The sequence below is a fragment of the Solibacillus sp. FSL R7-0682 genome, from assembly GCF_038005985.1.
Lineage (GTDB): Bacteria > Bacillota > Bacilli > Bacillales_A > Planococcaceae > Solibacillus.
In genome coordinates this window covers 3,669,208-3,726,878 of the sequence record NZ_JBBOUI010000001.1, presented here as the reverse complement: position 1 = coordinate 3,726,878, position 57,671 = coordinate 3,669,208, and the positions used below count along the sequence as shown (strand labels likewise).

The following is a 57,671-nucleotide window of genomic DNA, read 5'->3' as shown; positions in this document are numbered from 1 at the left end:
AGGAATGCCTTTTATTATTGCTTTTTTATACGCATTAATTTGAGTTGTGTACACTTATTAATTCTTTTTGAAATAGTTAAGTATTATTTTTTTTACCTCAACTAGCTCCTGCTTTTTGGGCACGGGTACAATTTCAACTGGAAGGAAACTTGTAAATGCATGCTTTTTAATGGCAATACCAAATAAGTTCATAATCGTAAGCGCGGTTATCTTTTCTTCGCCTGAAAGGGAAATTGAACCGTCCTCAATTCCTTGATTGATTGCCTCATTCACACAGCGTCCAATCCGTATATACGTAGAACGAATGGTATTTATTAGTTCGTCTTCGATTGGGTTATAGGTTACGTAGTATTCAAAGTTTTCAAGTAGCGTAACAGCTTGCCGATTCGCTGTAAAAATATAATCAATATACGAATCTAAAATTGCCTCCATTTTCTCGTATCCATTTCTATTGGACTCATTAATGTCTTCAAAATGGGGTAACATTCCTTCTATTACTTCAATTACCAATTCGATTATTAATTGCTCTTTTTTTGGAAAGTAACGAAATAATGTCGCAACGCCTACGCCAGCTTCATCAGCAACTTTTTGCATCGATGTGCGCTCAAAACCATTTTCAGTAAAGAGGTGTTTGGCTGCGACAAGCATTTTTTGTCTTTTCACTTGTTTAACGTTCAAGATATTCCCTCCAAAATACTTTCATGTGCTTATCATACATAAATTTATACTAATTTGGTATTTTCATAAAATAAAAAGGCCGCAATTTACTTCTATTATAGAAGTAAATTGCGGCTGACTAATCTATTGTGGATATCAATGACTAGTATGAATTATTATTTCGTGTATGGGTTTGAAAGGTCCATACCATCTAAAGATAAGCCCATAGCTTTCGCTACACCTTCACCGTAAGCTGGATCAGCTAAGTAGCAGTGTAAGATGTGACGACGTTTGATGAACTCTTCAACACCGTTCATTTCAGCAGCAGTAGTTTCAAATAAACGTTGTTGCTGTTCAGGTGTTTGAAGACGGAATAATTTACCTGGTTGCTCGAAGTAGTTGTTGTCATCTTCACGGAAGTCGTAGATGTCAGCTGGACCATCAAGAGCTAATGCAGGATCTTTGTATTGAGATTGGCCTTGTAATGCACCATAGCTATTTGGATAGTAAGTAATAGCTGAACCACGGTTTCCGTCAGCACGGCCTTGGCCATCGCGGTGGTAAACCATGAATGGGCATTTTGGTGTGTTTACTGGAATTTGATGGTGGTTTACACCTAAACGGTAACGAGTTGCATCTTGATAAGCAAATAAACGTGCTTGTAACATACGGTCAGGTGAGAATGAAATACCAGGTACTACGTTAGATGGTGCGAAAGCAGCTTGCTCTACATCAGCAAAGTAGTTTTCTGGGTTACGGTTTAACTCGAATTCACCAACTTCGATTAATGGATATTCAGATTTGTACCAAACTTTTGTTAAGTCGAATGGGTTGTCCTTAGAGTTACGCGCTTGCTCTTCTGTCATCACTTGGATGTACATTTTCCAACGTGGGAAATCGCCATTTTCGATTGATTCGAATAAGTCACGTTGTGAAGATTCACGGTCTTTACCGATTACTTCAGCAGCTTCACTAGCTGTTAAGTTTTCGATACCTTGTTGAGTACGGAAGTGGAACTTCACATAGACGCGCTCGCCTTCCGCGTTAATCATTGAGTATGTGTGAGAACCGAAACCGTGCATTTTGCGGTAGCCGTTTGGAATACCACGGTCTGACATTACGATTGTTACTTGGTGTAACGCTTCTGGTAATGAAGTCCAGAAATCCCAGTTAGAGTTACCGTTGTGCATGTTTGTTTTTGGATCACGCTTAACAACGTGGTTTAAGTCTGGGAAGTGTAATGGGTCACGGAAGAAGAATACAGGTGTGTTGTTACCAACTAAGTCCCAGTTCCCTTCTTCAGTGTAGAATTTTAATGCAAAACCACGGATATCGCGTTCAGCATCAGCAGCACCGCGCTCACCTGCTACAGTTGAGAAACGTGCGAACATTTCAGTTTCTTTACCAACCTCAGAGAAGATTGCAGCTTTTGTATATTTTGTAATGTCATTTGTAACTGTAAATTTACCAAATGCACCTGAACCTTTTGCGTGCATACGACGCTCAGGGATTACTTCACGGTTGAAGTTTGCTAATTTTTCAATTAAGAATACGTCTTGTAATAAGACTGGACCACGACGGCCAGCTGTTTGTACGTCATCGTTGGATACTACAGGAGCACCAGAAGCCGTAGTTAAAAGTTCTTTTGTCATACGTAAGTTCCTCCTAAATTTAAATTTGAAAAACTCTTCGTAAATAACTATAACAAATCTAAATCATAATTTCTACTAAATTATAATAATTCTTTTTAAGGAATTTTTATATATAGATAGTAATTATATATTATTCAAATAGGAAGAATGTAAGAAGTAAAAATTCGTTTAACACAGAATATGTCTATGTATTAGGGAATTTAAGTACTTTTTCAAGGGGTTCATTACAAGTGGATGATGAAAAATAAAATGAAAAAGAAAAAAATATTACGTGCAATTCATGTTTCCACTATAACGATAATGAAAATGAATCTATCTAATTGAAAATCAGTTGAAGTATTTTTTATTGAAATTGATTAAGAAAGTAATCCGTTACAAAAGCTTAAAGATACATGTTGTGACTTTCTAATGAAAACTGGAAAAATGACAACAGTTTCACAAATGTTTCCTATATAATAAGTTCAAGGTTAAAGAGAAAGGGAAAGATTATGCAATTAACGTTAACATTTATTATTTTGGCGGTAACGATCGTATTCTTTACGACAAATCGCTTCCGCGCAGATTTAGTTGCCATTATGGCGTTACTCGCCTTTGTTATATTAGAAATTTTAACACCAGCAGAAGCATTAGCTGGCTTTTCGAATTCAGTAGTAATTATGATTGCGGGGCTATTTGTAGTAGGGGCAGGTATTTTACGGACAGGTCTTGCAGGGATGGCAGGAAATTTACTTTTAAAATGGTCTGGAGATAGCGAGCTCCGTTTGTTTATTTTATTGCTTGTAATTGTCGCTACGGTTGGAGCATTTATGAGTAATACGGGTACTGTGGCACTTATGTTACCGATTGTGGTTTCCATTGCATTAAGTATTCAAGTAAGCCCGTCTAAATTTTTAATGCCGCTTTCATATATTGCAAGCATGTCAGGACTGATGACGTTAATCGCATCGCCAACCAATTTAATTGCATCGCAAACACTAGTCGATCATGGCTTTGAAAAATTAGGCTTTTTTTCGATTACACCAATTGGGATTATCGCAACGATTACAGTAATAATTTATTTAGTCTTGGTACGTAATACATTATTACCAAAAGACGAAAAACGCTCACAATCGGATGCAGGGTACAAGCTGTCACCGAAAAAGATTGTGAAGGAATACGATTTACAAGATAAATTATTTCGTGTTGTCGTAGGTGAGAATTCGACAATTGTGGACCGCAAGTTGGCGGACTTAAAATTACCTGCCACGTATCATATTTACATTATGAAAATTAAGCGCGGTGCGATTGAAGGACTAAATTTGCGTCCGATGACGTATCAAGAGTTGGCTGGTCCAAATAGTGTTATACATGTGGGCGATGAGCTTTATGTGCAAGGAATTGCGAACGATGTGGCACGCTTTGCAACCGATTTTCAGTTAGTAATGCAGTCTTTTGAAGACAACGCAGAAGAGCTTATTACGAAGAAAATTGGTGTAGCAGAAGTACTATTAACCCCGCAGTCTCGTTTAATAGGCGAATCGGTAAGTAAAATTGGCTTCCGAGAGAAATATAATTTAAACATTGTCGGTATTAACCGAAAAGGGGATTACTTATTAAAAAATATGGCGGAGCAAAAGTTACGCTTCGGAGATGCCATTTTAGTACAGGGTACTTGGGATGAAATTGATCTATTGTCCCGCGAAACACATGATGTTGTCGTCGTTGGTCAGCCTCGCGAGCATGCAGGGTTAGCAGCAGCAACCGGCAAAGCGCCTGTTGCTGGTGTGATTATGCTGTTCATGATTGGACTAATGGTGTTTGAAGTATTTGATGCCGTAATTGCCGTATTAATTGGTGCCGTGCTCATGATGATTACGGGATGCTTGCGCAATATGGATGATGCCTACAATAAAATGAACTTTGAAAGTATTGTGCTTGTTGCTGCGATGCTACCAATGGCTACAGCGCTTGAGAAAACAGGTGGGATGACTATTTTAGCGGAAGGCATTGTATCTGTCCTAGGTGATTTTGGTCCGTACGGCGTATTCATGGGAATCTATGTGTTGACAGTGATCTTTGGGCAGTTTGTTAGCAATACGGCGACATCTGTCTTATTTTCACCAATTGCGATTACCTCTGCTCTAGCAATGGATGCTAATCCGTATACGTTTATGATTGCTGTAGCAGCTGCAGCAAGTATGGCCTTTGCCACACCAATTGCCTCTCCTACAAACTCGCTTGTTTTAACAGCAGGGGGCTATAAATTTATAGATTTCATTAAGGTAGGCGTACCGCTACAAATTATTATGTTTATTGTCATGATGATTGCAGTACCGCTGCTGTTTCCATTCTGATTTACAAAAAAACTGTTCCAGGGGTTTAAACTGTACCCTTTGTAAAGGACATTTTGAAAAAGCCTAGGCAACTTGTTGAAGCTGCTGTCTGTATTTTGCAGGCGGCAGCCTTTTTTAAATTCCATTGCCCACGATAATGATTGTAGTAATTCATGTAACTCTTGATTTCTCGTTTTACTTCATTGAATGTTTCGCAATCGTTTAGATTTATTTCGTCTTTAAAATGACCGAAGAATGATTCTTGAGGCGCATTGTCCCAACAGTTCCCTCGACGTGACATGGATTGATCTAAACCCATTCTTTTCACCATTGCTTGGAATTGGGGATTCGTATAGTGGAATCCCTGATCTGAATGAATAAAAGCATCCTTTGTTAAGTGGCGATGTTTCTTAAGCTTTTGGAGGGTATTGAGCACAATCTCTAAATGTAAGGACGAAGATACCTCATATGCTAAAATTTCATTTGTTTCTGCGTCTTTAATGGTTGATAAATAAGCACGTCTCCCGTTTTGATACGTTAAATACGTGATGTCTGTTAATAATACTTTTCCCGCTACCCCTTGCTTAAAATTGCGTTGTAATTTGTTTTCGCAAGTGCGATGTTCTTTTGTTGCTTTTGCCATACGGCGTGCTGGATTTGCTTTTCGAATTGGACAAATAATCTGGAACTTCTTCATAATACGGCGAATACGTTTGAGGTTGTATTTAATGCCATATTGGTTTTGAAGTGTCATTTTAATTTGGCGTGCTCCCTTTTTGCGTCCTCGGAAATGATATGCCTTTAAAATAATTTCCTTTGTCACTTCGTCTGCTTCATTCTGTGTCGCTCGTTTTTGTGCTGATTTTTCATCAAAATAATTGTAATAACCTGAACGGGAAACCCCAATCAGTTTACATAAATAGTTCACCATGCGCTTCAATTTGTACTTTTGAATCGTTTGATGGATTAATTCAAATTTTAGTTTTGTTTCGATTGTGATTTCTTCTTCAACATCTGCCTTTCGAGTAGATCGAGCTTTTTTAAGAGTTCATTTTCCGCTTCTAATAACCGCATTTTCGCTTCTAACCGTACATACTTTTCCTCAATACTTAGCTCACGTTCAAGCGGGCGCGCTGATTTTGTTTTTCGTGTATCTTGTAAGCCTTCTACACCTGCTTTAAGGTAGGAATTACGCCAACGTTTTGCTGAAGAAGTGATACGCTCAGATCCAACTAAATCAACGTCAAAACCTGCCACTTCAAAAATTTCTTTTGGCAGTTTCCCATTCCCATTTTCCGTAATAAAGTGGCGTTTAAATTCATCTGTATATGTAATCGCTTTTTCACTCACAGCCTGCACATAAGGATTACATTTTAATTGTTCCTGTTCTTTTTTCGTAAAGTATCTTTTAGTCATTTCAATCCGCTCCGACATCTTTTTTCTCATTATAAACAAAAGTACCCAATAGGATAGACTTTTTTCAAAGTGTCTATCTTATTGGGTACAGTTTAGTTTTCTGGAACAGTTTTTTTATAAGAACATGTCAACTTAAATGACAGGAGTGTTTTTAATTGATTGCGAACGGTAGCGAAAAGGCGTGAGATGATAATATTCCCTAAACACTTTTGTAAAGTAGTTGCTGTCGATAAAGCCGACTGCTTCTGCAATACTTGCAATTGAATGAGTGGAATGGGCAAGCATATTTTCGGCCTGTTGAACACGGTATTGCTGTATATATTTTTTTAATGGGATGCCCATTTTTTTAGAGAATACATTACTTAAATAGTTAGCGCTAATATTAAGTTCCTTGGCAATTGACTTCAGCGTTAGAGTGGAATTCATATAGTGATTTTCAATGATCGAAATCGCCATCTCTGCATAATCTGCATGAAGTTGCTGGGCAGTTTTCGCTTGTTGTATGAGTATTTGAGTAAATAAAATAAGTTCCTGCACAATAGCATACATTATTGGGTGCTCTAATATATGGTGAAATAAAGCACGATATTGTATTTCTAATTTTGGCTGTTGCTGTAAATGATATTTCATCATAAAACGACGAATTTGTGCGAGCACGCTTGTCAAATGAATGCGTACATCTTCGTGATGATAAAATGTTGAGGTATCTGTCAGCTTATATAAAAAGCTTTTAATTGCCTTTAAATCGCCATTTTCTAAACTATTAATCAGTAGTTGCTGAGCTTCAGGTGTCAGTAATGGATCTAGTCTTGTCACATTGAGAGATTGCGAGCTAGGAAAAATATGTGCATAGCCTTTATAAAAACGCTGCGTGAGCACCTTTTTGCATTCATTATACATATGGGATAAGGTCGTTTCCTCTCCATCATAGATGGCAATATTCATTTCCTCTCCACTAAACTTCAGCCATTCCCGAATGATGTGACGCAGCTGCTTTGTCATTTGTTCTCGTTCAATTGATTGGACGAGACAAAGTACCCGTTTTTGTAATGGGAAGGCAGTAATTTCTTCAAAAATAGGCGATTGAATGAGCCAATTGTAAAGCGATAAATTATGTTGGAATTGTGCAGGTTCTAGTAAGAAAAATACTTGCTGCTTTAAATTCACTTTTTTCGGCGTATTTAAGAAAAGGTCTAAATAAAGTTGTGCTTCAGTAGTAATGGATGGTGTAGGAGTGTCTTCCTGATATTTAATAGGCAATGTTAAAATAATGGATTTTAATTCTTCTAACGGTACAGGCTTCACGAATAGTTGTGCAGCTTTTATTTCAATGGCCTTCATCGCTTGTTGATAGATCGGCTGTGCGGTAAGGGCTATAATGTGGCATGGCTGTCTTTGTAAAAAATTTTGAACAGTAGGCGTAATAAGCTCAGTTTCTATTAATAAAACTTGCGGATGAAAGCTTGAAAAGATTTGTACGATTTGCTCACAGCTTGTTGCACGTTCAATTTCAACAGAACGCGTCAAATAATTTTTTAAATACCATTCAATTCCTCTAATTTCCTCATCATCACGTTCAATAATACATATTCGCATTGCAGCCACCACCTTATTAAAATACTAATTCATATAAAATTTCTAAAATATGTTTAAAAAATATTCTTTTTCTTTAAATAATACTAGAAACCATGAATATATTCCATTTATTCAGAATTGAAAGAAATTTATAGTGGTATAAAAGGGTGGTGTTGAGATGACAAAGTATCAACAAGAACAGCAATTATTGAAAACAAGTCAATTTGAAGTGAGTGTTTTTCTGAAAATGGTGATTTGTAGTTTAATCGGTATTTTTAGCTTCTTTGTATCCTTTGAATGGAACGGAAAATCAACTATTTTAGTGGATCACGTTGTAAGTTTTTTTACAACATATACTCCAGCATTCGTAAATGGTTATGTTTTGATTTTATTAGTTTTAGGAGCACTCTATCCATTTGTAACAAAGAAGTGGAAAGCATCGAAAGTAACGATGGTTTTATCTATTTTTAAATTAGGCGGTCTTGTTGCCGGTGTCATGCTTATTTTTGGTTTTGGCCCAGCGTGGTTATTTAATCCAGATGTCGGCCCATTTCTACTTGAGAAATTAATAAAACCAGTAGGTCTTGTCATTCCGATTGGATCGATATTTTTAGCATTACTTGTTTGTTACGGACTACTTGAATTTATTGGAGTGTTTATGCAACCCGTTATGAAGCCTGTGTTCAAAACACCAGGGCGTTCGGCGGTGGATGCAGTTGCATCATTTGTTGGCAGTTATTCAGTAGGGTTAATTTTAACAAATCGTGTATTTAAAGAGGGGAAATATACTGCGCGTGAGGCGGCAATTATTGCAACAGGCTTCTCGACAGTTTCTGCTACATTTATGGTCGTTGTGGCTAAAACATTAGATTTGATGGCGTATTGGAATTTATTTTTCTGGGTGACGTTAGTTGTGACATTTGTTGTAACGGCCATTACAGCAAGAATTTATCCGTTAAATAAAATTAAGGATGAATATTATGAGGGCTCTATTCCACAACCAGAAAAAATAATAAAAAAAGATCGTTTGAAGGTGGCTTGGACAGAGGCAGTAGAAGCTACGAAGGCAAATCCATCACTGGCCAAAAATTTATACATCCATTTAAAAGATGGTTTCATTATGGCAATGGGCGTTATCCCTTCAATCTTGTCAATTGGTTTATTAGGGATGGTTTTAGCACTTTATACACCGTTATTTGACTGGTTGGCATACATCTTTGCGCCATTCACATATTTGCTACAAATTCCAGATCCGATGCTAACAGCAAAAGCGTTGTCACTATCAATTGCGGAAATGTTTTTACCAGCAATGATTGTTACAGAATCAGTGTTAGTTACGAAATTTATTGTAGCGGTTGTTTCAATTTCAGCTATCCTATTTTTCTCAGCAGTTATTCCAGTTATTTTATCGACAGATATTCCATTATCAATTCGCCAAATGATCATTATTTGGTTTGAACGGGTTGTCTTAACGTTAATTTTAGTTACACCAATAGCATTTATTTTATTTTAATTTAAAGGAGCGATTTTATGTTTAAAACAAATATTCGTGCACCACGAGGGTCAGAGCTTTCATGTAAAGGGTGGACGCAAGAAGCTGCGATGCGCATGCTGATGAATAATTTAGATCCTGAAGTAGCGGAAAATCCAGATGAGCTTGTTGTTTATGGCGGAATTGGCAAAGCAGCACGTGATTGGAAAAGCTTTGACAAAATGATTGAAACGTTAAAGAGTTTAGAAAATGATGAGACGATGCTTGTGCAATCAGGTAAGCCAGTAGCTGTATTTAAAACACATGAAAATGCACCACGTGTATTAATTGCAAATTCCAACTTAGTACCTGGGTGGGCAAATTGGGATCATTTTTATGAGTTAGAAGAGCGTAACTTAATGATGTATGGCCAAATGACGGCCGGCTCGTGGATTTATATTGGAGCACAAGGAATTTTACAAGGTACGTATTTAAGTTTTGTAGAAGCGGGTAAAAAGAAATTTGGGACAGCTGATTTACGTGGAAGATGGATCTTAACTGGCGGCATGGGTGGTATGAGTGGTGCACAGCCATTAGCAGGAAAAATGGCGGGTGCAGTTATTTTAGTTGTAGAAGTAGACCGTGCACGTATTGAACGCAAAATTAAAGAAGGCTATTGCGATTATATTGTGGAAACAGTAGATGAAGCAATTGAGTTAGTAAACCAATTAACCGATGCTAAGGAGCCAGCATCGATAGGGTTAGTAGGTAACTGTGCGGATGTGAATCGGGAGCTATTAAATCGTGGCATGATTCCTGATTTCGTAACAGACCAAACATCTGCCCACGATCCGATTAACGGCTACGTGCCAAATGGTATGACATTAGAGGAAGCATTAACATTACGTAAGACGGATGTAAAAGCTTATGAACGTCGTGCAAAGGAAACGATGGCAGAGCATGTACGTACGATGCTTGAGTTCCAGCAGGCAGGCTCAGAAACATTTGATTATGGAAACAATATTCGCGCCTATGCAAAGGAAATGGGTGTAGAAAATGCCTTTGATTTCCCAGGCTTTGTCCCAGCTTATATTCGCCCATTATTTTGCGAAGGAAAAGGACCGTTCCGTTGGGCAGCATTGTCAGGTGACCCGGAAGATATTTATAAAACAGACCAGCTTGCAAAAGAAATGTTTGCCGATGATGAAGGCTTAGTCAACTGGATTGACATGGCGCAAAAAATGGTGAAATGGCAAGGCTTACCGGCACGTATTTGCTGGTTAGGCTATGGAGATCGCCACCGTTTTGCACTACGTGTCAATGAAATGGTGGCCAATGGTGAATTAAAAGCGCCGATCGTATTCGGTCGTGACCATTTAGACTCAGGTTCCGTAGCATCACCAAACCGTGAAACAGAAGGTATGATAGACGGTTCGGATGCAGTTTCAGATTGGCCATTATTAAATGCTTTAGTGAATACAGCAGGTGGCGCGAGCTGGGTAAGTATTCATCACGGTGGAGGCGTAGGTATGGGCTATTCTCAGCACGCTGGTCAAGTATTAGTTGCAGATGGCACAGAGCTTGCAGCAGATAAAATTAATCGCGTATTAATTTCAGACCCGGGAATGGGTGTTGTACGTCACGCGGATGCAGGTTATGACCTAGCGATTCGTACAGCAAAAGAAAAAGGCATTCAAATGCCGATGCTAAAAGGATGATGAAGATTGGCACTATTAATAAATAATGCAAATGAAGTAATCACGATGCAACTTGATAAAGTAGGTCCTCGTAGACGAGAACAAATGAGTGAACTCGGCCTCTTAAAAGATGTGAGTATTTTAATTGCTGATGGTCGAATTGAAGCGATTGCACCACTGGAGGAAATAAAGCAAACTTTTCCACATTTAATGGAACGTGTGGAAGTGATTGATGCGCAAGGGAAAATTGTCATGCCTGGCTTAGTGGATTGTCATACACATTTAGTGCACGGCGGGACTCGGGAGCATGAGCTTAACATGCGACTTGCTGGTAAATCGTATATGGACATTATGAATGCAGGTGGTGGGATTCATTACACGACGACCAAAACACGTGAGGCGAGCTTCGATACATTGTATGAAAAAACGTATTATCATTTAAATGATTTTCTACGTTACGGCGTCACGACGGTAGAGGCTAAATCGGGGTACGGCTTAGACTGGGCTACAGAACTAAAGCAACTTGAAGTGGCGAAAAAATTACAAGAAACGCATGTCGTGGATATTGTTTCGACCTTTATGGGCGCACATGCTGTTCCGAAAGAAATGAAGGGTGAGGAAGATCGTTTTGTAGACATCATCATCAACGAAATGATACCGAAAGTAGCAGAGCAAGGCTTAGCAGAATTTAATGATGTCTTTTGTGAAAAAGGCGTATTTACTCCGGAACAATCTCGCTTAATATTAGAAGCTGGGAAGGAACACGGACTTACTCCTAAAATTCATGCGGATGAAATTGAACCGTATGAGGGTGCTGAATTAGCAGCTGAAGTAGGGGCCATTTCGGCAGAGCATTTACTTGTTGCGTCCGATGATGGAATTGAGGCGATGGCAAAAGCAGGTACGATTGCCGTTCTATTACCAGGCACAGCCTTTTTCCTTCGTGCACCTTATGCAAGAGGGCGTTTAATGATTGATTGTGGTGTACCTGTAGCGATTTCGACTGATTTCAATCCGGGTTCTTCACCAACAATTAGCTTGCCATTCGTGCAAAATTTAGCATGCATGAATATGGGCATGACTATGGAAGAAGTACTTTGTGCGACGACGATTAATGCGGCGTACGCGATTAATCGCGGAGATGAAGTCGGGACTCTTGAAAAAGGTAAAAAAGCAGACGTATTAATTTTAGATGTTCCAAATTATAAACAATTACAATATTTTTACGGAATGAATCATACTGATACGGTTATTAAAGATGGTAAGGTGGTTGTGAAGGGTGGTAGCCTCGTTGAGTGAGTTTATAGGAGCACCTGCAACGACTTGGAATCGGGTTGAGCATGAGGATATGAAGGTAAAGGACTGGATTGTGCCTAGCTTTGGGAAATTAACAGAAGGGTTCGATATTGTGATAACGGGTATACCGTTATCACGCTCTTCTATTAGTGCATCGGCAGCTTCCGAATATCCTGATTTTTTTCGCAAAAGCTGGCAATTTTTTTCGACCTATTCTATTGATGATAATGTAGATTTTCGTCATTTGCATGTAGCAGATTTAGGCGATGTAAAAATGCATGGGACGAATATTTTACAATGTCATACCAATATTGAACGGGCAATGATGGATATTCAAATCTATTGTCCGAATAGTTTTTATGTACAAATTGGTGGGGATCATTCGATTACAGCACCTATTGTACGGGCAATTACACAACATACGGGCAAGCGCGTGGGCATTGTGCAATTTGATACCCACTTAGATTTACGTGCGACTGAAAGTGATGGTCCAACAAATGGGACACCAATTCGTCAGCTCCTTGATACGGGAGTTGTTCGCGGAGAAGACGTTTACAATATTGGACTTCACGGCTTTTACAATGCACCAAGTTTAATAAAAGCTGCAGATGAATATGGTGTAAACCGAATTACATTAAAGCAATTCAGAAAAAATGGAGCTGAACAGCAAATTGCTGAAGTGATGAACTCACTGAAGGAAAAAGTCGATATCGTCTATGTAACAGTTGATATGGATGTGCTCGATATTACTTATGCACCGGGTGTTCCGGCATCAACTCCAGGTGGGATGCGGAGCGATGAACTATTTGATTTACTTTATGAAGTAGGAAAATATGATTTTGTATATGGAATGGATTTCGTTTGTTTAGATCCACATCGAGATAGTCGGGAGCAACAGACAGTAAAAACTGGGGTATATGCATTTTTAACAGTAATGACTTCGAGATTTGTCCATTTATATTCTGAAAAAAACACTGTTACTATGTAGAGGTAGCAGTGTTTTCCATTTGGAGAAAGACACCCATTGAAACTTTCTGATTTATTGTACGTATAGTAATAATTAGTCGAAATGGAAATGGGAGGTTAAAGAATGCGTATTGCCGCTCAAGCAGTAGTAGGTTCCCTTTTGTTACATATTGTTTATGTTGTTATAGTGCTGGCTATTGGCTACATTCAAACGGTGAATTATCGACCTGAGTTCCTAGAAAATGTTACGGTATTGCAATCAGAAGTGGCATTTAGCTTTAGTGGATCCACCGTCACATTACTCAACTCTTTCATTTTTGTGACGCTAGTATTAGGGGCGATATTATTATTTAGAAAATCGAAAGCAGAGTAGCATAATAACTAGCATAAAAGGAGGAGAAGCGATGATTGAAGTGAAGGGACAATATACAGATGCCATCATTTACACGAATCAACCACAAGAAGTGGCGATTGGACAAATTGATGAGCTTGTTAATCAAGCTTTTATGTCTGGAACGAAGGTACGAATTATGCCAGATTACCATGCAGGTAAGGGGTGTGTCATTGGAACGACGATTGCGCTCAATGACCGAGTTGTCCCGAATTTAGTTGGTGTCGACGTAGGCTGTGGGGTACTTGTTACGGAAATAGGCAAACGGACGATTGATTTTCATCAGCTTGATGAGACGATTCGCCAATATGTTCCTAGTGGTAATGCAATTCATGAAGAAGTAGGAAGCACGCGTCAAACAGAACATTTTAATAATGAGGTATTTGTGGCGCGCGGCTTACAAAATGATTATACGAATCGCTCGCTAGGTACACTTGGCGGAGGTAATCATTTTATTGAGCTTGCGAAGGATGAGGTGGATACGTATTATTTGCTCATTCATACGGGCTCACGCTATGTCGGTGCAAAGGTAGCTAACTGGCATCAAAAGCGTGCATTTGAGTCATTACAACGGGAGGATTTAACAGAGAAAATTCAAACGTTAAAGAAGAAGGGGAAGCAACAGGAAATACAAGCACTGATTCAGCGTTTTAAGCAAGAAAATCCGATTGTACCAAAGGAACTTGCTTATTTAGAAGGTGAATTGTTTTTAGATTATATGGCAGATATGAAATTAGCGCAGCGTTTTGCGCATGAAAACCGAATGAAAATTGCGCAAATTATTTTAGAGCATATGAAATGGGACATTACGGCACAGTTTGATTCCGTGCACAACTATATTGATACGGATGCAATGATTTTACGAAAAGGGGCAGTTCGTGCAGCAAAGGATGAGCAGCTTGTTATACCAATGAATATGCGGGACGGTTCACTTATTTGTATCGGAAAAGGGAACGCAGATTGGAATGAGTCAGCTCCCCACGGTGCGGGACGTATATACTCCCGTTCAGCTGCGATGAAAAACTTATCGATGGATGTTAAACAGACGATGAGTGGTATTTGGACGACTTCAGTATCAGAGGAGACACTGGATGAAGCACCAATGGCTTACAAGCCAATGAAGGAAATTGTCGAGCAAATTGGTGAGACGGTATCGATTCAAAAGTATATATTACCGGTTTATAATTTCAAGGCGAGTGATAAATGGACGAAATAAGTTGCAGGTAGCGAGATGTTGCCTGTTTTTTTGCATATAAAAACCGGAAGTTTGCATCGTTTTTACGATGACAAATTCCCGGTATAAATTGAGTATTATTTAAATCAAAATACTAGTAAGCGCTCCAGCCTGTATCAGCGGCTAATACAACACCATTAATATAAGAAGATTCTTCGCTTGCTAAAAATAGTGCAATGTTTGCAATTTCAATTGGTTCAGCTGCACGAAGCATTGTTTGAACGCCACGTGTTGCTTGTTTTAATCCAAACATATCGAAGTTATCTACAGATTGTGTTAAACCTGTATTTACTTGAGCTGGGGCAATCGCATTACAACGTACGCCAAATTCGCCATAGTGGGATGCAATGTTTTTTGTCATCCCCGTTACAGCGTGTTTTGCGGCAGTATATGTTAAGCCACCACGACCACCTGTAATACCAGCCATCGATGAAAGGTTAATAATTACACCTGATTTTTGTTCCATATATACTGGTAATACTTTACGCGAGCTACGCATTACGCCACCAACGTTAATGTCCATTACACGATTCCAAATTGTATCGTCTACATTGTGTGCAGCTTGCATCATATCTAGTACACCTGCACAGTTTACTAAAATGTCAATGCGTCCGAATGTAGCCATTGTTTCATCAACCATTTTTTGTACATCTTCTTCAACAGCAACATTTACTTTGACACCGTGCGCTTCAAAGCCATTTGCTTTAAATTCTGCAACAGTTGCTTCTAACGCTTCTGCATTGAAGTCTGCTAAAACAACTTTAGCCCCTTCTTCTGTATAACGTGTAGCAATTTGCTTCCCGATACCGTTTGCACCGCCAGTAATTAATGCGATTTTATTATCTAAACGACCCATATAATTAACCTCCCAATTTAAAACATTTTTCACACTTGATTGTAAACCCTTTCACAATGGTTTACAAGTAAACTATCTTGTTATAAAAAGAGTTTGAACACTTTTAGTCATATATCAAAAATACATGTTTTATACATCGACTGTTTCATTGAGTTTCCTATAAAAGCGCTTAAAATGGGGATGTAGGGAGGCAAAATAAAATGAATGAACATGAACTACATGAATTTCTTTCTTTATATAAAAATGAAACAGAGCAGACGGATGCTTGGTATGATAATCGTTTGAAAGAGGCTATGGAGCCACACTTTGAGCTTACAACTGAGGAATTAGTATTTGGTACACGGGTTGCATGGCGTAATAGTAATAAGTGTATTGGTAGGTTATTTTGGAATAGCCTACATGTTTTTGATCGACGTCATTTACAAAGTGAGCAAGAAATTTTTGAAGCATTGCTGGAGCATATTGATTTTGCAACGAATCAGGGGAAAATCCGTCCTACCATTTCCATTTTTGAACAAAATCGTGTACGCATTTGGAACCATCAATTAATTCGTTATGCTGGCTATGAAACGAACGAGGGGATTGTTGGTGATTCGGATTCAATTGCCTTTACGAAAGCGTGTGAAGCGCTTGGCTGGAAGGGTGCGAGAACGAATTTTGATGTGCTACCGCTCGTTATTCAAATCGATCATAATGAACCTAAACTTTTTGAAGTTCCAAAAAAGCACGTTTTAGAAGTAGACATTGAGCATCCAACGTCAGATTTTTCGAGCCTACAAATGAAATGGTATGCGGTGCCGATTATTTCGAGTATGCAAGTTACAATCGGTGGAATTGAATTTCAAGCGGCACCATTTAATGGCTGGTATATGGGGACTGAAATTGGTGCGAGAAACCTGGCCGATGAAGATCGCTATAATTGTTTGCCGAAAGTTGCTGAAATTTTTAAGCTTGATACGGCGACAAATACGACATTATGGAAGGACCGTGCACTTGTTGAGTTAAATGTAGCCGTCCTACATTCCTATAAAAAGAAAGGTGTGAGTATTGTCGATCATCATACAGCAGTACAACAATTTCAGTTGTTTCAAAAACAGGAATCGATGGCAAATCGCCCTGTAACAGGTAACTGGGTGTGGCTTATTCCCCCTCTTTCACCAGCGACGACCTCGATTTATCATACACCGATCGACAATACTATTCGAAAGCCTAATTATTTCTATCAGCAACAGCCTTATACAAAATAACCAAAAGCGCATGGCTCGATTAAACGAGCATGCGCTTTTCACATCATCTCTTATTTAAAATCAGTTCGATTAATTCTTCGCGATCGATTAAATACACATCATTAATGTCTGCTAATTTTTCAGCTTGCCTTGTAAAATGACTGTTTGTTACAACCCAAGCCTCGGTTGCATCGTACATTCTCACAGCGCCGATAATTTCTTGTACGGCTTTGACACCGACAGTGCTTGAATAGCGCTTTGCTTGTACGGCAATGATGTCCTCACCATCTTTTAATATAAGGTCTGCTCCGTAATCGCCACTTGTAGCAGTGTAGCTTACTTTAAAACCACGGCGCTTAAATAGCTCACCTAAAAAGCGTTCAAAATCCTCTCCGCTCATTGCATCCACTTCACGGATACCAGATTTGCGAAGTTTGACGGTTTTGCGTGATTTCAACCATATTTTAAACAATAGCTTTAGTGCGAAATAAAGAATAATACCAATGCCGATACCCTCTAACGTTTCGCTGAAATACCACCCAGCAGCGCCAGCTAATCCGATGAAAAGCAACGTGAAAAACGGTAACTTCTTCTTTTTTCGTCGATGTCGTTTACGCAACTTCTATATACTCCTTTAATACGTTGTTTGAGAAGGTGTCCTCAAACCTTAGTATACCACAAATGAGTACATACGTTTGGTTTATACGTATTGTTTTTTGGCACTAATAAAGGATGCGACAAATAATAGTCCGGATACAATTAAAAATATAGCAATAGGCATCGTCCAGCTATTCGTTACATCGTGTACAAAGCCAAATAAAACAGGTCCAACTGCCGCTATTAAATAGCCGATTGATTGGGCAAAACCAGAAAGGTCTGCCGCTTCAAATGCTGTTTCTGTACGTAATGTGAAAAACATCAGTACAAGTCCAAATGAAGCGCCACCAGCAAAGCCTAAAAAGACCATCCATAAAACTGCTAAGCTCGTCCATTCCATTAAAACCCCTGTAAAGCCAATGAAATAGAAAACTGTAAAGAGGACGACAATCGGACGTTGTGATTGTAGTTTTCCTGCAATTATTGGAATGATAAATGTTAATGGAATTTGTGATAATTGCATAATCGATCCCATCCATCCAGCACGTTGTGCATTCATTCCTTGGCTAATGAAAATATCAGGAAGCCAAGCAGATGAGCAGTAAAAAATAAGTGATTGAAAACCCATCGCAGCAGCAATTGCCCAAGCAAGTGGGGACTTCCACATTTGCTTTTTTGGTGCGTTTGTTTGAGCAAATTTCATTTCCACTTTGGAATCCTTTAAAATTGGAACCCAGATGATAAGTGTTAGCAATCCTAAAATAAGAGAAAATCCAAGTGCAAACTCCCAACCAACAGATGATGCTATCGGATGGCTAAAACCAGCTGCAAGTCCTGCAGAAATATTCATCGAAACGGAATAAATGCCAGTTAATAGACCGATATGTAATGGATATTTCAATTTAAAATAACTAGGGATAAGTACATTTCCAAAAGCAATTGCTACGCCGATAAGGACCGTTCCGATAAGTAAGGTTGATGTAGCTCCTAATGAACGGAATAGGATGCCAATGCATAACAGTACAACCGAGTAAAATAATGTCCACTCCATACCTAATTTTCGAGCAATACGAGCGGCAAACGGAGAAACAATAGCAAATGCAAGCAATGGAATCGTTGTTAAAAAGCCAGCCAATACATTTGAAATGCTAAGATCATCACGGATGAATTCGATAATAGGACCGACAACCGTAAGTGGCGTACGTAGTGTAGTAGCAAATAAGAAAATTGCGATAATAAAGAGTAAAATCGATTGATTTGATGATAATTTTTTGTTTTGGTAAAGTGGTCGTTCAAGGTCCATGGGAGCACTCCTTTTTTTATAATTACAGTTATTCTATCAAAGAAAAATAATTAAATGAATTCTCTAAAAAAACAGAATAATTCAAAGGCGTTGCGGTCAAAAAAATGTTATGTTAGACTTTAAAGCGTTGTTTCAAAATTATATATACATTACCTCATGCTTTTAATGGGGTAGAGGTCGCAAACATTAAGATTAGTATAGCGGAGATTGAGAGAATCGGTGAAGCTTTATGAAAGGAATGGTTGCCGAAGTGTTATTTTTCTCTCAAAGAATAATGCTGGGGCTGTCTCCGAAAGGAACAGAACTGTCACATGTGTAAGCATGTGTTGAGCTATCTTTCAAGTTTGATGAGGTGTTTTATTGGAGCCGTCACATAACTTGTGGCGGCTTTTCGTTATTTAACACCCAACAAACTTTAAAACAAAGGAGAATCTTCATGAGTGAAAATAAAATAGATCAGCATAATACACAAAACGGGCTGAAAAAAGGACTAAAAAGTCGTCATATTACGATGATTTCGTTAGGTGGTACGATCGGTACAGGGTTGTTTTTAGCTTCTGGTGGCGCAATTGCGCAAGCAGGTCCTGGTGGTGCGTTACTAGCCTACGCTTTAATCGGTGTCATGGTGTACTTTTTAATGACATCACTAGGTGAAATGGCAGCGTACATGCCAACATCTGGTTCATTTAGTACGTACGCAACAAAGTTTGTTGACCCAGCGTTAGGCTTTGCGCTTGGCTGGAATTATTGGTACAACTGGGCAATTACAATTGCTGCAGAAATTGCCGCGGTTTCATTAATTATGAAATACTGGTTCCCAGATAGCTCATCGTTAACGTGGACAATTTTATTTATTGTCGTTGTATTAACATTTAACTTATTATCGGTCAAAGCGTTTGGTGAAGGGGAATATTGGTTTGCGATGATTAAAGTCGGAACAGTTATCATCTTCATCATCGTGAGTATTTTAATGATTTTCGGACTTTTAGGCGGCAACGATCCTGTCGGTTTTAAAAACTTCTTTGAAGGGGATGCACCATTTAATGGTGGCTTCCTAGCGATGTTCGGTATTTTCTTAGCAGCAGGCTTTTCATTCCAAGGAACAGAAATGCTCGGGGTGACGGCTGGTGAAACAGATGATCCAGCGAAAAACATTCCAAAGGCGGTACGTTCAGTATTCTGGCGTATTTTACTTTTCTACATTTTTGCAATTGGTGCAATCGGATTATTAATTCCGTACACAGATTCACGTTTATTATCAGAAGATATTGCAACGAGTCCATTTACACTCGTATTTGAAAACTTAGGCATTGCGTTTGCAGCTTCTGTGATGAACGCTATCATTTTAACGGCTATGCTTTCTGCTGGTAACTCAGGTCTTTATGCGGCAAGCCGTATGCTATTCCAACTAGCAGTAGAAGGGAAAGCTCCAAAGTTCTTTACAAAAGTGAGCAAGCGCGGTATCCCGATTTATGCGTTACTTGCAACGTTAGCTGTTGGTTCATTAGCATTTTTAGCATCATTCTTTGGAGATGGTGTTGTATACATTTGGTTATTAAATGCATCAGGTATGTCCGGCTTTATCGCTTGGTTAGGTATTGCGATTAGTCATTATCGCTTCCGCCGTGCGTATGTTGCGCAAGGATATTCATTAAGCGATTTACCATATGTATCAAAGTTTTTCCCATTCGGTCCAGTCTTCGCCTTCGTATTATGTATGATCGTCGTTTTAGGACAAAACTATATGGCGTTTATAGGAGATACAATTGATTGGTATGGCGTAGTAGTATCTTACATCGGCTTACCACTATTTGCTGCTTTATGGATTGGCTATAAAGTAAAACATAAAACGAAAGTTGTTCCATTATCTGAATGTGATCTTTCAAATGATTAATAGAAACGGCTGTGCGGAAAGCTTTTGACTTTTTGTACAGCCGTTTTTAACTTTTATAGAAAATGAAATTATACTTATTTATCGCTTTGAATTAACTTCATTGCACTGAAACCAAGGCATAGATGGTAGTTTAGGAGTATAATAGGGGAGTATTTAATTTGCAACCGAATACATGTGAAGGAAGTGATTATAATGCCTATCTCAACAGGCTTTTATAAAAAAATCTATCAGTGGATGATGAACGAAGAAAAAAATGAGGCTGTATTTCGACCATTTATTTCGAATGGAAATCCATATAAATCGCGTGTTTTTTTAGTTAGCTCTAATGCTTTACCGTTGTTTAAAGTACAGGAAAATAAAGAGCAACTATTTGCAGAAGCGCTTATTGACCGAGCTCTATTCATGCAATTGTATGATGATGAAGTGATGACAGCTTCCCGGGAGTTTAAAGGGTCGTTGCAATTTGAACAGTGGCTATTACAGCATAATGAAGCGCTCATCATGACCTCCTTAAATGCCTATCAGCTAGCTAATGCTGAAGAGGTGAAACGTGTGAAAAAGGAAGATACAGTGAACTTTACACGTGGCCATAAAGTATTTCATGAAGTATTAATGGAGTTTCAGCCAGAAATTATCATACTGCAAGGAAAAGTTGCATTTACACAATTTAAAACGGTCTATGCCGAAAAACTCACTATTTATAATCCTTCAATAACAAAAGTGCCAGTGTTAGAAGAGGAAGGACCATTTGCAGAGCTTCAATATGATAATGGGAAAAAGGCGCATGTCTTTGTGGCACGCAGTATGAGCTACTTTGGAAAAGACGGCACTACATTCGAACGATTGAAGAGAAAAATAATGGGAATTCTTTAAAAAAGTGTGAAAAACCGAACGTTCTAATGATTGATATCACTAAAAACGTTAAATTTCCGAAAAATAAGAATAATTTTATTATTTAGAGGTTATTGCATTTCAAATTTTACATGCTTATAATTGGAACATTCACATAACGATATTAAATAAATATACTCATATAATAGCAAGGATAAGGCTTGCAAGTTTCTACCGATTCACCGTAAAGGAATCGACTATGGGTGAAGCAAACGAACGAATGTCGGTCAATTATTACTATGTATTTTTGACGACATTTTGTTAATTCTTTTGACGATTACTCGGAAGACTTGCTCCACTCATATTGAGGGGCAAGCCTTCCGAGTTTTTTTATTGAGTTGTAATAGAAGGGGGCCTCTTTAGCGATGAAGCTGTTAAGAGAAAAAATTGAACGTGAAGGACAAGTACTATCTGATGAGGTGCTGAAAGTAGATTCATTTTTGAATCACCAAATTGACCCAATGCTTATGAAAGAAATTGGTGAGGAATTCGCCAACCGCTTTTCAGATCAGGTCATTACGAAAGTCTTAACGATCGAATCTTCAGGCATTGCACCAGCAACATTTTTAGGTTTAACGCTTGGTGCACCAGTAGTCTTTGCACGTAAACGTAAATCATTAACATTGACAGACAATCTTTATACATCAAGCGTTCACTCATTTACAAAAAACGAAACAAATGAAATTTCAGTATCTAATAAATTTTTGTCAGCTGATGACAATGTAGTAATTATTGATGATTTCTTAGCAAATGGCGAAGCGTTAAAAGGATTAGTAGATATCGCAAACCAAGCGGGGGCAACGATTGTTGGAGCAGGTATTGTTATTGAGAAGGGCTTCCAACAGGGCGGTAAAGTAATGCGTGAGCAAGGATTGCGAATTGAATCATTAGCAAATATTAAATCATTAGCAAACGGCAAAGTAGAGTTTTTTGATTAAAAAGTAAGTTAGTTCTAAACATGTAATAAATCTCATCTTGAGTAAACATAACTGGAGGAAGACTTTTTATGAATAACACAAAAGCAACAATGCTTGGTATTCAGCATCTACTTGCGATGTATGCAGGAGCGATTTTAGTTCCATTAATTATCGGTGGCGCACTAGGCTTTAGCACAGCCCAAATGACATACTTGGTCGCAATTGATATTTTCATGTGTGGTGTGGCGACATTACTGCAAGTTTGGAAAGGGAAATTTATCGGGATCGGTTTACCAGTCGTTTTAGGCTGTACTTTCACGGCAGTTAGCCCAATTATCGCTATCGGCTCATCTGGTGGACTTGGGGATATTTACGGGGCAATTATCGTATCAGGTTTAATCATTGTCTTAATCGGTGGCTTATTCGGAAAACTTATTCCGTTTTTCCCACCCGTTGTTACAGGTTCAGTTGTCACAATAATTGGAGTAAGTTTAATTCCAGTGGCGATAAACAATATGGGTGGCGGTCAAGGTGCTGCTGATTTTGCATCCACTTCAAACGTAGCATTAGCGTTTATTACATTATTAATAATTTTAGTAATTTACCGATTCACAGTAGGCTTTGTTCGTTCGATTTCAATCTTATTAGGTTTAGTATTTGGTACTGTAATCGGTATCTTTATGGATAAAGTGAACTTCACTCCTGTAGTAGAGGCTTCTTGGCTACACATTATGCAGCCGTTCTACTTAGCAACACCAACCTTTAACGCATCAGCCATTTTAACAATGACACTAGTGGCAATGGTTTCTTTAGTAGAATCTACGGGTGTATATTATGCTTTAAGTGATATTTGTAAAAAGAATTTAACTTCAAAAGATTTATCGAAAGGGTACCGTGCAGAAGGTTTAGCATCAATTATCGGTGGTATTTTCAACGCATTCCCTTATACAACATTTTCTCAAAACGTAGGCTTAATCCAAATGTCAGGCGTACGTGATCGTAAAGTGATTTACATTACAGGTGGTATGCTTGTTGCACTTGGTTTCTTACCAAAATTAGCAGCATTAACAACAATCATTCCAACTTCAGTACTTGGGGCAGCAATGCTTGCGATGTTCGGTATGGTAATTACACAAGGTATTCGCATGTTAGCACCAGAGATTATGAAGTCAATGGAAAATGCAATGGTAGCAGCAGTAGCAGTTGGTTTAGGTGTCGGCGTTGCAGTTGTTCCAGGCTTATTTGCGAATATGCCAGAAACATTATCAATCTTAACTTCAAATGGGATCGTTGCTGGTTCGGTAACAGCGATTGTGTTGAACATTTTATTTAACATGATTGGTCCGAAACGTAAAGATCCGATGCATGTGGAGTAAGTTCTTAGAAAAATAGTTTAATAACTTTCATTAAGATACCCCACATATTTTGATGAAAAGAATGTTGTCACCTACTTTTATCTATTGATTTAGATTTGAGGAGGTGGCATTTTTTTATGCGGAAAAAGGGCTATTTAATGAGGGATGATTTAAATGATGATATGGAATCTCTTACTTTACTGCAGGCTTATGACTATTTTTATTCAGCGAAAAAGGCTGAAAATATTCGAGAAAGTTAATTATTGATCACTAACACCATTCAGACACTTTTAGAAAAAAGGAACTCGCTTATTTGTGACCTAGACCAAGATATTTATACAGAATTAGATAAGAATTATTTCATGGATGGCTATGTTAACAAAGAAGGTAATTTTCAGAAAAATAAGGAATCAAAGAATAAGAATTTGCATAATGATTATGAGTTTAGATGTATTGACAAGGAAACGCGACTGCTTGAAAACTTAATTGATAAATGTAATAATAATACAAATTATCTTCCCAATTATCCTCATCAAATTCAATTGTAAGGGAGCGTAATAAACCACATCACCCTTAGAATAAATAGATAACTCGTTATAATACCAAATCCGTCACTAAATCCTTCTCTTATCATCAGCTATATGAATATACTTTGTAATTGCTGTTGATTTTGAAACATTAAATGCCATTTCAAGTTTTGTGAGCAAACTCGAGAGGAGTCCCCCTATTTTGACGATGTTCAAGTAAGGGTGATACGTGAAAATGAATGAATTCTTTGTGGAGTAGTAAAAATTCGACGCTTTTACTAGTACATGCTTTAGTGCTCGCGTTACTATTTGCAGGTTGCGTCTATGCGCATGAAATCAATTATGTAAATCGTGAGGTTTTCACATTGGAGGAGCAGGATCTCACATTTCTTTCCTAACAATCCCATACGACTATATACGAATTTGCATCACGTAAAAAAGTACACGCGCCATTGATTCACTTATTTTGAATTTGAAAGAAATCGAATATGTAACAGGCTTTATTTTGAATAACTAAACGAGGTATTAGTAAGGGGTGGGAAAAATGGACATTATGTATACCGTTTTTGCGGGAATATTCGGATTGGTTTTCGGTTCCTTTTATAATGTAGTAGGCTTACGCGTACCGTTAAAAAAATCGATTGTGACATCACCATCTCGCTGCGGTAGCTGTAATCGTCGTTTACAGGCAATCGATCTTATACCTGTTTTCTCCTACTTGTTGCTAAGAGGGGAATGCCGGACATGTGGAGCAAAGGTGTCGCCAATCTATGCCATAACGGAACTGGCAACGGGCTTGCTCTTTGCTTTAGCGATGTGGCGCTTTGGCTTATCATGGGAGCTGGCTGTAGCCTTTGTCTTTATTTCATTATTAGTCATTATTAATGTGACAGACATCGCTTACATGCTCATTCCGAACAAAATATTATTGTTCTTCTTGCCACTTCTAATTATCGCAAGGATCTTATCGCCACTTGAGCCATGGTGGGATAGCCTTGTTGGGGGTGTTTTAGGATTTTCGTTATTGTTACTCATTGCTGTCATTTCGAAAGGTGGCATGGGTGGAGGGGATATTAAGCTGTTCTTCTTAATCGGGCTTGTGCTTGGAGCAGTGCAAACATTATTGACGTTATTTTTAGCTTCCTTCATTGGGATGATCGCCGGCTTCATAATACTTAAAATACGAGGGCAAGGACGAAAAACACCTGTACCCTTTGGACCTTCCATTACGATTGCCGCCATCATTGTTTATTTTTATGGAGAGCAGATTATTAATAGTTATGTAAGTTTATTATAATCGAACAAAGGCGCTTTACTTTAGTAAAATTGCCTTTAAAAGTAGTGTTATTATTATTTAAACAATCCTCATAAGGGCTAAACAAAGGAGCAATCATTTTGATAACGGGACTCATTCATCATATCGAAATCAATGTATCGAATTTAAAGAAGACCGTTGAATTTTGGACTTGGTTTTTAGAAGAACTTGGCTATGAACAATTTCAAAAATGGGACGGAGGGCAAAGCTGGCAATTAGCAAATACATATATCGTGTTTGTACAAACAAGTGAAAAATATCTTCCTATTCCTTACCATAGAAGTAGCGTAGGTTTAAATCACATAGCATTTCACGCAGAGTCGCAAAAACAAGTGGACAATATTACAGTTCAATTGGAGAATAAAGGCATGACGGTTTTATATAAAGATCGCCATCCTTATGCAGGTGGTAAAAACCATTATGCTGTGTTTTTTGAGGATCCTGACAGAATTAAGGTTGAACTTGTAGCTCCAACAGATAGTAATTAATTAAAAAGCTCAAAACGTTGTCTTAACAGCGTTTTGAGCTTTTTTGAAGTAGGCTTTATTTATTAAACGGACTAATTATCGATCTTTATTAAAAGATGACAATTCCCGCACGACTTGTTCAAATGGGTGATTCGAAGGCAATTCTTTCGTTGCAATGTCAATCACCTTTTCCTTTGAATCTGCCAGTATTAAAATCCGGTACTCACCAAAGTCTTTGTAATATGCATCGGCCTCGATGATGGCCGATTGACTCTCGGATTCATGTTCAAGAAAGGCGACAACGATTTCATAACCATCTTTCATGAGCTCAATTTTCTTCAAAACATACACAACCTTCCTATGTTCTCCCAGCCTTATCTAGAGGCGTTCATAAACATAGGGTAGGTTATATATAAAATTTTATCCCTTCCGTTATTCGGCGTTTGGATAAATCATTGTTTTCGGATCTACGTAGCGATCGAATTCATCTTCTGTTAAAAGACCGGTTGCAATGGCTGCTTCTTTTAACGTGGTACCTTCCTTATGGGCTTTTTTCGCAATTTTCGCCGCATTTTCATAACCGATATACGGATTTAAAGCAGTCACAAGCATTAATGAATTTTTTAAATTCGCATCGAGCACTTCCATATTTGGTTCAATCCCAACTGCACAATTATCATTGAATGACTTCATTGCATCTGCAAGCAGGCGAGCAGATTGTAGGAAGTTGTATATAATCACTGGCTTGAATACATTTAACTCAAAGTTCCCTTGAGAAGCAGCGAAGGCAATGGTTGCATCGTTTCCGATTACTTGTGTAACGACCATTGTTAATGCTTCACTTTGTGTTGGGTTTACTTTCCCTGGCATAATCGATGATCCTGGCTCGTTTTCTGGAATTGTAATTTCGCCAATACCAGAGCGTGGACCACTTGCTAACCAACGCACGTCATTGGCGATTTTCATGAGGTCTGCTGCTAATGCCTTTAAGGCACCGTGTGCAGCTACAATTTCATCATGGCTCGTTAACGCATGGAATTTATTTTCCGCAGAAGTAAAATCCTTGCCTGTTAATTTGCTAATTTCTTTCGCTGTGCGGTCACCAAATTCGGGATGAGCATTAATTCCTGTTCCAACAGCTGTTCCGCCGATTGCTAATTCCTTCATGAACTGTGTGTTTACCATAATCATTTTTTCACACTTTAATAGCATATGGTGCCAGCCGCCAATTTCCTGTCCTAAAGTGAGTGGCGTTGCGTCTTGTAGATGTGTACGACCGATTTTAATAATGTCATTAAAGGCAATTGCTTTTTCTTTCAATGTTTGCTGTAAAAGTTGAAGACGTGGCATTAAATAATTTTCCACAATTTCCACTGCAGCAATGTGTAGCGCAGTTGGGAATGTGTCATTTGAACTTTGTGATTTATTGACATCGTCATTTGGATGAACTTTTTCATCTGAACCTTGTGCTGCTAGTTTTTCATTAGCTAAATAGGCGATTGTTTCATTGACGTTCATATTTGTTTGTGTTCCGCTTCCTGTTTGCCATACAACAAGAGGGAAATGATCGTCCCATTTTCCTGCGATAATTTCATCTGCGGCTTCAACGATAGCTTTTGTTTTCTCTTCGGATAATTTGCCTAAGCCATTGTTCGCGAGTGCGGCTGATTTTTTTAAAGTAGCCATTGCGCGGATAATTTCGATTGGCATTTTTTCTGTGCCGATTTCAAAATTTTCCTTACTACGTTGTGTTTGTGCACCCCAAATTTTATCAGCAGGTACGCGAACTTCACCTAATGTGTCTTTTTCAATACGATAATCCAATCTAAACAACTCCTTTAGTATATGTATACCCAGTTTTGTGCTTTGATATATGAAAAAATGGCAAACCGTGTGAGGGATTTGCCATTTTTTCAGCAGACAGGAAAAGGTTTTTCCTACGTTGCATAAGAAAGGCACTGAAAGTGTCTTTCTACTATGAGTAAAGTAATTAATTGAGTTTCGAACCAGAACTGGGGGGAACGGTATCGAAAGTTGTTAAAAACTAAGATGTCTTCCTTACACCGATAATGATAATCCTTATCAATTAGAATGTCAATTATTTAATTAAAAAAATTTTCTAAAAACAAACAACACCTAATTCACCGGGGCCTTTGCGGTGGATTAGGCGTTGCTATAGTCGGTATTCAATGAATGTCACCTCTTAATTTAAATAATTTTTACATAAAAGTCACGGCCATTCGTTAACTCTAAAATCTCGATGCCTTTTTCACGCTTATAGTAGTCTGAAATAATATTCGCTAAACCAGTGTAACCATTTAGTAGAGTACCTGCTTTAATTTCCTTGGCGATATTATGAAATTCAAAATAGGTTAACGTATCATCATTCATTCCATTTAAGATCGCTTCCATGTCTGCAAAGGGGACGTGGATCCCGCGTGTATATCGACACTCTCGCTTATACGTATGATGCGGAATATTTATTGGTTTTTCTTCCTTAATCATTGTAATTTGATTCATAAGTTGTCCTCCCTATAGTACAAATAAGTATTAGTATGATTATATCTATTATAACAAAAAATGCTATTAAGTAATCTGAAAATTTATTTAATTTAGAATTCAATTGAAGTTTTTATGGGTAATTTACCAATCATCTCCTCTCGCTAATTCCTCAGCAACTGTTTGTAAATCATAAGCATTGATTGTGAAAAGCTTGTAATCGTCATGCTGCTCTTTGTATTTTTGAATTAAACGATGCACATATTTTGGTGAGCCTTCATTTTCATCATCATATACAAGTAGCGCGCCGTCGGTATTATCAATAATAAATTTATCCTTTTCGATAAATTGCCAAGGAGCCTCGTACGGCCGTTTTGTGACGCTCGTTACAAAATCGGCTTTCCCCAATATATGCATGTAAGTAGTCTGTTTATGCTCATTCCAATTTTTTTCTTGCTCTAAAAATGGGGTAATTATGGAATACTTTAAAGTTGGATATTCGGACTTTAAATTGAGCACCACTTCTACTGCCCACGTCTCAACACCTTGCTGTCCACTAATCACGACCCATTGTAAGCCGTCATCAAGGAGTACACGTAACTGCTGTTCAATGGCAGTTTTTATAATCGCTATGCCAGGGTGCTTATCATTGAATATACCGAGTTCATGTGGGCGATAGCCAGTAATATAGATGGATTTCATGTGAATGACCTACCTTTGTAAGTTGAAGATTTTTATAGAATAATGGATAGATGAAGGGGATGTAAGAAAGGTAAAATTGCTCTTTCATACATCCCCTTTAATTTTATTTTACATAATCGGACGGAATTTTTTCTGCACCGAAAATTTGAAGGTTGACTTTATTGAAATACCGCTTTTATTTGCTCAATTGCCCAGTCTAAATCCTCTTTTGAAATAATAAGTGGTGGGGCAAAGCGGATCACAGTATCATGTGTTTCTTTGCACAGCAGTTTTCGCTCCGCAAGCTTTTCACAGTATGGGCGAGCTGCTTCATGTAGCTCAAGACCGATGAAAAGACCGCGACCACGAACCTCTTTTATCGCTGGATGGTTAATTGCTTCAAGCTGTTGTTTGAAATAGTTACCGAGCTCTAGTGAACGGGCTGTTAAATTTTCTTCCTCTAGTACATCTAAAGCTGCGATTGAAACGGCACAGGCGATAGGATTTCCACCAAATGTCGAGCCGTGAGAGCCAGGGTTAAAGACGCCAAGAATATCATCATTGGCAACGACAGCAGAAATAGGGAATACGCCCCCACCAAGTGCCTTTCCTAAAATTAATACGTCAGGTTCAATGTTTTCCCATTCATAAGCAAATAGCTTTCCAGTACGCGAAAGACCTGTTTGAATTTCATCCGCAATAAATAACACGTTATGTTCCTTACAAAGCTCAAAGGCTGCTTTTATGAAGCCCTCTGGCGGTAAAATAATACCCGCTTCACCTTGTATAGGCTCTACAATGAAGGCTGCAGTATTCGGAGTAATTGCCGCCTTTAACGCATCGATATCACCGTACGGAACTAATATAAAGCCTGGTAGCATAGGACCGAAGCCACGTTTATATTCCGCTTCGGAAGATAACGAAACAGCTCCCATCGTACGTCCATGGAAATTTCCATTACAGCCGATAATTTGCGCTTGATCTGTTGGGATTCCCTTTACTTCATAGCCCCATCGACGCGCTGTTTTTATCGCTGTTTCAACGGCTTCAGCACCTGTATTCATTGGGAGCACCATGTTTTTCCCTGTTAGCTTAAATAATTTTTCGTACCAAACACCTAATGTTGCACTATGAAAGGCACGCGATGTTAACGTCACTAAATCAGCTTGATCTTTTAACGCTTGAATAATTTTCGGATGACGATGACCTTGGTTTAAGGCGGAGTATGCCGAAAGCATATCCATATAACGATTTCCTTCAGGGTCCATTACCCAAACACCTTCTGCTTTTTCAATAACGATTGGTAGCGGATGATAGTTATGAGCTCCGAATTTTTCTGTTTGATCGATAACTTGCTGTGATCTCGTTGTCATGATGAAATCCTCCTTAGTAAAAATCATTTACTTATTCAATAGGAATTAATAGGGAAATCAAAAACAGTAAGAATAAGCAGCACCAACTTAAATAGTAGACGGCTTCTTCCAAATTAATGTTAACAGAATACCGATTACTAACACAACTGTTGCAAAATAATATGGATAGTTAATATCAATATCAAAGAGGATACCACCTAAAATTGGTCCGAAGATATTTGCTAAGCTTGTAAACATCGAGTTCATGCCACCAACAAAACCTTGCTCATTTCCCGCAATTTTTGAGAGGTAGCTTGTAACAGCCGGTCGGAACATGTCAAAGCCGACGAAGACGATACAAGTAACAAGTAAAATGGCAAAGTAAGAGCTCACAACGGTCATTAAAAACACTAAAGCGCCAGATAAAATGAGGCTATAACGAATTAATTTAATTTCGCCCCAGCGTTGCGCTAAACGGTCAAATAATGCAACCTGTGCAATAGCTCCGAAAATCGCACCTCCTGTAATAATGATTGCAATATCATAATGGTCAAAGCCAAATTTATGATCAACAAATAGGCTAAAGAATGACTCAAAAGCTGCAAGTCCAAATGACGCAACAAAAATTAATACAAAGGCAATAAAATACATTGGTGCAAAGATACGTTTAAAGCCCGACTTTTGGTCAGGTGCCTGTTCTACATTTTCAGCATTACGCTCAGGTTCACTTAGTAATAAGATTGATAGAATCGCGGCGATTGTACCAAGGGCCCCAGCAAAGAAGAATGGCACACGCGTACCGAAATCTGCTAGGAATCCACCAATACCAGGACCGATAATAAAGCCTGTGCTAATCGCAGCAGACATATAGCCTAATGCTTTAGGACGTGTATCCATTGTCGTAATGTCTGCGATAAATGCGGTAACTGCTGGCATAATGAATGCCGCACTAATCCCACCTAAAATACGAGAAATAAATAACACTTCTATTGTTGTTCCAATACCAAATAAAAATTCTGAGAATCCGAAAATAAATAATCCGAGCACGATCATAATTTTACGACCATATTTATCAACCGCTTTACCAGCAAGCGGAGAAACAATTAGTTGAGCAATGGCAAAGGCTGCTGTTAAATAACCGACTATTTTTCCAGTCAAACCTAATTCATTCATTAACGTAGGAAGTACGGGTATAACTAAACCAATTCCTAAAAAGGCAATGAAAAGGTTAAGTAACAGTAATCCTAATGTAATTTTGTAGTCCTTCATTGTTGATTTTCTCCTTATTTTATGTTGAACGTAACTATTAGCCGGTAGGAAAGAATCATTTGCCACCGACATAAGAAAGGACACCACCTAGAGCAGTTCGCATAGGAGTGCCTTTCAACGTCACTTTCTAACATAAACCCTATAGTAACTAGAGAGTCAATGGTTTCTCCTTTTATTATTTTAGTAAAGTTGTTACAGCAATTGTACTTTTAGATCAACGATAAATTCGTCCTCTTTATTCGGTGAATAATTAGAAGGCATAAAAATTTCATAGACGTATGGCGCTACATGTAAATGATTATCTTCTATATAAGTGTATAGTTTTTGGTACTGCTTTAAATAGGCTTCCTTTGTAAAGATAAAAGCAATGCAAACATAACGTCCAGCAGGAATTGTCGTTACATCCATATCAGCCGGAAGCTTCGCGAAATATCGCTTCGTTAAGAGGGGAGTAAAGATATGACTATAATGAATGTCATCCAATGAGTCCGATTTTACGAAAGGGTAGATACATCCATAGCGGCTACTTAAAAAGCTGTTTTCCATTTCAAGGGTTTTCATTAGCGAGCTATAGTATGTATTTGGAATATAGTTTGGCGTTAAATCCTTCGTTTGAATCGTTAAAATTCGCTCCTCTTCTTCTGTTTTAATATATACTTCATTAATCACATTAATCGCTAGCTGCTCTTCCATTTGTTTTTTCGTTTTAAAGAGGCTTTGCTGAATATCGTATAGTTGATTAATACGGCTTTCAATAACCGACTCTTGCTGCACTAAAAAGGCTAATAATTGTGCAGGGGTAAATTGCTGTGCAGCTTTAATTTCCTCTAAAGATGTGCCGATAAATTTTAACGATTTAATAATATCTAAATAATATAATTGTGATTCTTTATAGTAACGGTAGTTTGATTTTTGATCGACATGGGATGGCTTAAATAAGTCGATTTGATCGTAATAACGTAATGTTTGAATTGAGATGTTTGTTAGCTTGGCCACTTCGCCAATCGAATAATATTTTTCTTCCATAGGAAAGCTCCTTTATGATTACCACAGCATAGGCTTATCTACCATTAGCCAAAGTAAAATCCCCATAAGTAAAATGTATTGATAGGTTGCAGTTTTGACCATTTTTATAAAGCGTATTTTTGTGAATTCATCGCTTTGTGCGAATGCCATGGAAGGCTTGAAGGCACGTGCCATAAAGAGTAGTGAGCAAAGCATGATGACGATTGTTGCGAGTATCCAAAATGATGAAAAGGACCAGCCTCCGAACCAAATAAGTAAAAGTCCGGTTGGTACTAAAACATGCCCACCATTTGCGACTGCACGGAGCACGCCTTGAATGGCAATGACGTAGCTTTGCAATTGATCATCGGGTGCCTTTTCCATGCGATTTAATAATGGGAAAATGCCAAACAATGGTCCAGTTGCAATAATCGCACTTAAAATGTGTAAATAAAGCGTTAATGTATAAAGCAATAAAATCCCTCGCTAAATGTTTAAAGTTATATAAAGTTTAACATGTTATGGCGTTATACATGAAAAAAAGTAAGCCATGTAAAATACATGACTTACTTTGTTATTAAAACCCCTTATGAATGAGCAGGTGCTCCTTGTTTCCCCGTTTGTTCTTCTTTCTCTTGATCATTAATACGTTGTTTTTTAAGTTTATTTACATTTGAACGAAGTAATAATGAAATACCAAATGAAATTGCAATTAAGAAGCTAAATACATAGAATACCGGAATATAGCTGTTTGTTGCTTCATGAATAGTAGATACAATTATTGGACCAAAAATACCGCCAAGAGACCAAGTAGTTAATAAGTAGCCGTGAATTACACCAAGCTGCTTTGTTCCAAATAAATCACTTGCAAAGGCAGGTAAGTTAGAGAATCCACCACCATAACAGCTAACAACTAAGAAAATAAATAGTTGGAAGATGATGACGTTTGTTGTGAATGGTAACGTTAAAAAGGCAATTAACTGAATCGTAAAGAAAATAACGAAAACGTTTGAACGTCCGATATAATCTGAAGCAGCAGCCCACAGTAAGCGTCCACCACCATTAAATAATCCCATTAAACCTACCATTGTTGCGGCAGCGGCAACGGATAATCCAACAACCTCTTGGGCCATTGGAGAAGCAACCGAAATCATCATTAAACCTGACGTAACGTTAATAAGATGCATTGCCCAAAGCATCCAAAACTGCTTTGTACGAACGGCTTCACGAGCTGACATTTGTGCAAGCTCGTGAGATTTTACTTTACCTGATGCAACGGCTTCCTCAACTTCACCAGGCTTTGGTGGTGCGATATAAAGAGCACCTAACATCATCAATGTGAAATAACTAACCCCTAAAATGAAATACGTATTGGCAATGCCAACTGCTTCAATTAAGTTTGCTGCGACTGGTGCTGTAATTAATGCACCCGCACCAAAGCCTAACACGGCCATCCCTGTTGCTAAACCACGGCGATTCGGGAACCACTTAACAAGCGTAGATACTGGTGCAATGTAACCAATACCCATCCCGAGACCACTTAATAATCCATATGTTAACCAATACAATACGACTGAATCTGATAAAATAGCGAACCCTGCGCCACCTTGTCCTAAACCGAATAATACTGCTGCAACCATTGCAGCCTTACGTGGACCTAATTTTTCTACCGTACTCCCAAAAAGTGCTGCAGCAAAACCTGCTAGTCCCATCATAATCGTAAAGGCGATTGTAATTTGAGATGCGTCCCAACCTAATTCATTTGAAATTGGATTTTTATACACACTATATGCATAAGCTCCACCAATGGATAAGTGTATAGAAATCGCAGATGCGGCAATTAGCCAACGATTCTTTTTCATAATATTCCCCCTTGCGCACTATAAAACTTCGATATTGTGATAATTTTCTCTTTCTGGTAGATGTGTCGAATGTATGAACATCTCTGACAATAACTTAACATCAAATTATTATGTTGCGCAAGTGGAAAATGAAAAAACATTTATCTTGAAAAAACATAAATTCCTTATCTTGAGATACAAAATTGTACTTTATGACGGATTTTTAAAAGTGTTAATCACGCTGTAAACGCTGTCATATCAACGTTTGTTGATATTTTTACAGTAAAGTAAAGTTAAAGGTGACTGTAAAAGAATAATAATTATATTATACAAAAAATAAACAAAATATTCTACTTGAATAATTAAAATTGCTGTTTTTGTTATAAAAATCATTAAAATAAAGAATTCGAGATAAAGAGCAAAATACTATCAAAACAATAATATAACAGTAACTAGTACACGAAGAAACGTAGGGTAAATCGTTTTATGCATTGTTAAATCAGTGTTTCTTATAGGGTATTGAGTGAAAAGTGCAGATTTATATTATAAAAATGTGGTTGTTTTAAAACTGTTTATAACAGTTTGTCAGAGAGAATATTTTTGGTTGTTCGAGATGAAATTTAAAATTATTAAGCAATAATTTTTCGTTATTATAGAAAATATAGGAGGGGAATTTTTAAAATAACCATTAAATAGAAGGGGTATTATAGTGACAGAAATACTAAAAAAATCAATTGTATAAATATACTTTCTAATCAAGGTTAATAATAAAAGTTTCATTTGACGGGTTTACGACAGTTCTTTAAAGTCAAAATAGTAAAAGGAAGGGGCGGAATTATGATGCTGAAAATTGATCCAAAGCAATTATCCGAACGAGAAAATTATAAATTTTTAATTGGTTCGATTATTCCAAGACCAATCGCTTTTATTACAACACTATCAGAGGAAGGTGTTGTGAATGCAGCACCATTTAGTTTCTTTAATATTGTGTCTTCTAATCCGCCGATGATTTCAGTAAGTATTCAGCGTAAACAAGGACAAATGAAAGATACCGCACGTAATATTATGGCGAATAATCAATTTGTTGTACACATAGTCGACATAGACAATGTAGAAAAAGTGAATGAAACAGCTGCAAACTTACCGCCAGAGCAAAGCGAGATCGATCATGTGGGATTTACGTTAATTGAGAGTGAGAAAATTAGTGTACCTGGGGTAAAGGAAGCGAAGGTCCGTATTGAATGTGAACTTGAAACAGCCCTACAGCTAGGTGGCGATGGTGAAAATCCGGGCTGTGATTTATTAATCGGAAAAGTCGTCTATTATCATATAGAAGAAAGTATTTATGAAGAGGGACGAATTGATCCACAAATTTTAGGAGCAGTAAGTCGGTTAGCGGGTAATGACTATGCCGTAATCGGTAAGCAATTTACAATTGAGCGTCCTTTGTAAGTATAAAAGGTAAGAGAAAACGCAGGAGGAAATGTCATGTTACAAATTAAGTCTATTGAAATATTTAATATCGAATTACCATTAATTGAGCCATTTATCGTCAGCTACGGTACATATCCAAATATGCCTTCAATCATTGTGAAGATGACAACAGAATGTGGCTTAGTGGGTTGGGGTGAGTCTGTACCTGATGAGCACGTGACTGGTGAAACGTTAGAAGCAACCTATGCGTTATTAAAGAATACGTTAGCGCCAGCGATGATTGGGGAAAATCCAATGAATTTTGAAAAAATCCACGCAAAAATGGATGCGCTTATTTATAGTGCGCCAGCTGCTAAGGCAGCAATTGATATTGCATGCTTTGATATAGTTGGTAAAAAGCTACAAGTACCAGCGTATCAATTAACTGGTGGTCGCTATCACGAAAAATTCCCGATTACACATGTATTAAGCATTGGGACTCCAGAAAAAATGGCAAAGGAAGCAGTAGAGCGTGTAGAAATGGGCTATAACTCGTTCAAAATGAAGGTTGGTCGTGACGTAGCTAGTGATGTGGCTCGCATAGAAGCAGTACGTGAGTGCGTTGGACAAGACATTGCGATTCGTGTCGATGTCAATCAAGGCTGGGTGAATAGCTCAACGACTATGCAAGCAGTACGTGAGCTAGAGCAGTTAAATATTGATTGGTTAGAGCAGCCTGTTCGTGCTGATGATATTGATGGCATGGTAGAAATTAAATCTAAAACAACGATTCCTGTCATGATTGACGAAGGATTACGTGGTATACGTGAAATGCGTGAGATTATTGCAAAACGTGCTGCGGATAAAGTGAATATTAAATTGATGAAGTGTGGCGGTATATACCCTGCGATGAAACTTGCCCATATGGCAGAAATGGCGGGCATCGAGTGTCAAATTGGTTCAATGGTTGAATCATCTGTAGGTTCAGCAGCTGGTTTCCATGTAGCTTTTTCAAATAAAATCTTTACAAGCGTGGAGCTTACAGGCCCGTTAAAGTTCTCAAAAGATATCGGGAATCTTCATTATGATGTGCCGTTCATTCAATTAACTGAACGTGCTGGATTAGGTGTTGATGTCGATGAGGTCATTTTAGTCGAATTAACTCGTGAAAAATGTGTGGTGCAATAAATGATTGCGACAGGATTTTTAGGACAAGAACCCTATGAAGTGCACCTTTTAACAAAAGCACATATTCCTCAATTGGAGAGATTACAGCAAGATGTACTCGATGGGCTGACAAATAAATCAATTTTACAGCCGCTTGATGAAGGAGAGCTGAGCTTTATTCTTGAAGGAAATGGCATGATGGTTGGCGTCTTTGTAAAGGAAACACTCATTGCGTTTCGTGCGTTATTAGAGCCAGAAATTGATGAAGAGCATTTAGGCTATGATATTGGTCTTACAACAGATGACCAGTTGAAAAAAGTACTCTATCAGGAAATTTCAAATGTCCATCCTGATTTTCGAGGGTTTGGCTTACAGCGTACGATGGCCGACATCATCATGGAGCAAGTTGATACATCAAGGTTTAAAGTTGTTTGTGCGACAGTCATGCCATTCAATATTGCCAGCCTGAAGGATAAATTTTCACAAGGGATGCATGTCGCTGCATTGAAGCTGAAGTATGGTGGGAAACTGCGCTATGTATTTGCGAAGTATTTGGATAAAACACCACAACTTTGGTCAGAAGAAGCCCTTCTTTCAATGGCCGATACAGAAGGACAGCAAAAGCTTTTAAAAGATGGCTATGTGGGCATTGCCATGCAAGCGAAAGCCGATGGTTGGCTCGTAAAATATGTAAAATAAAAAGGATGTGGCAAGCGTATTAATCGTCTGCCACATCCTTTTTCGATGTACTAGAATCCATGTTCCCCGTTCGTCTCCTTACAATTCAATATCATTGTCATCAAAGCGATCTAAATCAAAAAAATCATAATTATCTTCAAATAAGTAGGATACATCATTTTCATCGGTTGCTAAGTACGTATAGTTGATCATTTTGTATCATCTCCTTTTAATGATTATACAATAGTCTGAAAATTTAGTAAAGTAATTAAAAAGGAGGGAGTTCAAATAGGAAAAAAGCCATTTAATGATGTCGATGATCATTTTCAAAAGCATGTAGGGACACCAAACTCTTACGATATAAAACAAATGCCGAAGCCAATAAGGTGGATAGGCTATTTTTTAATTGGTTTTATGTCAATTGCATCGGTCCTAATCATTTTCTTCATTTTCTATGAAAAAATTATATCTAAATTCTAGAAAAAGATGAATAATTCTATTTTATGTTAAAATATCCTTAAATAAAAGAATTGTGGAGGTGAGGCATATGGAGCAACATATTTTTGTTTCGAAAGTAATTCCTCCGACACCGACAAATTACTATTTAAGAAGAGCAAATTTGATGAAGAAGCTTTCAGATTGGAAGCAAGCAAAATGTACAATATTGCAGTGTAGTGCAGGCTATGGGAAAACGTCTTTAATCAGTCAGTTTATCCAGGATCAAAATGTAACGTGCGCCTGGTATCAAATTACACCAGATGATGACACAATCTTCCCATTCTTTCGGCATTTAATTTATAGCATTCAGCAACAATTCCCTTCCTTTGGACAGAGTTTGAAGGGGTGGGATGCTAATTTAAAATTTCATAATGTAGAAGATTTATTACAGCTCTCAATACAGCTCGTAAACGAAATTCAAAAAATTCAGCAGTCATTTATAATTGTGCTCGATGATTATCATCATGTGTCTCACGTTTTTGCGATTAATTACGTCTTAAATCAACTTATACAATTTTTACCTCGGCACGTTCATATAATGGTAGCATCACGTAAAATGCCAGAATGGAATTGTTTACTTAGCCTACGCATGAGCAATCAGCTCATCGAATGCTTAGAAGCCGAATTTGTATTTACAGAAGCAGATGTACAGTTTTTGTTTGAAGTGTATTTTGAACGGAAGTTAGTTCCAGAGGAATGCGATTTTGTAATGCAAATGACGGAAGGCTGGGCGATGGCGGTTTTACTATTGGCGTACCAGTCGAAATATAGTGAGAAACCATTAGATGAAATTGCTCAAGGCTCTGTCGCAAATTTTTTTGCTTATTTATCAGCTGAGGTATTTGATAAATTGCATCCGCAATTGCAGCAAAATTTATTAAAGCTAGGAATTCATCAAGTGATTTCAATTGATGTACTAAAGGACATGTATGGAGCAAAGTGGGTAGCAAGCATTCAGGGAAACTTAGATACATTAGCATTTATTATTCCATTAGCGGGTGGAACAAAATTCCGTTTTCATGCGCTCTTTCAACAGTTTTTGCAACAACGATTAAGTGAAACTTCTCCACATACATTTGAACAGCTCCATGAAGAAGCCGCAAGTTATTATGCGAAGCAGCAGTTAGGAGTATTAGCAGTATCCCATGCAGACCAATTGCATAATAAAAAAACGGTCGTCAAATTGCTGTTGCAGTTTGCCCCGCAATTTATTGAAGCAGGTCAGTTTGACTATTTATTAGAGCGATTAAAGGATTTACCTGCGGCAGATAAAATTTATTCCTTATTGTTTTATGAAGGGGAAAGTCAACGTTATCGAGCTCACTATGAAAAGGCTAAAAATGCGTATTTTGAGTGTTATGACAAGGCGAGTGAACAAAGGGATGTACTGTTTATGATGCGTTCGCAGTTTGGACTGGCAAATATATATATTGATACACTACAGCCTGTCTTTGCAGAGCGGCATTTGCAGCAAGCAATTGAGTTGCTAAAAAATACTGTAGTCAGTGAGGAAGAACATCAAAAAATTACGATTTTGTATACCGAAAATTTGATAAATCTTGGGCGTGCTGGAGAGGCACAGCGTTTTAGTGAAGCACAGCAAATTTCTTTAAATTTTAATAATGTGGATGCAAGGCTTCAGCTACGGCAAGGCCAACTAGAACAAGCAAAGGAAATTTTAACTTCTCGGGTAACAAAGCCATTTCATTGGGAAGAGGCCCATCGTACGACAGATTTATTGCTCGTACTTATTGATGTGTTAATGGGTGAAAATGAACAGGCGTTCGAACGGATTATTGAAGGGGAAAAAGAGCAGCTAAAGGATATGCCATTTACACTTGCACTGACAAAATTAAGAAAAGGCTTGGCCTTATTGAACTTGGAAATGAATGATCGTTTGCTAGCGAAAAACTGCTTCGATGAGACATTACAATTAATGGAACAAATCCATGTGAAGCGTGTAAAAGCAGAATGTTATATGGGGCTCATTTTGTATTATGAACAAAATTTAACTGAAGCGAAAAGGCATGCACAGCTAGGATTAATGGAAACCAATAAAGTGCATGATTATTGGATGTCGGCCCTTTTATTAACAGCGATGACAAAAGTGTTTGCTGAAGCAGCACAATATGAAGAAGCGGCAAACTATGCAAAGCAAGCGCTTACGTATTTTGAACGCAGTGAAGACTTGTATGGGAAAATGGTCAGCTCATTTTGGCTCGCCACGTGCCTGCAATATTTAGGGGAGTACGAGGGCGCGGAAAGTTACTACGATGCGTATTGGGAAATTTGTCAAAAGAGATACCCATTTTTCTTATATAAGCGTACATTATTTGGACCGAAACAGCGGTTACAATTCTTTCATTTAGCAAAAAAATTTGGAAAACTGGATCAAATACAAAATTTCCTACAGCTTAGTAATTTTCCAGATGTAGAGCTTAGCTTACAATTATTCGGTCCTGTTCAAATTTACCGAGCACCGCAAGTTGTTCAAGACAAGGAATGGAAGCGCATGAAGGCAAAGGAATTATTCATCTATTTATATACGCAGCGTAACCATTTTGTTTCGAAACAGCAAATTTGTGATGCAATTTGGCAAAGTGATGAAGAAGCAATGACGCGGGATTTTAAAGTTGTTTATAATGCCATGCTAAAAACATTAGAGCCTACTCGCAATGCTCGAGAGGAAAGTCATTTTATTATTCGCCGTCAGCAACTCTATAAGCTGGATACATCTTGGATTTTTAGTGATGTTGAACTATTCGATAATTATGCACAAAGAGGACTCGATGAAAAGACACCAACAATATCGAATGAATGGTTAAAGCTTGCAATGAGCTTTGCGATCTCTCCATTTTGTTCGGATTTGGACCGGGATTGGATAGTGATGAATCGGAGTTATTACGATGAACAAATGCTGAAGGTAGCTGAGCGATTAGCGCAAAATTTTGTTAGGTTAGAATGTTTTGAAGAAGTCATTTATTGGGCGGGACGTATTTTATCGCTCGATGCTGGTCACGAAGAGGGTTATCGGTTAATGATGCTCGCGAATTATTATTTAGGGAACCGGCGAGAAGCATTGAAAATGTATGATAACTGTGTAAAAGCATTAGAGAAGCATTATCAAATCGCCCCGATGGAAACGACCGAGCAACTGTATGATTTATTGTTAAAAATGTAAACTGCATTTTTCAAGTGAGTTAATGACTCCTTGAGAAATGCAGTTTTTTGTATGGGAAGAGAATTGGCTAAAATAGCAATCTCTTGAACTGTGTAACTAATTTGTAACTTAGGCTTGCTAAAGTAAGGTAAGGCAGAAATCTATGCTGAAATTATTGCTGGGAGGGACATTAATGAAAAAGCATTTATGGTTGTTATTTGTTGTATTATCACTGTTCTTATTAATGGCATGTGGAGATGAAACGGACGACAATGCGACAACGGGCAAAACTTCTGACGCCCAAAGTGAAAGCGCTAACAATGACTCGGTATCAGGTGAGCCAATAAAGGTTGGGGTACTTGCTTCGCTTACAGGTGCACTAGAATCTTACGGAAAACAAACAAAGAATGGCTTTGAATTAGGCTTAGCGTATGCAACTGATGGCACGATGGAAGTGGCTGGCCGAAAAATTGAAGTTGTTTGGGAGGATACAGAAACAAAGCCGGAAGTAGCAGTCCAAAAGGCAACGAAGTTATTAGAGGATGACGCGGTTGACTTCCTAGTCGGTTCTTCAAGTTCAGGTGATACGTTAGCAGTTTTACCATTAGCTGAAGAATACGAAAAGATTATGATTGTTGAACCAGCTGTAGCGGATAGTATTACAGGCTCAGAGTTCAACCCATACATTTTCCGAACTGCTCGTAACTCTTCTCAAGATGCCTATGCAGCAGCGGCATCAATAGCAGGTGAAGGCGTAAAAATTGCTACATTTGCACCAGACTATTCATTTGGATGGGATGGCGTATCTGCGTTTAAGGCAGCAGCAGAGAAATTAGGTGCGGACATTGTTTTAGAGGAGTATGCAGATCCAGCAGCGACAGATTTCACATCGAATTTACAAAAAATAATTGATGCAAAACCTGAGTTTTTATTCGTTGTATGGGCAGGGGCAAACTCTCCATGGAACCAAATTGCGGACTTAAAACTACAAGAAAAAGGCATCAAAATTTCAACGGGTGCACCAGATATTATTGCACTACAATTTATGGAGCCGTTAATTGGTATGGAAGGATTCTCGGTTTACCATCACACATTACCGAACAATAAAGTGAATGATTGGTTAGTAGAGGAGCATAAGGCACGTTTCAATGGTGAAGTACCAGATTTATTCACACCGGGGGGCTTCTCTGCAGCGGTTGCCATTGTAGAGGCATTAAAAAAATCTGAAGGTGACGCAGATGGGAATACATTAATTCCTTTAATGGAAGGCATGTCATTTGAAACGCCTAAAGGTACGATGACTTTCCGTAAAGAAGACCATCAGGCGTTGCAAACGATGTATGCAATTAAGCTAGAAAAGGTAGCAGACTTTGACTATCCTGTGCCGGTGTTAATTCGTGAATTATCACCAGAGGAAACAGAGCCACCAATTATGAACAAGTAATTTTTGAGAGCAGATGACAAAATGCGTCGTCTGTTCTTCTTAACAACTTTTAGCTGAAGGTTGTTAAGAAGAACAAGAAGGAGTGAGAAGATGGAACCTATTTTAAAAACAGAAAACCTATCGATCAAATTCGGTGAGCATAAGGCTGTAGATCGTGTAAATTTTGAGATGCCTGCGAAGCACTTTAAATCGATTATCGGACCTAATGGTGCTGGCAAGACGACTTTTTTTAATTTAATAAGCGGAGAACTAAATCCAACAGAGGGAGAGGTGTTTTTAAAGGGGGACTCTTTAAAAAATAAATCTTCTGTAGATCGTACAAGGCTTGGTATTGGACGTTCATTTCAAATAACGAATGTATTTCCTAATTTAACTGTACTTGAAAATGTTCGCTTAGCTGTTCAATCAAAGAAGAAAGTGCGCTTTGATATGCTCAGACACTTCCTGCACTACAAGGAGTTAACGAATGAAGCAATGGACATTTTGGAGCAGGTACTATTAAAAGAAAAAATGCATCAAGTTGCGAATCAATTGTCTCATGGGGAAAAAAGAAAGCTTGAAATTGGCATGTTACTGGCCTTAGATACTGAAATTTTATTGTTGGATGAACCGACTGCGGGTATGTCTCTAGAAGAAGTGCCGGCCATTTTAGATGTGATTCGTTCTATTAAAGCGCGTGGAGACAAAACGATTTTACTTATTGAACACAAGATGGATATGATTATCGATTTATCAGATTCTATTATGGTGTTATTCAATGGTGCACTATTAGCAGATGGTACGCCACAGGAAATTATGAAAAATGAAACGGTACAGCAGGCGTATTTAGGAGGGCTCGCTCATGACTAATATTTTGAAGCTTGATCAGATCGAGACATATATTTCGCAATATCACATTTTGCAAGGCATTTCCTTTGAAGCAAAAGCAGGTGAGGTTTCCGTGCTGCTTGGACGGAACGGGGCAGGAAAAACAACAACACTTCGTACAATTATGGGACTGACTCCTGCGACAAGGGGCACTGTCACATTTGACGGGCAGGATATTACAAAGCAAGCCCCTTATGAAATTGCAAATAGTGGAATTGGCTATGTGCCAGAGGATCAAGGGATTTTTGCGGAGCTAACGGTTGAAGAAAATATGCGTGTTGCTATTCGTAAAGAAACAGACTCTGTCATGCAAAAGCAGGACTACATTTTAGAGCTATTTCCGGATTTAAAAAAGTTTTGGAAAAAGTACGGCGGTAATTTATCGGGAGGACAAAAGCAAATGCTTGCGATGGCTAGAGCCTTTGTAAATGATAGCAAGCTCTTACTAATCGATGAACCATCAAAGGGGTTAGCGCCAATTGTTATTGAGAAAGTAATGGAGGCCATTACCGAAATGAAAAAGCACACATCGATTTTGTTAGTGGAGCAAAATTTCATGATGGCAAGCAAAATTGGCGATACGTATACGCTCATTGATGATGGACGAACGGTGCAGTCAGGAGAGATGAATCAACTAATTGAAGATGAACAGCTGAAACGTAAATACTTAGGAATTGGATAAAGGAGAGATTGGCGATGGAATTAATTATAAGCTTAGTTATTAATGGTTTGGCCACAGGGATGCTCATTTTCTTATTAGCAGCAGGCCTAACGCTAATCTTCGGTTTAATGGATGTATTAAACTTTGCGCACGGAGGCTTGTTTGTATGGGGGGCTTATACCGGCGTATTCACCTATTTGTGGAGTGGTAGCTTTGTTGTCGGAATTGTTGCAGCCATTTTAACGGGGATCGTGCTTGGATTTGTAACGGAAAAACTAATTATTACACCAGTTTACGGGAATCATGTGCAACAAATTTTAATTACGCTTGGCTTCATGCTCGTGCTTCAAGAAATGATTAAGGTCGTCTTTGGACCAAATGGGGTGCCAGTAAAAGTCCCTTCTTATTTAGCAGGAAGCTGGCAAATAGGCGAATTAACGATAATTAAGTACCGTATTTTCATTATCGTTGTCGGTTTCTTACTATTTGGCATTATTCAATTTATTTTAAAGCGAACAAAGGTTGGTCTAGTCGTTCGAGCAGGAGTTATGAATAAGGAAATGACGCAAGCACTTGGCATAAACATTAAACGCGTTTTTTTACTCGTCTTCATGTGTGGTGCAGCGCTTGCAGCATTAGGTGGCATGCTGATGGCACCATACTCGGGTGTTGTGTATGCCGAGATGGGAATGGAGTATGCAATTTTAGGATTTATCGTTGTTGTTATTGGGGGGATGGGTAGCTTCCCAGGCTCCTTAATGGCGGCCATTTTAGTTGGCTTAGCAGGTAGCTTTATGGCGTATTACGTGCCGTTTTTATCAGTAGCGGTCAACATGATTTTAATGGCGATTGTATTAATCTTCCGCCCACAAGGCTTATTCTCGGTAGCGAAAGGATGAGTAAATGATGAAACAACCGACAATATTGTCTAAATCAAATTTAGTGTACGTTCTATTAGTCGTTTTAATGGTTGTACTGCCGCTCGTATCAGATTCGCGTACACTAACGATTTTATTGACGCAGTTTTGTATTTTCGCAATTTTAGCTATGAGCTATGATATTTTACTTGGTTATACAGGAATCATCTCTTTCGGGCACGCTATGTTTTTTGGGATGGGGGCATATACAACAGCCATTATGCTTAGTGATTTTGGACCATCAATTGGAATATTTATGGCATCGATTGCAGTTGGGGTTGTGCTATCTATGATTGTAAGTGTTGTGAGTGGCGCATTGACGTTACGATTGAAAAAGCATTTCTATGCGATGTTTACGATGGCAATTTCGGGTTTATTTTTAGTCTTCGCTGAAAAATGGCGTACTGTAACAAAGGGCAATGACGGTTTTACATTCCGTGCACCAGAAATTTTCCGGGAACGTTTGTATTTTTATTTCTTCGTGCTCGTTTGTCTTGTTGTTATTTTTATTTTATTAAAACGATTTGTGGCATCGCCATTCGGAAAAGTACTAGTTGCGGTTCGGGAAAATGAGCAACGTACACGTTCACTTGGTTTTAAAACACTCGGCTATAAAGTTATTGCCTCTGTTGTAGCTGGTGCAGTAGCAAGCGTAGCAGGTTCGCTTTATGCAGTTTCATTACGCTTTGTTAATACAAGTGTGATGACGATGGATATTACGCTCGATGCGCTGCTCATGACGATTATTGGAGGTGTCGGTACATTAATTGGACCAATTTTAGGTGCGGGTGTCATTGAATTTGCTCAGCATTATTTATCTGGTTTAGCGCGGCAATATCCAATTTTTGAACGGTGGATTATTTTCTTCGGGATTTTATATATTTTAGCGGTCATTTTCTTCCCACGTGGCATTGTAGGAACAATCTATATGAAATACCAGCAATGGAAAGTAAGGAAAAGCCAAAAAACAGTAGCTGTGAAGCTCGTTGAAAAAGAGGAGTGACGCAGATAATGATTGGAATAACAGGGCTTGGGGTGTATTTACCTGAAGGACGTATGACGGGAGAGGAAATTGCAACTATCGCCAATATCCCAAAGGCAGTGGTCGAAACGAAAATGGGCATTATAGAAAAGGTCGTGGCAGGCCCGCATGATCACCCGGTTGAAATGAGTGTAAAGGCTGCACGCAATGCTATTACTGAAGCGCAAATTGATGCAAAAGAAATTGATGTCATTATTTATATTGGTGAAGAGCATAAGGAATATCCGTTATGGACCGCTGCAATTAAAATTCAAGAAGAAATTGGAGCGGCGAATGCTTGGGCCTTTGATGTCCAGCTTCGTTGCGGGACAGCGATAATGGCGATGAAGGTCGCAAAGAGCTTGATGCTCGCGGATGATTCAATTCAGACCGTGCTTCTTGCAGGTGGATATCGCAACCATGATTTTATCGATTATGACAATGAACGAACGCGCTTTATGTTCAACTTAGGTGCTGGAGCAGGTGCGCTCATCTTGCAAAAAAATGCAGGTGGTCATGAGCTATTAGAGACAGAACTGATTACCGACGGCTCTTTTTCAGAGGATGTTGTCGTGCCTGTAGGGGGAACAAAGGCACCGCTTACTCCTGCATTGCTCGAACAAGGGCGCTATATGTTAGATGTACTTGACCCAGAAGGAATGAAACTTCGTTTAGAGCAAAAATCTTTAGATAACTTCTTGAAGGTAATTCGTCGATCATTGGAGAAAAGTGGCTATACAGAACAACATTTATCTTACGTAGCAATGTTGCATATGAAAAAATCAGCCCATGATTTTGTATTGCAACAGCTTGGCTTAGGAGGGGCACATTCGGTTTATTTATCTCATTACGGGCATATTGGTCAAATTGATCAAATATTATCGTTGTATCTGGCAAGAAAGCAAGGGAAGCTACAAGAAGGAATGATTGTTTCGCTTGTTAGTGCAGGAATTGGTTATGCATGGGGAGCAATTACTGTGAAATGGGGGGCTTAAAGTGAATCAGTTAGAAGTATTGCACAAAGTGATGTTAGCAAACGGGGAAACAATTACTTATCGGAAGCGTGAGGGTGGCGAAGAACAGATTGTACTTGTTCATGGCAATATGACGTCATCGAAGCATTGGGATTTATTAATGGAAGCGATGGATGCCCGCTTTACGATTTATGCCCTCGATATGCGGGGCTTTGGGGGATCCACATATTTAAATAGAATTACGTCCATTAAAGATTTTAGTGATGATTTAAAGCTTTGGTTAGATGAACTAGGCTTAAAGGGGTTCACACTTGTTGGTTGGTCGACAGGTGGGAATGTGGCGATGCAATTTTGCGCGGATTATCCAAGTTATTGTCACAAGCTTGTACTCTTTGCTTCTGGTTCTACACGTGGCTATCCGTTTTATAGCTCAAATGAAGATGGGACACCCAACTTGCAAAAGCGCCTTCAAACAATTGAGCAAATCGAACAAGATCCGGTAAAAACGATTCCGATGCAGCAGTTGTACGATACCAAAAATCGTGACGGTTTAAAATTCGTTTGGAATAGTGCGATATATACGCATAATCAGCCAGATGAGCAACGCTACGAGGAATATGTGGTTGATATGTTAACCCAGCGTAATTTAGCCGATGTGTATCATGCGTTGAATAGTTTTAATATTAGTGCCGTAGATAATGAAGTAGCAGTAGGTACAAATCAAGTGAAGGATATTCAAATTCCAGTGCTCGTATTGTATGGTAATCGTGATTTTGTTGTTGTTGAAGCGATGACAAATGAAATTATTGAGGATTTTGAAGGGCGCGCTCACATTAGAAAGCTAGCAAACTGTGGCCATTCACCGTTAGTCGATTGTTTAGATGAAGCAAAGGATGCAATAGAGGAATTTATTTTAGTGTAAAGGGGCAATGGGAATGCGTTTAGAAAATAAAGTAGCCATTATTACAGGTGGCGCGGGTGGAATTGGTTTAGCTGCAGTGAAACGTTTTGTAGAACAAGGCGCAAAGGTAGCAATAGTGGATTATGATCAAAGTCTTGGTGAAAAGGTTGTAGCAGAGCTAGGGGAGCAAGTAGCCTTTTTTCCGGTAGATGTTTCAAAGCAGCAACAAGTAAAGGGAATGGTAACAAATGTTGTGGATAAATTTGGTAAAATTGATATTTTAGTAAATAATGCCGGCATTACCCGAGATGCGACACTTGCCAAAATGACCGACGAAGACTTTGATAAGGTAATTCAAATAAACTTAAATGGGGTTTATTACTGCACACAAGCTGTAGCCCCTTATATGGTGTCACAAGGCTATGGGAAAATCATTAGCACCTCTTCGGTAAGCGGTGTATACGGCAACTTTGGGCAAACAAACTATGCCGCGACAAAAGCGGCAATTATTGGAATGACAAAAACGTGGGCGAAGGAGCTAGGACGGAAAGGGATTAACGTCAATGCAGTCGCACCAGGATTTACAGCAACGAGTATGGTGGAAAAGATGCCAGAAAAAGTATTGCAGCAAATGCAAGGTATTACGAGCTTGCAGCGTTTAGGAAAGCCTGAAGATATTGCAAATGCTTATCTATTTTTAGCATCAGACGAATCGAGCTATATTACAGGGCATGTATTACATGTTGATGGAGGCATTATGATGTAAAGGGTGGGAGGCCTATGCAACAGCTAGATTTTTGGATTGCAAAGAGAGCACGTCAAATGCCAAACAAAACGGCACTCATTCAAATTGAAACAGGCGAACGGTGGACTTATAAACAGCTCATGCAACAAGCAAGCTGGTGGAGTACAACCTTTCATCAAAGGAAGTTTCAAAAAGGGGATAGAATTGCAGTATTAATGGAAAATTCGATTCAAAGCTTTGCGATTTTATTTGCGTGTCGGATAAACGAATTAATTTATGTCCCATTAAATACTAAGTTATCAGAGGCAGAGTTAGCGTATGTGCTAGCGGATTGTGCACCGAAACTATTGATTTGTGATGAAGTACAAGAGGATCGGGCAAAAGCGTTGATGCCACAGCATTTTTTAAATGTGTCCCAGGCGCAGGCAATGGAAATTATTCGCTACCATTGGCAAGATGAGCCCAAGCTACCTTGGCTTATCATTTATACAGGTGGAACGACTGGGAAAGCAAAGGGGGTTGTTCTTTCCTATGAAGCAGTGACAGCGAATGCACTTAATACGATTATTAGTTGGGGATTAAATGAACAAGATTGTACCCTCAACTATATGCCGTTATTTCACACAGGCGGCATTAATGCGTTAGCATTACCGATTTTACTAGCGGGTGGAACGGTCGTAATTGGGAAGAAATTTAATCCAAACGTAGCTATTCGTGCACTCGATGAGTACAAAACGACCATTTCCTTATTTGTGCCGACGATGTATCAGCTCATGACTGAAACCGATTATTTTCACCAGTCGAGCTTTCCGACTGTAAAGGTCTTTTTATCAGGTGGTGCACCTTGTCCAAAGCCGATTTATGAGCAATTTAAAAGCCGTGGACTCCTCTTTAAAGAGGGATATGGCTTAACCGAAGCGGGCCCAAATAATTTTGTCATTGATGCGAATGTGGCAATGATGAAAAAAGGGGCAATCGGCAAAAGCATGCTATTCAATGAAGTGCAGGTACTTAATGAATGCGGTGAGCATTGTCAGCAAGATGAAGTAGGCGAACTTTGTTTAAAAGGGAGCCATGTATTCCTTAATTATTGGAACAATGAAGAGGAAACGAAAAAAGTGTTCCAGGACGGTTGGTTAAGGACGGGGGATTTAGCGAAGTATGATGAGGATGGAGATTATTATATCGTTGGTCGAAAAAAGGAAATGATTATAACTGGCGGTGAAAATGTATATTCGCAAGAGGTAGAGCAATGCTTAATTGCTGTGAGTGGAGTGGAGGAAGTTTCCGTCATCGGCGTTGCAGATGAAAAATGGGGAGAATGTATTGCTGCCTTTATTGTGTCAAAGCAGCCTTCGGTAATACTTGAACAAAAATTACGACAAATTTGTAAAGACCGCCTAGCCAATTATAAAGTACCGAAGCAGTTTTATTTCCTATCAGAACTTCCGAAGACGGTTGTCGGTAAAATTGATAAAAAGCTATTAGCACAATATGCGAAAGCACAAGTTCATATGGATTGATGTCAATCGTCTTTTAAAACTGTAACGTTTTAAAGGGCGATTTTTCTTATGTGAAAGTTTATTTAAAGTTCATATTAAACTTCTATAATGCACGATGTAGAGTAAAAAAGGAGGAACAATATGAACAAGTTTTTAAATCCAATTACGGATTGGGTATCAACAAAACGTGGCGCGTGGATTACGTTAATCATTTGGCTTGTGTTAATGATTGGCCTAAGTGCTGGTCCAAAGCTTGGTGATTATAAAGTGTCGAATTTCCAATCACTACCAGATGATGCACAATCGATAATTGCAGAAAATAAATTAAGTGAATTTTTCCCAAATGATCAAGGAACACCAGGGATACTTGTATTCCATAATGAAAATGGGGAAGTAAATGTCGATAGTGTAAAAGCAATTTTAGGTGCAATCATCGATGAAAATATCGAGGGAATTGACCAAATTGTAGATATTTCTGCATTACCACCGCAAGCATTAGCTGGCTTTACATCAGAAGATAAGACGACGATGATTATTCCGATGGTATTAGAGCAAGGCTTAGGGAACAAAGCTTACGAAGAGATTAACGATCATGCTTCTGAAATCGGAAACGAAGCAGCTGAAGCAACAGGCGATACGGCCTTCTATATTACTGGCCCAGCAGGTATTGCCGGGGATACGATAAAATTATTCGAGCAAGCCGATTTCCAATTATTATTCGCAACAATCTTCATCATTTTAATTTTATTAATTATCATTTACCGTTCACCTCTTTTAGCGTTTATCCCGTTACTGGCAACGGTAATTGTCTATCAAGTAGCGAACCAAACGATTGCATTAATGGGTGCAGCAGGTTTAGAAATCAATAACTCAACAACGTCGATTATGAGTATTTTATTATTCGCTGCGGTTATTGACTATTCACTCTTTGTATTCTCACGCTACCGTGAAGAGTTAAATCACTATGAAAATAAATACGAAGCGATGAAATATGCAATGCGTGCAACAGGCGAGCCGGTATTCTTCGCTGGTGGTACAGTATTAGCAGCAATGCTCGTTTTATTCTTTGCGGATTTCCGTGATTACCAAAACTTTGCACCAATTTTCGGTGCAGCTGTATTCATAATAATGCTTGGCTCAGTAACATTAGTGCCAGCACTATTTGCCTTATTTGGTCGTAAAGCATTCTGGCCAAAAGTACCGAAATTCGGTGAAACAAAAGAAGTGAAGCACGGCATTTGGGGGCCAATTGCAAAATTTGTTGTCAACAAGCCGTTCCTATCGGGTGGCCTTGTATTAGCGTTCATGTTAATTACGTCTCTAAACGTACTAAACTTAGAGTATGAATTTGATACAGTCAAATCATTCCCAGAGGATTTACCATCTCGTGTAGGTTATGAAATCGTTGAAACAAAGTTCGATAAAGGGGAACTTGCACCAACGTCGATTTTAGTAGAAAGTAATGAAAAGCTAACAGAAGAGCAAATAACAGCATTATCAGATGCATTATTATCAGATGAGTTAATTGCTTCTGTCCGTACTTCTGCTGTGTCGGAGGATGCGACGAAGCTAAAACTATCGATGGCCTTTGATTTAAACCCATATTCATCAGAAGCAATTGAAAAGTTAGAAGAGATGCGTGACAATGGGGCAGACACTTTAAAGCTAGCAAATATTGATGGAGAAATTCATTTTGCAGGCACAACAGCCAAATTAGTGGATGAACGTAATGTCAATAATGCGGATATTTATAAAATTGTTTTACTTGAAACATTGTTAATTTTAGTACTATTATTTGTTTTAACACGTTCATGGAAAATGCCAATTTACATGATGGCAACCATTTTAGTATCTTATTTATCTGCATTAGGACTAGGCTTATTCCTAGTGGATCTGTTCTTCGGCTATGAGGCAATTAGTACACGAGTACCAGTGTATGCCTTCATTTTCTTAGTAGCGCTTGGTATCGACTATAATATTATTTTAGTATCACGTTTCTTAGAGGAACGTAAAACACATACGGTAAAAGAAGCATTAGAAATCGCAATTCGTAACACGGGTGGTGTCATTTCTTCTGCAGGTGTTATTTTAGCCGCAACTTTTGCTGCATTAATGACAATGCCAATAGCAGATCTATTCGTATTCGGCTTCATGGTATCAGTTGGGATTTTAATTGATACATTCTTAGTGCGTGGTATGCTATTACCAATGCTTATCTTATTATTTGAAAAAGATAAGAAGTAATGATTACATTAAGGGAGACTGAGCAATCGGTCTCCCTTTCATTATAAAAAAGGCGGTGAGATGGATGCGCATTTTAGTTGTAGATGATGATCCATTTATTCGAAAATTAATCGGCATTCATCTAAAAAAGGAAGGCTATGAAGCATATTTTGCGAGTAATGGATTAGAGGCACTTACTCTATTAGATAAAGAACCCCTCGATTTGGCAATTGTCGATGTGATGATGCCAAAAATGGATGGCATTACACTGACGAGACGGTTGACAGAGGAGGAAATCCCTGTACTAATGCTGACAGCGAAGACAACACTAGAAGATAAAGAAAAGGGCTTTTTAGCTGGAGCGGATGATTATATGGTGAAGCCATTTGAACCTAAAGAATTATTATTCCGTATTCGAGCAATTTTGCGCCGTTTTCAAAAGCTAGAGCGGGTACAAACGAAGGTGGCGAATATGCTCATTGACCGGCAAACCTTTGAGGTGAAAGTTGGTGAACAAGTACTGCTTTTACCATTAAAGGAATTTGAGCTTTTGAGTATTTTATGTAGCCGGCCAGATATCGTATTTTCACGCGATCAGCTCATGGAACAGGTGTGGGGCTATGACTATGATGGTGATGACTTTACATTGACGACTCATATAAAACGTTTGCGTACTCGATTAGAAGAGGTGGAAGCCAACGTGAAAATTCAAACCGTACGCGGAATTGGCTATAAAATTGAGGAATTAAAATGAAGACGTTATATAAACAATATATTATCGTAACACTCCTTGTCATCGCAGCGAGTGTGGCGATTTCAATGCTTTTACTAGGTCAAATTTATAATATGCAAATTCGACCTGATGCGGATGAAGGGAATTTGGAGATTGCAAAGGAAGTTACAAATAATCTTGCCTATATGCATGAAGGCGATTATACAGGCTATTTACAATCAGTAGCAAAACTCGGCTACCAGGTCGTCGTTATAAATGAAAAAAATGAAACAACGAGCTTTGGTACGGCCTTTAAAAAGATGACTCTAAATGCAGATATGACATCCATTGTCGGTACAGACAACGTCTATCACGGCATTATGGATTATAAGGAACGTTTCGTCTTTATGAACCATTTTGCAAATGATGTGCAAAATACAATTGGTGTGCCATTTACGTTTCATAATGAACAATACGCTCTATTTATTAGGCCGGATAATGCGATGTTGTTTTCTGAAATGCACTTTTTAATTATTGGATTTATTTTTATAACAGCGGTCATTATTTTAGGCGCAATGCTATTCATAGCGCGTGGGCTTGTGCAACCATTGAAGCAATTACAACGAGCAACAGAGCAAATTGCACAGGAGGATTATGACATCGATTTGCAAATCGATCGTCATGATGAACTCGGTCAGTTAGCAAGTCAGTTTAAAAAAATGGCGAAACGCCTAGCAGAAAATGACCAGCTAAAAAAAGATTTTATCAATAATGTATCTCATGATTTTCAGTCGCCCCTCCTAAACATTCAAGGCTATGCGAACGTGTTAAAGGATGCGGAAAATACAGAAGAAGAACGGGTGCAATATTTAGAAATTATTGAGCAAGAAACGAAGAGACTGTCAGCACTTACGAAGCAACTGTTATTATTAAGCTCCTTGGATCAGAAAACTTTACCGATTGAGAAAAAGATGTTTGCACTTGATCAGCAATTAAAAGAGTTGTTATTTTCAAAGCGCTGGATGCTGGATGATAAACAAATGGAGTTAGTGTATGAGCTAGAACCCATTTGCATCACTGCCGACCAGCACTTATTGGAACAGGTGTGGGACAATTTATTGACGAATGCGATACGGTACAGTGAGGATAAGGGGAAAATAGTCGTTTCTTGTAAGCGTGTTGATAATCAGGTCATTGTCACAATTGAGGATGAAGGAATTGGAATTCCAGCTGATGCACTAGAAAAGGTAAAGGAACGCTTTTATCGTGTTGACCCGTCACGTTCAAGTCAAAGTAGTGGACTTGGATTAGCAATTGTGACAGAAATTGTAGCGCGCCATGATGGAGAATTCCTGATTCAAAGTGAATTAGGTATAGGGACAGAAGTAAGTGTATTATTAACGATTTAAAAAAGAGGGGCTATGGCCGCTCTTTTTTATTTACTGGAAGATTTCGGAATGCTAAACTGTTTTTAATTATGGTAGGGGAGGCTGAAATATATGAAGTTTGCAATGAAATATATTATTTTATATGTTGAGGATTTGAACAAGGCCATTCGTTTTTATGGAGAGATTTTAGGATTGACGATGAAAATGCAGCAAGGGACATACGTGGAATTCGATACAGGGGTGACTACGCTTTCGATTAATACGAGACAATCGATTCGTGATGAAATTGGTCTTGAGGTTCCATCATTAACGACTTCAACTCAAACATTTGAAATCGGTTTTGTTGTCGACAATGTTGCAGAAACAATTGATATGATGCGTGCCCAAGGTGTGAAGGTTGTTAAAGAGCCAACCGAAAAGCCATGGGGACAAATTGTAGCCTACGTAGCCGATCCGGATGGGCATTATATTGAAATTTGTACATCGATTGATTAATTAAAGGGAACTGAAAGGTGTTTTTTCATAAAATAAAGGAGCATAGTATTGTCTATGTAGAAAAAGTGAATTCGAGTTGATTAAATTGAGATGCATTAAAAAACACAATTTTTCCTATACGAAAAATTGTGTTTTATTCTTGTATGCCCTTTGTTTCGTATTAGAAAGCGGAGCAAACCTCATCTAATGTAGGAAGTGCTTCTATTGCGCCTACTTTTTCACATACCTTGGCGCCAACTTGATTGGCAAATTGAATGATGTTTTTCCACTCGTCAAAGGAAATGTCCGAAGCTTCATCCAACAAGCTTAGTTGATAAAGAACTGCTCCAACAAAGGCATCCCCAGCTCCTGTTGCATCAATAGATCGTATAGAAGGGGTAGCAATATGAGTAACATGGCCATCTTTTACAAAAATGGTACCGTTCGCACCTCTTGTAATTGCAAAGATTTTATCGTCAAACTGCTGTAACCACTCGATTGCATCCTCTAAAAAAGACGTTTGTGCAAATAAAAATAATTCCTCTTCACTCATTTTAATAAAGTGTGCTGCTTGTAAAAATGGCTTACATTTGTGAGTGAACTCTTCTACGTTACCCTTCCATAAATTCGAGCGATAATTTGGGTCAAATGAAATAAAGCGGTTTTGGATGCGGTATGTTTGCAGCAACTGTTCATAGGTTTTACAAAAAGGATTACTTAAAAGCGCGGTAGCAGAGCCAAAATGAATGATATCCATTGTAAACAATTGCTGTAAATTTAAATCTTCAATACTTAGCCTTTCATCAGCACCTCGGTTGAAAATAAAATCTCGCTCTCCATCCGGCTGTCTCGATACGAAGGCTAAAGTAGTCGGGGCGTTTGCATCGAATATAAGGTGATCTGTATGTACCCCGGCAGCCAGTATCGTTTGTTTTAAAAAATGACCAAATGCGTCAGCTCCTACTTTCCCGCAAAAATATGCGATTCCTCCAAGTTTTGCGATTGCTGCTGAAACATTTGCAGGTGCACCTCCAGCTTGCTTTTCAAAATAATTTGATTGTATGATGGACTGCTGTATTTCTGTCGTATAAAAATCGATTAAAAGTTCGCCAATACAAAGTACTTTCTTCAATAAAATCCCTCCGTTAATGCGTCAAGATAAAGGTAACTAAGTAAATTGTGTCATAGTTTAAAGTGGATGGAAAGTAAATGCGCTAACATATAGAGGGCAGCATGTGACAATATGGCGAACTGTAAAGTTATTTGCTGATATAAGGTTGTTTTGATATATTTTTCGGAGTTAGAGCCATCCTATAAATGATAAGTAATCAAAACCGTTAGGAGGAAGCGTTCTGGAAATTTTATTAGAGGAGATTCACAAAGGGATGGAATATCTTCAATCTCAGGGCAAGCAAGTAATTAAAATTAAAATGAATTCCAAAGTTTTCGTAGATATGACCGACAAACTTGACCACGTTGAAAATTCCAATGGAGTTATTACAGCATTTGGAATTCCAATCGAAGCGGATGAACATATTGAAAAATATGCCTATATTCTTGATGATGCCACTTAACTAGGAGTGGCTTTTTATTATGTGAATTTTTTAAGCAATAGATTAACTCCAATGCCGTTTATCAAAAAAACACCCTCACCATTTCTAGTGAGGGTGCCCATAAACCATTGCTGGTATGCGCTTTATGTAAGCAGCCACATTGCCGTAGTTATTATAGAAAGTTTTAAACCACCACTCCTCAAATGTGAAGTAGTGGTTTATTTCTTTTATTAGGAATTGTTTTAAATACTAATATAACAGGTTTTTGCATTCTATGTTTAACACCATTTTTCAAAGAGTTATCGTTATTTATTGAGAATTTTAACACCAATTTAACACCAATAACACCAAATTAGTTTGTGGTTCTTTTGTTTTTGAATATACTTTCTAATTTATCAGCTGCTGCTCGATCGGCTGATTTAAAAGCATGTCCGTAAGTATTCATAGTTACTGAAATATCGGAATGTCCCAATCTTTCGGAGATAATTTTTGCATGTACACCTTGAGCTATTAACAAACTAGCAGAAGTATGGCGCAAATCATGCAAACGAATATAACGAAATTGATTTTTCTTTAATAATTTACTCCATTTGTTAGTCGGGCTTGAAGGATATAAATGTTGTCCATTGTCTTTGCAAAATACCCATTCGTATTCTGTTTCCTCCCATTGTTCTCCGATGGATAACTTATCTTTAACCCATTTTTTTCGAT

The 57,671-nt window shown here is 38.3% G+C and carries 52 protein-coding genes and 2 riboswitches (1 of these 54 running past the window's edge); of the genes, 33 read left to right on the top strand and 19 right to left on the bottom strand.

Annotated elements, in window-relative coordinates; translation table 11 throughout:
- Positions 1–57: 57 nt before the first annotated feature.
- Together MKZ17_RS18695 and MKZ17_RS18690 are read right to left on the bottom strand one after the other, a co-directional pair.
- On the bottom strand, positions 58–678 hold the full coding sequence (locus tag MKZ17_RS18695; protein ID WP_340725231.1) for a TetR/AcrR family transcriptional regulator: 621 nt from the start codon (positions 676–678) through the stop codon (positions 58–60).
- A gap of 155 nt (positions 679–833) precedes the next feature.
- Positions 834–2,309 carry a catalase gene (locus tag MKZ17_RS18690; RefSeq protein ID WP_340725230.1) on the bottom strand — a complete coding sequence of 492 codons (1,476 nt, stop codon included), beginning with the start codon at positions 2,307–2,309 and terminating at the stop codon, positions 834–836.
- A 488-nt stretch (positions 2,310–2,797) separates the two neighbouring features.
- Here MKZ17_RS18690 and MKZ17_RS18685 point away from each other — a divergent pair, with 488 nt between their 5' ends.
- The gene (locus tag MKZ17_RS18685) at positions 2,798–4,642 is read left to right on the top strand and encodes an SLC13 family permease (protein ID WP_340725229.1); all 1,845 of its coding nucleotides are present in this window, start codon (positions 2,798–2,800) and stop codon (positions 4,640–4,642) included.
- A gap of 25 nt (positions 4,643–4,667) precedes the next feature.
- Here MKZ17_RS18685 and MKZ17_RS20665 read toward each other — a convergent pair whose 3' ends face one another.
- The 3 genes from MKZ17_RS20665 to MKZ17_RS18675 form a co-directional block, all read right to left on the bottom strand.
- On the bottom strand, positions 4,668–5,588 hold the full coding sequence (locus MKZ17_RS20665; RefSeq protein WP_445326956.1) for an IS3 family transposase: 921 nt from the start codon (positions 5,586–5,588) through the stop codon (positions 4,668–4,670).
- 11 nt (positions 5,589–5,599) lie between these two features.
- Positions 5,600–6,037, bottom strand: coding sequence for an HTH domain-containing protein (locus MKZ17_RS20660; RefSeq protein ID WP_445326930.1), 438 nt, complete (start codon positions 6,035–6,037; stop codon positions 5,600–5,602).
- Between the two features lie 132 nt (positions 6,038–6,169).
- The gene (locus MKZ17_RS18675) at positions 6,170–7,633 is read right to left on the bottom strand and encodes a helix-turn-helix domain-containing protein (RefSeq protein ID WP_340725228.1); all 1,464 of its coding nucleotides are present in this window, start codon (positions 7,631–7,633) and stop codon (positions 6,170–6,172) included.
- Between the two features lie 157 nt (positions 7,634–7,790).
- On the opposite strand from MKZ17_RS18675, the gene MKZ17_RS18670 reads away from it, so the two are divergent.
- The 6 genes from MKZ17_RS18670 (at position 7,791) to MKZ17_RS18645 (ending at position 14,649) form a co-directional block, all read left to right on the top strand.
- On the top strand, positions 7,791–9,125 hold the full coding sequence (locus tag MKZ17_RS18670; protein ID WP_340725227.1) for a YjiH family protein: 1,335 nt from the start codon (positions 7,791–7,793) through the stop codon (positions 9,123–9,125).
- A 17-nt stretch (positions 9,126–9,142) separates the two neighbouring features.
- Positions 9,143–10,801: a urocanate hydratase gene (hutU, locus tag MKZ17_RS18665; protein ID WP_340725226.1), complete on the top strand. Its 1,659-nt coding sequence runs from the start codon at positions 9,143–9,145 to the stop codon at positions 10,799–10,801.
- A gap of 45 nt (positions 10,802–10,846) precedes the next feature.
- Positions 10,847–12,079 (top strand): imidazolonepropionase, encoded by a 1,233-nt coding sequence (hutI, locus tag MKZ17_RS18660; protein ID WP_340725583.1) that lies wholly within the window; start codon positions 10,847–10,849, stop codon positions 12,077–12,079.
- Entirely contained in the window at positions 12,072–13,064 is a 993-nt protein-coding gene (locus tag MKZ17_RS18655) for an agmatinase family protein (RefSeq protein WP_340725225.1), read from the top strand. Before hutI ends, MKZ17_RS18655 begins: the two co-directional genes overlap by 8 nt.
- 102 nt (positions 13,065–13,166) lie before the next feature.
- Positions 13,167–13,415: a hypothetical protein gene (locus MKZ17_RS18650; RefSeq protein WP_340725224.1), complete on the top strand. Its 249-nt coding sequence runs from the start codon at positions 13,167–13,169 to the stop codon at positions 13,413–13,415.
- 31 nt (positions 13,416–13,446) lie between these two features.
- Positions 13,447–14,649 (top strand): RtcB family protein, encoded by a 1,203-nt coding sequence (locus MKZ17_RS18645; protein WP_340725223.1) that lies wholly within the window; start codon positions 13,447–13,449, stop codon positions 14,647–14,649.
- Positions 14,650–14,761: 112 nt separating this feature from the next.
- On the opposite strand, the gene MKZ17_RS18640 is transcribed toward MKZ17_RS18645, so the two are convergent.
- Positions 14,762–15,523: an SDR family oxidoreductase gene (locus MKZ17_RS18640; protein ID WP_340725222.1), complete on the bottom strand. Its 762-nt coding sequence runs from the start codon at positions 15,521–15,523 to the stop codon at positions 14,762–14,764.
- A 200-nt stretch (positions 15,524–15,723) separates the two neighbouring features.
- Here MKZ17_RS18640 and MKZ17_RS18635 point away from each other — a divergent pair, with 200 nt between their 5' ends.
- Positions 15,724–16,770, top strand: a complete 1,047-nt coding sequence (locus tag MKZ17_RS18635) for a nitric oxide synthase oxygenase (RefSeq protein WP_340725221.1) — start codon at positions 15,724–15,726, stop codon at positions 16,768–16,770.
- Between the two features lie 43 nt (positions 16,771–16,813).
- Here the strand turns inward: MKZ17_RS18635 and MKZ17_RS18630 are convergent, their stop codons facing one another.
- Together MKZ17_RS18630 and MKZ17_RS18625 are read right to left on the bottom strand one after the other, a co-directional pair.
- Positions 16,814–17,368: a restriction endonuclease gene (locus MKZ17_RS18630; RefSeq protein ID WP_340725220.1), complete on the bottom strand. Its 555-nt coding sequence runs from the start codon at positions 17,366–17,368 to the stop codon at positions 16,814–16,816.
- An 81-nt stretch (positions 17,369–17,449) separates the two neighbouring features.
- Positions 17,450–18,649 (bottom strand): CynX/NimT family MFS transporter, encoded by a 1,200-nt coding sequence (locus MKZ17_RS18625; RefSeq protein WP_340725219.1) that lies wholly within the window; start codon positions 18,647–18,649, stop codon positions 17,450–17,452.
- A gap of 163 nt (positions 18,650–18,812) precedes the next feature.
- Positions 18,813–18,991: riboswitch (Lysine riboswitch) on the top strand.
- Between the two features lie 94 nt (positions 18,992–19,085).
- On the opposite strand from MKZ17_RS18625, the gene MKZ17_RS18620 reads away from it, so the two are divergent.
- The 7 genes from MKZ17_RS18620 to MKZ17_RS18590 all read left to right on the top strand — a co-directional run bounded on the left by MKZ17_RS18620 (position 19,086) and on the right by MKZ17_RS18590 (position 26,036).
- Entirely contained in the window at positions 19,086–20,543 is a 1,458-nt protein-coding gene (locus MKZ17_RS18620) for an amino acid permease (protein WP_340725218.1), read from the top strand.
- A 192-nt stretch (positions 20,544–20,735) separates the two neighbouring features.
- Positions 20,736–21,416, top strand: a complete 681-nt coding sequence (locus MKZ17_RS18615; protein ID WP_340725217.1) for an RNA 2'-phosphotransferase — start codon at positions 20,736–20,738, stop codon at positions 21,414–21,416.
- 136 nt (positions 21,417–21,552) lie between these two features.
- Positions 21,553–21,654: riboswitch (purine riboswitch) on the top strand.
- A 145-nt stretch (positions 21,655–21,799) separates the two neighbouring features.
- Complete coding sequence (locus MKZ17_RS18610; protein ID WP_340725216.1) at positions 21,800–22,372, top strand: xanthine phosphoribosyltransferase; 573 nt, start codon at positions 21,800–21,802, stop codon at positions 22,370–22,372.
- Positions 22,373–22,440: 68 nt separating this feature from the next.
- Entirely contained in the window at positions 22,441–23,727 is a 1,287-nt protein-coding gene (locus MKZ17_RS18605; protein ID WP_340725215.1) for a nucleobase:cation symporter-2 family protein, read from the top strand.
- A 116-nt stretch (positions 23,728–23,843) separates the two neighbouring features.
- Positions 23,844–23,966 (top strand): hypothetical protein, encoded by a 123-nt coding sequence (locus MKZ17_RS18600; protein ID WP_340725214.1) that lies wholly within the window; start codon positions 23,844–23,846, stop codon positions 23,964–23,966.
- An 811-nt stretch (positions 23,967–24,777) separates the two neighbouring features.
- Complete coding sequence (locus tag MKZ17_RS18595; protein ID WP_340725213.1) at positions 24,778–25,530, top strand: prepilin peptidase; 753 nt, start codon at positions 24,778–24,780, stop codon at positions 25,528–25,530.
- Between the two features lie 98 nt (positions 25,531–25,628).
- A complete protein-coding gene (locus tag MKZ17_RS18590; protein ID WP_340725212.1) occupies positions 25,629–26,036 on the top strand; it encodes a VOC family protein in 408 nt (135 codons plus the stop codon).
- 75 nt (positions 26,037–26,111) lie between these two features.
- Here MKZ17_RS18590 and MKZ17_RS18585 read toward each other — a convergent pair whose 3' ends face one another.
- From MKZ17_RS18585 to MKZ17_RS18545, 9 genes are all read right to left on the bottom strand, one after another.
- Positions 26,112–26,366, bottom strand: a complete 255-nt coding sequence (locus MKZ17_RS18585; protein ID WP_340725211.1) for a hypothetical protein — start codon at positions 26,364–26,366, stop codon at positions 26,112–26,114.
- An 81-nt stretch (positions 26,367–26,447) separates the two neighbouring features.
- Positions 26,448–27,839, bottom strand: coding sequence for a class II fumarate hydratase (gene fumC, locus MKZ17_RS18580; protein ID WP_340725210.1), 1,392 nt, complete (start codon positions 27,837–27,839; stop codon positions 26,448–26,450).
- Positions 27,840–28,223: 384 nt separating this feature from the next.
- Entirely contained in the window at positions 28,224–28,535 is a 312-nt protein-coding gene (locus tag MKZ17_RS18575; RefSeq protein ID WP_340725209.1) for a hypothetical protein, read from the bottom strand.
- A gap of 123 nt (positions 28,536–28,658) precedes the next feature.
- A complete protein-coding gene (locus MKZ17_RS18570) occupies positions 28,659–29,216 on the bottom strand; it encodes a DUF1273 domain-containing protein (protein WP_340725208.1) in 558 nt (185 codons plus the stop codon).
- A gap of 158 nt (positions 29,217–29,374) precedes the next feature.
- Positions 29,375–30,568, bottom strand: coding sequence for an ornithine--oxo-acid transaminase (locus MKZ17_RS18565; RefSeq protein WP_340725207.1), 1,194 nt, complete (start codon positions 30,566–30,568; stop codon positions 29,375–29,377).
- A gap of 87 nt (positions 30,569–30,655) precedes the next feature.
- A complete protein-coding gene (locus MKZ17_RS18560; protein WP_340725206.1) occupies positions 30,656–31,816 on the bottom strand; it encodes an MFS transporter in 1,161 nt (386 codons plus the stop codon).
- Between the two features lie 192 nt (positions 31,817–32,008).
- Positions 32,009–32,842 carry a MerR family transcriptional regulator gene (locus tag MKZ17_RS18555; protein ID WP_340725205.1) on the bottom strand — a complete coding sequence of 278 codons (834 nt, stop codon included), beginning with the start codon at positions 32,840–32,842 and terminating at the stop codon, positions 32,009–32,011.
- Between the two features lie 18 nt (positions 32,843–32,860).
- Positions 32,861–33,295 (bottom strand): hypothetical protein, encoded by a 435-nt coding sequence (locus MKZ17_RS18550; protein ID WP_340725204.1) that lies wholly within the window; start codon positions 33,293–33,295, stop codon positions 32,861–32,863.
- Positions 33,296–33,408: 113 nt separating this feature from the next.
- Complete coding sequence (locus tag MKZ17_RS18545) at positions 33,409–34,683, bottom strand: L-lactate MFS transporter (protein WP_340725203.1); 1,275 nt, start codon at positions 34,681–34,683, stop codon at positions 33,409–33,411.
- 819 nt (positions 34,684–35,502) lie between these two features.
- On the opposite strand from MKZ17_RS18545, the gene MKZ17_RS18540 reads away from it, so the two are divergent.
- The 17 genes from MKZ17_RS18540 (at position 35,503) to MKZ17_RS18460 (ending at position 55,428) form a co-directional block, all read left to right on the top strand.
- Positions 35,503–36,114: a flavin reductase family protein gene (locus MKZ17_RS18540; RefSeq protein WP_340725202.1), complete on the top strand. Its 612-nt coding sequence runs from the start codon at positions 35,503–35,505 to the stop codon at positions 36,112–36,114.
- Between the two features lie 36 nt (positions 36,115–36,150).
- The gene (locus MKZ17_RS18535) at positions 36,151–37,263 is read left to right on the top strand and encodes a mandelate racemase/muconate lactonizing enzyme family protein (protein WP_340725201.1); all 1,113 of its coding nucleotides are present in this window, start codon (positions 36,151–36,153) and stop codon (positions 37,261–37,263) included.
- The gene (locus MKZ17_RS18530; RefSeq protein WP_340725200.1) at positions 37,264–37,941 is read left to right on the top strand and encodes a GNAT family N-acetyltransferase; all 678 of its coding nucleotides are present in this window, start codon (positions 37,264–37,266) and stop codon (positions 37,939–37,941) included.
- A 526-nt stretch (positions 37,942–38,467) separates the two neighbouring features.
- Positions 38,468–41,599, top strand: a complete 3,132-nt coding sequence (locus MKZ17_RS18525) for a BTAD domain-containing putative transcriptional regulator (RefSeq protein ID WP_340725199.1) — start codon at positions 38,468–38,470, stop codon at positions 41,597–41,599.
- A gap of 172 nt (positions 41,600–41,771) precedes the next feature.
- Complete coding sequence (locus MKZ17_RS18520; protein WP_340725198.1) at positions 41,772–43,022, top strand: substrate-binding domain-containing protein; 1,251 nt, start codon at positions 41,772–41,774, stop codon at positions 43,020–43,022.
- A gap of 90 nt (positions 43,023–43,112) precedes the next feature.
- Complete coding sequence (locus MKZ17_RS18515) at positions 43,113–43,871, top strand: ABC transporter ATP-binding protein (RefSeq protein WP_340725197.1); 759 nt, start codon at positions 43,113–43,115, stop codon at positions 43,869–43,871.
- A complete protein-coding gene (locus tag MKZ17_RS18510) occupies positions 43,864–44,571 on the top strand; it encodes an ABC transporter ATP-binding protein (RefSeq protein WP_340725196.1) in 708 nt (235 codons plus the stop codon). Before MKZ17_RS18515 ends, MKZ17_RS18510 begins: the two co-directional genes overlap by 8 nt.
- Positions 44,572–44,585: 14 nt before the next feature.
- Positions 44,586–45,449: a branched-chain amino acid ABC transporter permease gene (locus tag MKZ17_RS18505; RefSeq protein WP_340725195.1), complete on the top strand. Its 864-nt coding sequence runs from the start codon at positions 44,586–44,588 to the stop codon at positions 45,447–45,449.
- Positions 45,450–45,453: 4 nt separating this feature from the next.
- On the top strand, positions 45,454–46,470 hold the full coding sequence (locus MKZ17_RS18500) for a branched-chain amino acid ABC transporter permease (RefSeq protein ID WP_340725194.1): 1,017 nt from the start codon (positions 45,454–45,456) through the stop codon (positions 46,468–46,470).
- A gap of 8 nt (positions 46,471–46,478) precedes the next feature.
- Complete coding sequence (locus MKZ17_RS18495) at positions 46,479–47,483, top strand: 3-oxoacyl-ACP synthase (protein ID WP_340725193.1); 1,005 nt, start codon at positions 46,479–46,481, stop codon at positions 47,481–47,483.
- Between the two features lies 1 nt (position 47,484).
- Positions 47,485–48,384, top strand: coding sequence for an intracellular short-chain-length polyhydroxyalkanoate depolymerase (phaZ, locus tag MKZ17_RS18490; RefSeq protein WP_340725192.1), 900 nt, complete (start codon positions 47,485–47,487; stop codon positions 48,382–48,384).
- Between the two features lie 13 nt (positions 48,385–48,397).
- Positions 48,398–49,129, top strand: coding sequence for a 3-oxoacyl-ACP reductase FabG (fabG, locus tag MKZ17_RS18485; protein ID WP_340725191.1), 732 nt, complete (start codon positions 48,398–48,400; stop codon positions 49,127–49,129).
- A 14-nt stretch (positions 49,130–49,143) separates the two neighbouring features.
- Positions 49,144–50,631: a class I adenylate-forming enzyme family protein gene (locus MKZ17_RS18480; protein ID WP_340725190.1), complete on the top strand. Its 1,488-nt coding sequence runs from the start codon at positions 49,144–49,146 to the stop codon at positions 50,629–50,631.
- A gap of 120 nt (positions 50,632–50,751) precedes the next feature.
- The gene (locus tag MKZ17_RS18475; RefSeq protein WP_340725189.1) at positions 50,752–52,854 is read left to right on the top strand and encodes an MMPL family transporter; all 2,103 of its coding nucleotides are present in this window, start codon (positions 50,752–50,754) and stop codon (positions 52,852–52,854) included.
- 64 nt (positions 52,855–52,918) lie between these two features.
- Positions 52,919–53,587, top strand: coding sequence for a response regulator transcription factor (locus MKZ17_RS18470; RefSeq protein WP_340725188.1), 669 nt, complete (start codon positions 52,919–52,921; stop codon positions 53,585–53,587).
- Positions 53,584–54,954: a sensor histidine kinase gene (locus MKZ17_RS18465; protein WP_340725187.1), complete on the top strand. Its 1,371-nt coding sequence runs from the start codon at positions 53,584–53,586 to the stop codon at positions 54,952–54,954. The genes MKZ17_RS18470 and MKZ17_RS18465 overlap by 4 nt, the downstream gene beginning before the upstream one ends.
- A 90-nt stretch (positions 54,955–55,044) precedes the next feature.
- Positions 55,045–55,428: a VOC family protein gene (locus MKZ17_RS18460; protein WP_340725186.1), complete on the top strand. Its 384-nt coding sequence runs from the start codon at positions 55,045–55,047 to the stop codon at positions 55,426–55,428.
- Between the two features lie 160 nt (positions 55,429–55,588).
- Here MKZ17_RS18460 and MKZ17_RS18455 read toward each other — a convergent pair whose 3' ends face one another.
- Positions 55,589–56,539 (bottom strand): carbohydrate kinase family protein, encoded by a 951-nt coding sequence (locus MKZ17_RS18455; protein WP_445326929.1) that lies wholly within the window; start codon positions 56,537–56,539, stop codon positions 55,589–55,591.
- Between the two features lie 253 nt (positions 56,540–56,792).
- On the opposite strand from MKZ17_RS18455, the gene MKZ17_RS18450 reads away from it, so the two are divergent.
- Complete coding sequence (locus MKZ17_RS18450) at positions 56,793–56,981, top strand: lactate dehydrogenase (RefSeq protein WP_340725185.1); 189 nt, start codon at positions 56,793–56,795, stop codon at positions 56,979–56,981.
- A gap of 331 nt (positions 56,982–57,312) precedes the next feature.
- Here MKZ17_RS18450 and MKZ17_RS18445 read toward each other — a convergent pair whose 3' ends face one another.
- On the bottom strand, positions 57,313–57,671 hold the 3' portion of the coding sequence (locus MKZ17_RS18445) for a site-specific integrase (RefSeq protein WP_340725184.1). Its footprint extends 22 nt past the window's final position; only the last 359 of its 381 coding nucleotides appear in the window; the start codon falls outside the window, past its right edge; the stop codon is at positions 57,313–57,315.

What these genes read in the sequence shown, in the direction of transcription:
- MKZ17_RS18690 (WP_340725230.1), bottom strand. Translation starts at nt 2,309, where the DNA reads ATGACAAAAGAACTTTTAACTACGGCTTCTGGTGCTCCTGTAGTATCC.
- MKZ17_RS18685 (WP_340725229.1), top strand. Translation starts at nt 2,798, where the DNA reads ATGCAATTAACGTTAACATTTATTATTTTGGCGGTAACGATCGTATTC.
- MKZ17_RS20660 (WP_445326930.1), bottom strand. Translation starts at nt 6,037, where the DNA reads ATGACTAAAAGATACTTTACGAAAAAAGAACAGGAACAATTAAAATGT.
- MKZ17_RS18675 (WP_340725228.1), bottom strand. Translation starts at nt 7,633, where the DNA reads ATGCGAATATGTATTATTGAACGTGATGATGAGGAAATTAGAGGAATT.
- MKZ17_RS18670 (WP_340725227.1), top strand. Translation starts at nt 7,791, where the DNA reads ATGACAAAGTATCAACAAGAACAGCAATTATTGAAAACAAGTCAATTT.
- hutU (WP_340725226.1), top strand. Translation starts at nt 9,143, where the DNA reads ATGTTTAAAACAAATATTCGTGCACCACGAGGGTCAGAGCTTTCATGT.
- hutI (WP_340725583.1), top strand. Translation starts at nt 10,847, where the DNA reads ATGCAACTTGATAAAGTAGGTCCTCGTAGACGAGAACAAATGAGTGAA.
- MKZ17_RS18650 (WP_340725224.1), top strand. Translation starts at nt 13,167, where the DNA reads ATGCGTATTGCCGCTCAAGCAGTAGTAGGTTCCCTTTTGTTACATATT.
- MKZ17_RS18645 (WP_340725223.1), top strand. Translation starts at nt 13,447, where the DNA reads ATGATTGAAGTGAAGGGACAATATACAGATGCCATCATTTACACGAAT.
- MKZ17_RS18640 (WP_340725222.1), bottom strand. Translation starts at nt 15,523, where the DNA reads ATGGGTCGTTTAGATAATAAAATCGCATTAATTACTGGCGGTGCAAAC.
- MKZ17_RS18635 (WP_340725221.1), top strand. Translation starts at nt 15,724, where the DNA reads ATGAATGAACATGAACTACATGAATTTCTTTCTTTATATAAAAATGAA.
- MKZ17_RS18625 (WP_340725219.1), bottom strand. Translation starts at nt 18,649, where the DNA reads ATGGACCTTGAACGACCACTTTACCAAAACAAAAAATTATCATCAAAT.
- MKZ17_RS18620 (WP_340725218.1), top strand. Translation starts at nt 19,086, where the DNA reads ATGAGTGAAAATAAAATAGATCAGCATAATACACAAAACGGGCTGAAA.
- MKZ17_RS18615 (WP_340725217.1), top strand. Translation starts at nt 20,736, where the DNA reads ATGCCTATCTCAACAGGCTTTTATAAAAAAATCTATCAGTGGATGATG.
- MKZ17_RS18610 (WP_340725216.1), top strand. Translation starts at nt 21,800, where the DNA reads ATGAAGCTGTTAAGAGAAAAAATTGAACGTGAAGGACAAGTACTATCT.
- MKZ17_RS18605 (WP_340725215.1), top strand. Translation starts at nt 22,441, where the DNA reads ATGAATAACACAAAAGCAACAATGCTTGGTATTCAGCATCTACTTGCG.
- MKZ17_RS18600 (WP_340725214.1), top strand. Translation starts at nt 23,844, where the DNA reads ATGCGGAAAAAGGGCTATTTAATGAGGGATGATTTAAATGATGATATG.
- MKZ17_RS18595 (WP_340725213.1), top strand. Translation starts at nt 24,778, where the DNA reads ATGGACATTATGTATACCGTTTTTGCGGGAATATTCGGATTGGTTTTC.
- MKZ17_RS18575 (WP_340725209.1), bottom strand. Translation starts at nt 28,535, where the DNA reads ATGAATCAAATTACAATGATTAAGGAAGAAAAACCAATAAATATTCCG.
- MKZ17_RS18570 (WP_340725208.1), bottom strand. Translation starts at nt 29,216, where the DNA reads ATGAAATCCATCTATATTACTGGCTATCGCCCACATGAACTCGGTATA.
- MKZ17_RS18565 (WP_340725207.1), bottom strand. Translation starts at nt 30,568, where the DNA reads ATGACAACGAGATCACAGCAAGTTATCGATCAAACAGAAAAATTCGGA.
- MKZ17_RS18560 (WP_340725206.1), bottom strand. Translation starts at nt 31,816, where the DNA reads ATGAAGGACTACAAAATTACATTAGGATTACTGTTACTTAACCTTTTC.
- MKZ17_RS18555 (WP_340725205.1), bottom strand. Translation starts at nt 32,842, where the DNA reads ATGGAAGAAAAATATTATTCGATTGGCGAAGTGGCCAAGCTAACAAAC.
- MKZ17_RS18545 (WP_340725203.1), bottom strand. Translation starts at nt 34,683, where the DNA reads ATGAAAAAGAATCGTTGGCTAATTGCCGCATCTGCGATTTCTATACAC.
- MKZ17_RS18540 (WP_340725202.1), top strand. Translation starts at nt 35,503, where the DNA reads ATGCTGAAAATTGATCCAAAGCAATTATCCGAACGAGAAAATTATAAA.
- MKZ17_RS18535 (WP_340725201.1), top strand. Translation starts at nt 36,151, where the DNA reads ATGTTACAAATTAAGTCTATTGAAATATTTAATATCGAATTACCATTA.
- MKZ17_RS18530 (WP_340725200.1), top strand. Translation starts at nt 37,264, where the DNA reads ATGATTGCGACAGGATTTTTAGGACAAGAACCCTATGAAGTGCACCTT.
- MKZ17_RS18525 (WP_340725199.1), top strand. Translation starts at nt 38,468, where the DNA reads ATGGAGCAACATATTTTTGTTTCGAAAGTAATTCCTCCGACACCGACA.
- MKZ17_RS18520 (WP_340725198.1), top strand. Translation starts at nt 41,772, where the DNA reads ATGAAAAAGCATTTATGGTTGTTATTTGTTGTATTATCACTGTTCTTA.
- MKZ17_RS18515 (WP_340725197.1), top strand. Translation starts at nt 43,113, where the DNA reads ATGGAACCTATTTTAAAAACAGAAAACCTATCGATCAAATTCGGTGAG.
- MKZ17_RS18510 (WP_340725196.1), top strand. Translation starts at nt 43,864, where the DNA reads ATGACTAATATTTTGAAGCTTGATCAGATCGAGACATATATTTCGCAA.
- MKZ17_RS18505 (WP_340725195.1), top strand. Translation starts at nt 44,586, where the DNA reads ATGGAATTAATTATAAGCTTAGTTATTAATGGTTTGGCCACAGGGATG.
- MKZ17_RS18500 (WP_340725194.1), top strand. Translation starts at nt 45,454, where the DNA reads ATGATGAAACAACCGACAATATTGTCTAAATCAAATTTAGTGTACGTT.
- MKZ17_RS18495 (WP_340725193.1), top strand. Translation starts at nt 46,479, where the DNA reads ATGATTGGAATAACAGGGCTTGGGGTGTATTTACCTGAAGGACGTATG.
- fabG (WP_340725191.1), top strand. Translation starts at nt 48,398, where the DNA reads ATGCGTTTAGAAAATAAAGTAGCCATTATTACAGGTGGCGCGGGTGGA.
- MKZ17_RS18480 (WP_340725190.1), top strand. Translation starts at nt 49,144, where the DNA reads ATGCAACAGCTAGATTTTTGGATTGCAAAGAGAGCACGTCAAATGCCA.
- MKZ17_RS18475 (WP_340725189.1), top strand. Translation starts at nt 50,752, where the DNA reads ATGAACAAGTTTTTAAATCCAATTACGGATTGGGTATCAACAAAACGT.
- MKZ17_RS18470 (WP_340725188.1), top strand. Translation starts at nt 52,919, where the DNA reads ATGCGCATTTTAGTTGTAGATGATGATCCATTTATTCGAAAATTAATC.
- MKZ17_RS18465 (WP_340725187.1), top strand. Translation starts at nt 53,584, where the DNA reads ATGAAGACGTTATATAAACAATATATTATCGTAACACTCCTTGTCATC.
- MKZ17_RS18460 (WP_340725186.1), top strand. Translation starts at nt 55,045, where the DNA reads ATGAAGTTTGCAATGAAATATATTATTTTATATGTTGAGGATTTGAAC.
- MKZ17_RS18450 (WP_340725185.1), top strand. Translation starts at nt 56,793, where the DNA reads ATGGAATATCTTCAATCTCAGGGCAAGCAAGTAATTAAAATTAAAATG.